Source organism: Gracilibacillus orientalis (genome assembly GCF_900114645.1).
GTDB lineage: Bacteria > Bacillota > Bacilli > Bacillales > Amphibacillaceae > Gracilibacillus > Gracilibacillus orientalis.
Window position 1 is genome coordinate 343,631 of sequence record NZ_FOTR01000001.1, and the last position, 57,671, is coordinate 401,301.

At 36.5% G+C, this 57,671-nt stretch carries 61 protein-coding genes and 1 riboswitch (2 of these 62 running past the window's edge); of the genes, 28 read left to right on the plus strand and 33 right to left on the minus strand.

Annotated features, from left to right (window positions below):
* The 3 genes in view from BM121_RS01660 to BM121_RS01670 are tightly spaced (at most 40 nt apart) and all read left to right on the plus strand, a layout consistent with a single transcriptional unit that may run on beyond the window.
* On the plus strand, positions 1-16 hold the final stretch of the coding sequence (locus tag BM121_RS01660) for a helix-turn-helix domain-containing protein (protein WP_091480230.1). It extends 374 nt beyond the left edge of the window; 16 of the gene's 390 nt are visible here — the last part of the coding sequence; the start codon falls outside the window, past its left edge; it ends in the stop codon at positions 14-16.
* 11 nt (positions 17-27) lie between these two features.
* The gene (locus BM121_RS01665) at positions 28-498 is read left to right on the plus strand and encodes an ImmA/IrrE family metallo-endopeptidase (protein ID WP_091480233.1); all 471 of its coding nucleotides are present in this window, start codon (positions 28-30) and stop codon (positions 496-498) included.
* 40 nt (positions 499-538) lie between these two features.
* A complete protein-coding gene (locus BM121_RS01670; protein ID WP_091480237.1) occupies positions 539-1,624 on the plus strand; it encodes a tyrosine-type recombinase/integrase in 1,086 nt (361 codons plus the stop codon).
* 33 nt (positions 1,625-1,657) lie between these two features.
* Here the strand turns inward: BM121_RS01670 and BM121_RS01675 are convergent, their stop codons facing one another.
* Complete coding sequence (locus BM121_RS01675; RefSeq protein ID WP_245780704.1) at positions 1,658-1,963, minus strand: competence protein ComK; 306 nt, start codon at positions 1,961-1,963, stop codon at positions 1,658-1,660.
* 193 nt (positions 1,964-2,156) lie between these two features.
* Here BM121_RS01675 and BM121_RS01680 point away from each other — a divergent pair, with 193 nt between their 5' ends.
* The 5 genes from BM121_RS01680 (at position 2,157) to BM121_RS01700 (ending at position 5,708) form a co-directional block, all read left to right on the plus strand.
* Entirely contained in the window at positions 2,157-2,609 is a 453-nt protein-coding gene (locus BM121_RS01680; RefSeq protein WP_091480241.1) for a DUF3939 domain-containing protein, read from the plus strand.
* Positions 2,610-2,622: 13 nt separating this feature from the next.
* On the plus strand, positions 2,623-3,432 hold the full coding sequence (locus BM121_RS01685; RefSeq protein ID WP_175495277.1) for a class I SAM-dependent methyltransferase: 810 nt from the start codon (positions 2,623-2,625) through the stop codon (positions 3,430-3,432).
* Positions 3,433-3,884: 452 nt separating this feature from the next.
* The gene (locus tag BM121_RS01690) at positions 3,885-4,520 is read left to right on the plus strand and encodes a pentapeptide repeat-containing protein (RefSeq protein WP_091480248.1); all 636 of its coding nucleotides are present in this window, start codon (positions 3,885-3,887) and stop codon (positions 4,518-4,520) included.
* Positions 4,521-4,795: 275 nt separating this feature from the next.
* Positions 4,796-5,086 carry a hypothetical protein gene (locus BM121_RS01695; protein WP_091480251.1) on the plus strand — a complete coding sequence of 97 codons (291 nt, stop codon included), beginning with the start codon at positions 4,796-4,798 and terminating at the stop codon, positions 5,084-5,086.
* Positions 5,073-5,708, plus strand: coding sequence for an O-methyltransferase (locus BM121_RS01700; RefSeq protein WP_091480255.1), 636 nt, complete (start codon positions 5,073-5,075; stop codon positions 5,706-5,708). Before BM121_RS01695 ends, BM121_RS01700 begins: the two co-directional genes overlap by 14 nt.
* A 318-nt stretch (positions 5,709-6,026) precedes the next feature.
* Here BM121_RS01700 and BM121_RS01710 read toward each other — a convergent pair whose 3' ends face one another.
* From BM121_RS01710 to lplA, 4 genes are all read right to left on the minus strand, one after another.
* Entirely contained in the window at positions 6,027-6,899 is an 873-nt protein-coding gene (locus BM121_RS01710; protein WP_091480262.1) for an AraC family transcriptional regulator, read from the minus strand.
* A gap of 209 nt (positions 6,900-7,108) precedes the next feature.
* Entirely contained in the window at positions 7,109-8,047 is a 939-nt protein-coding gene (locus tag BM121_RS01715) for a hypothetical protein (RefSeq protein ID WP_091480265.1), read from the minus strand.
* Between the two features lie 32 nt (positions 8,048-8,079).
* Positions 8,080-9,237, minus strand: a complete 1,158-nt coding sequence (locus BM121_RS01720) for a M48 family metalloprotease (protein ID WP_091480268.1) — start codon at positions 9,235-9,237, stop codon at positions 8,080-8,082.
* A 171-nt stretch (positions 9,238-9,408) separates the two neighbouring features.
* Positions 9,409-10,404, minus strand: coding sequence for a lipoate--protein ligase (gene lplA, locus BM121_RS01725; protein ID WP_091480272.1), 996 nt, complete (start codon positions 10,402-10,404; stop codon positions 9,409-9,411).
* A 157-nt stretch (positions 10,405-10,561) separates the two neighbouring features.
* Between lplA and yhfH the strand changes: the two genes are divergently transcribed.
* Positions 10,562-10,690: a protein YhfH gene (gene yhfH / locus BM121_RS01730; protein ID WP_091480275.1), complete on the plus strand. Its 129-nt coding sequence runs from the start codon at positions 10,562-10,564 to the stop codon at positions 10,688-10,690.
* 675 nt (positions 10,691-11,365) lie between these two features.
* On the opposite strand, the gene hemY is transcribed toward yhfH, so the two are convergent.
* The 4 genes from hemY to BM121_RS01755 all read right to left on the minus strand — a co-directional run bounded on the left by hemY (position 11,366) and on the right by BM121_RS01755 (position 17,054).
* Positions 11,366-12,763 (minus strand): protoporphyrinogen oxidase, encoded by a 1,398-nt coding sequence (gene hemY, locus BM121_RS01740; protein WP_091480282.1) that lies wholly within the window; start codon positions 12,761-12,763, stop codon positions 11,366-11,368.
* On the minus strand, positions 12,760-13,695 hold the full coding sequence (gene hemH, locus BM121_RS01745; protein ID WP_091480284.1) for a ferrochelatase: 936 nt from the start codon (positions 13,693-13,695) through the stop codon (positions 12,760-12,762). Before hemH ends, hemY begins: the two co-directional genes overlap by 4 nt.
* Positions 13,696-13,711: 16 nt before the next feature.
* Complete coding sequence (gene hemE / locus BM121_RS01750; protein ID WP_091480287.1) at positions 13,712-14,743, minus strand: uroporphyrinogen decarboxylase; 1,032 nt, start codon at positions 14,741-14,743, stop codon at positions 13,712-13,714.
* Positions 14,744-14,870: 127 nt separating this feature from the next.
* Positions 14,871-17,054 carry a transglycosylase domain-containing protein gene (locus BM121_RS01755; protein WP_091480290.1) on the minus strand — a complete coding sequence of 728 codons (2,184 nt, stop codon included), beginning with the start codon at positions 17,052-17,054 and terminating at the stop codon, positions 14,871-14,873.
* 104 nt (positions 17,055-17,158) lie between these two features.
* Here BM121_RS01755 and BM121_RS01760 point away from each other — a divergent pair, with 104 nt between their 5' ends.
* Entirely contained in the window at positions 17,159-17,632 is a 474-nt protein-coding gene (locus BM121_RS01760; RefSeq protein ID WP_091480296.1) for an antibiotic biosynthesis monooxygenase family protein, read from the plus strand.
* Between the two features lie 105 nt (positions 17,633-17,737).
* Here the strand turns inward: BM121_RS01760 and BM121_RS01765 are convergent, their stop codons facing one another.
* From BM121_RS01765 to tenI, 7 genes are all read right to left on the minus strand, one after another.
* Positions 17,738-18,220, minus strand: a complete 483-nt coding sequence (locus tag BM121_RS01765) for a thioredoxin family protein (RefSeq protein ID WP_175495278.1) — start codon at positions 18,218-18,220, stop codon at positions 17,738-17,740.
* 1 nt (position 18,221) lies between these two features.
* Positions 18,222-18,644 carry a disulfide oxidoreductase gene (locus BM121_RS01770; protein WP_175495279.1) on the minus strand — a complete coding sequence of 141 codons (423 nt, stop codon included), beginning with the start codon at positions 18,642-18,644 and terminating at the stop codon, positions 18,222-18,224.
* Between the two features lie 98 nt (positions 18,645-18,742).
* Positions 18,743-19,738: a ThiF family adenylyltransferase gene (locus BM121_RS01775; RefSeq protein ID WP_139220243.1), complete on the minus strand. Its 996-nt coding sequence runs from the start codon at positions 19,736-19,738 to the stop codon at positions 18,743-18,745.
* Positions 19,739-19,754: 16 nt separating this feature from the next.
* The gene (locus BM121_RS01780) at positions 19,755-20,525 is read right to left on the minus strand and encodes a thiazole synthase (protein WP_091480308.1); all 771 of its coding nucleotides are present in this window, start codon (positions 20,523-20,525) and stop codon (positions 19,755-19,757) included.
* Between the two features lie 6 nt (positions 20,526-20,531).
* The gene (gene thiS / locus BM121_RS01785) at positions 20,532-20,735 is read right to left on the minus strand and encodes a sulfur carrier protein ThiS (protein WP_091480311.1); all 204 of its coding nucleotides are present in this window, start codon (positions 20,733-20,735) and stop codon (positions 20,532-20,534) included.
* Positions 20,736-20,749: 14 nt separating this feature from the next.
* Positions 20,750-21,862 (minus strand): glycine oxidase ThiO, encoded by a 1,113-nt coding sequence (gene thiO, locus BM121_RS01790; protein ID WP_091480314.1) that lies wholly within the window; start codon positions 21,860-21,862, stop codon positions 20,750-20,752.
* A complete protein-coding gene (gene tenI, locus BM121_RS01795; RefSeq protein ID WP_091480318.1) occupies positions 21,855-22,472 on the minus strand; it encodes a thiazole tautomerase TenI in 618 nt (205 codons plus the stop codon). The genes thiO and tenI overlap by 8 nt, the downstream gene beginning before the upstream one ends.
* 263 nt (positions 22,473-22,735) lie before the next feature.
* Positions 22,736-22,832: riboswitch (TPP riboswitch) on the minus strand.
* A 359-nt stretch (positions 22,833-23,191) separates the two neighbouring features.
* On the opposite strand from tenI, the gene BM121_RS01800 reads away from it, so the two are divergent.
* Together BM121_RS01800 and BM121_RS01805 are read left to right on the plus strand one after the other, a co-directional pair.
* Entirely contained in the window at positions 23,192-23,635 is a 444-nt protein-coding gene (locus BM121_RS01800) for a ferritin-like domain-containing protein (protein WP_091480322.1), read from the plus strand.
* Between the two features lie 297 nt (positions 23,636-23,932).
* Positions 23,933-25,099: a M20 family metallopeptidase gene (locus BM121_RS01805; RefSeq protein ID WP_091480325.1), complete on the plus strand. Its 1,167-nt coding sequence runs from the start codon at positions 23,933-23,935 to the stop codon at positions 25,097-25,099.
* 98 nt (positions 25,100-25,197) lie between these two features.
* On the opposite strand, the gene BM121_RS01810 is transcribed toward BM121_RS01805, so the two are convergent.
* The 3 genes from BM121_RS01810 to BM121_RS01820 form a co-directional block, all read right to left on the minus strand.
* A complete protein-coding gene (locus BM121_RS01810; RefSeq protein ID WP_245780720.1) occupies positions 25,198-26,415 on the minus strand; it encodes a TraB/GumN family protein in 1,218 nt (405 codons plus the stop codon).
* Positions 26,416-26,679: 264 nt separating this feature from the next.
* Positions 26,680-27,891 (minus strand): ABC transporter permease, encoded by a 1,212-nt coding sequence (locus BM121_RS01815; protein ID WP_091480329.1) that lies wholly within the window; start codon positions 27,889-27,891, stop codon positions 26,680-26,682.
* On the minus strand, positions 27,884-28,630 hold the full coding sequence (locus BM121_RS01820; RefSeq protein WP_091480332.1) for an ABC transporter ATP-binding protein: 747 nt from the start codon (positions 28,628-28,630) through the stop codon (positions 27,884-27,886). The genes BM121_RS01815 and BM121_RS01820 overlap by 8 nt, the downstream gene beginning before the upstream one ends.
* A 439-nt stretch (positions 28,631-29,069) precedes the next feature.
* Here BM121_RS01820 and BM121_RS01825 point away from each other — a divergent pair, with 439 nt between their 5' ends.
* From BM121_RS01825 to BM121_RS01860, 8 genes are all read left to right on the plus strand, one after another.
* The gene (locus BM121_RS01825; RefSeq protein WP_091480336.1) at positions 29,070-29,489 is read left to right on the plus strand and encodes an HIT family protein; all 420 of its coding nucleotides are present in this window, start codon (positions 29,070-29,072) and stop codon (positions 29,487-29,489) included.
* Between the two features lie 70 nt (positions 29,490-29,559).
* Positions 29,560-29,928, plus strand: a complete 369-nt coding sequence (locus BM121_RS01830) for a YtxH domain-containing protein (RefSeq protein WP_091480339.1) — start codon at positions 29,560-29,562, stop codon at positions 29,926-29,928.
* A gap of 164 nt (positions 29,929-30,092) precedes the next feature.
* The gene (locus tag BM121_RS01835) at positions 30,093-30,632 is read left to right on the plus strand and encodes a DUF3267 domain-containing protein (protein WP_091480342.1); all 540 of its coding nucleotides are present in this window, start codon (positions 30,093-30,095) and stop codon (positions 30,630-30,632) included.
* A 224-nt stretch (positions 30,633-30,856) separates the two neighbouring features.
* Positions 30,857-31,036 (plus strand): hypothetical protein, encoded by a 180-nt coding sequence (locus BM121_RS22340; protein WP_091480344.1) that lies wholly within the window; start codon positions 30,857-30,859, stop codon positions 31,034-31,036.
* A gap of 117 nt (positions 31,037-31,153) precedes the next feature.
* Positions 31,154-32,122, plus strand: coding sequence for a peptidylprolyl isomerase (locus BM121_RS01845; RefSeq protein ID WP_091480347.1), 969 nt, complete (start codon positions 31,154-31,156; stop codon positions 32,120-32,122).
* Between the two features lie 116 nt (positions 32,123-32,238).
* Positions 32,239-33,468, plus strand: coding sequence for a hydrolase (locus tag BM121_RS01850; protein ID WP_091480350.1), 1,230 nt, complete (start codon positions 32,239-32,241; stop codon positions 33,466-33,468).
* 662 nt (positions 33,469-34,130) lie between these two features.
* Positions 34,131-34,547 (plus strand): GNAT family N-acetyltransferase, encoded by a 417-nt coding sequence (locus BM121_RS01855; protein WP_091480356.1) that lies wholly within the window; start codon positions 34,131-34,133, stop codon positions 34,545-34,547.
* Between the two features lie 2 nt (positions 34,548-34,549).
* Positions 34,550-35,152 (plus strand): DedA family protein, encoded by a 603-nt coding sequence (locus BM121_RS01860; RefSeq protein WP_091480362.1) that lies wholly within the window; start codon positions 34,550-34,552, stop codon positions 35,150-35,152.
* 256 nt (positions 35,153-35,408) lie between these two features.
* Here the strand turns inward: BM121_RS01860 and BM121_RS01870 are convergent, their stop codons facing one another.
* The 3 genes from BM121_RS01870 to BM121_RS01880 are packed head-to-tail and all read right to left on the minus strand — an operon-like array spanning position 35,409 to position 39,889.
* Positions 35,409-35,810, minus strand: coding sequence for a GNAT family N-acetyltransferase (locus tag BM121_RS01870; RefSeq protein WP_091480370.1), 402 nt, complete (start codon positions 35,808-35,810; stop codon positions 35,409-35,411).
* Between the two features lie 14 nt (positions 35,811-35,824).
* Positions 35,825-38,671, minus strand: coding sequence for an ATP-binding protein (locus tag BM121_RS01875; RefSeq protein ID WP_091480373.1), 2,847 nt, complete (start codon positions 38,669-38,671; stop codon positions 35,825-35,827).
* 3 nt (positions 38,672-38,674) lie between these two features.
* Positions 38,675-39,889, minus strand: a complete 1,215-nt coding sequence (locus BM121_RS01880) for a metallophosphoesterase family protein (protein WP_175495280.1) — start codon at positions 39,887-39,889, stop codon at positions 38,675-38,677.
* Between the two features lie 172 nt (positions 39,890-40,061).
* On the opposite strand from BM121_RS01880, the gene BM121_RS01885 reads away from it, so the two are divergent.
* A complete protein-coding gene (locus BM121_RS01885; protein ID WP_091480378.1) occupies positions 40,062-40,721 on the plus strand; it encodes a hypothetical protein in 660 nt (219 codons plus the stop codon).
* Positions 40,722-40,736: 15 nt separating this feature from the next.
* Positions 40,737-41,252, plus strand: a complete 516-nt coding sequence (locus BM121_RS01890) for a GNAT family N-acetyltransferase (RefSeq protein ID WP_091480381.1) — start codon at positions 40,737-40,739, stop codon at positions 41,250-41,252.
* A gap of 104 nt (positions 41,253-41,356) precedes the next feature.
* On the opposite strand, the gene putP is transcribed toward BM121_RS01890, so the two are convergent.
* Positions 41,357-42,838 (minus strand): sodium/proline symporter PutP, encoded by a 1,482-nt coding sequence (gene putP / locus BM121_RS01895; protein ID WP_091481234.1) that lies wholly within the window; start codon positions 42,836-42,838, stop codon positions 41,357-41,359.
* A gap of 316 nt (positions 42,839-43,154) precedes the next feature.
* Between putP and BM121_RS01900 the strand changes: the two genes are divergently transcribed.
* The gene (locus BM121_RS01900; RefSeq protein WP_175495281.1) at positions 43,155-44,105 is read left to right on the plus strand and encodes an NERD domain-containing protein; all 951 of its coding nucleotides are present in this window, start codon (positions 43,155-43,157) and stop codon (positions 44,103-44,105) included.
* A gap of 146 nt (positions 44,106-44,251) precedes the next feature.
* Here BM121_RS01900 and BM121_RS01905 read toward each other — a convergent pair whose 3' ends face one another.
* The 4 genes from BM121_RS01905 to BM121_RS01920 all read right to left on the minus strand — a co-directional run bounded on the left by BM121_RS01905 (position 44,252) and on the right by BM121_RS01920 (position 48,076).
* Complete coding sequence (locus BM121_RS01905) at positions 44,252-45,511, minus strand: ABC transporter permease (protein ID WP_091480387.1); 1,260 nt, start codon at positions 45,509-45,511, stop codon at positions 44,252-44,254.
* On the minus strand, positions 45,504-46,403 hold the full coding sequence (locus BM121_RS01910) for an ABC transporter ATP-binding protein (RefSeq protein ID WP_091480391.1): 900 nt from the start codon (positions 46,401-46,403) through the stop codon (positions 45,504-45,506). Before BM121_RS01910 ends, BM121_RS01905 begins: the two co-directional genes overlap by 8 nt.
* Positions 46,404-46,506: 103 nt before the next feature.
* Positions 46,507-46,857 (minus strand): YlbF/YmcA family competence regulator, encoded by a 351-nt coding sequence (locus BM121_RS01915; protein ID WP_091480394.1) that lies wholly within the window; start codon positions 46,855-46,857, stop codon positions 46,507-46,509.
* Between the two features lie 94 nt (positions 46,858-46,951).
* Entirely contained in the window at positions 46,952-48,076 is a 1,125-nt protein-coding gene (locus BM121_RS01920; protein ID WP_175495282.1) for a DUF445 domain-containing protein, read from the minus strand.
* Between the two features lie 92 nt (positions 48,077-48,168).
* Between BM121_RS01920 and BM121_RS01925 the strand changes: the two genes are divergently transcribed.
* The 4 genes from BM121_RS01925 to BM121_RS01940 all read left to right on the plus strand — a co-directional run bounded on the left by BM121_RS01925 (position 48,169) and on the right by BM121_RS01940 (position 51,921).
* Positions 48,169-49,425, plus strand: a complete 1,257-nt coding sequence (locus BM121_RS01925) for a YheC/YheD family protein (RefSeq protein ID WP_091480401.1) — start codon at positions 48,169-48,171, stop codon at positions 49,423-49,425.
* Positions 49,426-49,467: 42 nt separating this feature from the next.
* Entirely contained in the window at positions 49,468-49,656 is a 189-nt protein-coding gene (locus BM121_RS01930; protein WP_091480403.1) for a hypothetical protein, read from the plus strand.
* Between the two features lie 112 nt (positions 49,657-49,768).
* The gene (locus BM121_RS01935; RefSeq protein WP_091480406.1) at positions 49,769-50,665 is read left to right on the plus strand and encodes a PucR family transcriptional regulator; all 897 of its coding nucleotides are present in this window, start codon (positions 49,769-49,771) and stop codon (positions 50,663-50,665) included.
* A gap of 155 nt (positions 50,666-50,820) precedes the next feature.
* On the plus strand, positions 50,821-51,921 hold the full coding sequence (locus BM121_RS01940) for an ABC transporter ATP-binding protein (protein WP_091480407.1): 1,101 nt from the start codon (positions 50,821-50,823) through the stop codon (positions 51,919-51,921).
* Between the two features lie 95 nt (positions 51,922-52,016).
* Here the strand turns inward: BM121_RS01940 and BM121_RS01945 are convergent, their stop codons facing one another.
* The 6 genes from BM121_RS01945 to BM121_RS01975 all read right to left on the minus strand — a co-directional run bounded on the left by BM121_RS01945 (position 52,017) and on the right by BM121_RS01975 (position 57,090).
* Complete coding sequence (locus tag BM121_RS01945) at positions 52,017-52,271, minus strand: hypothetical protein (RefSeq protein WP_175495283.1); 255 nt, start codon at positions 52,269-52,271, stop codon at positions 52,017-52,019.
* 193 nt (positions 52,272-52,464) lie between these two features.
* A complete protein-coding gene (locus tag BM121_RS01950; RefSeq protein WP_091480409.1) occupies positions 52,465-52,668 on the minus strand; it encodes an alpha/beta-type small acid-soluble spore protein in 204 nt (67 codons plus the stop codon).
* A 93-nt stretch (positions 52,669-52,761) separates the two neighbouring features.
* Complete coding sequence (fumC, locus tag BM121_RS01955) at positions 52,762-54,147, minus strand: class II fumarate hydratase (RefSeq protein ID WP_091480412.1); 1,386 nt, start codon at positions 54,145-54,147, stop codon at positions 52,762-52,764.
* 72 nt (positions 54,148-54,219) lie between these two features.
* Positions 54,220-55,080, minus strand: coding sequence for a sporulation peptidase YabG (gene yabG, locus BM121_RS01960; protein ID WP_091480415.1), 861 nt, complete (start codon positions 55,078-55,080; stop codon positions 54,220-54,222).
* Between the two features lie 279 nt (positions 55,081-55,359).
* Positions 55,360-56,181: a M15 family metallopeptidase gene (locus BM121_RS01965; RefSeq protein ID WP_091480417.1), complete on the minus strand. Its 822-nt coding sequence runs from the start codon at positions 56,179-56,181 to the stop codon at positions 55,360-55,362.
* A 663-nt stretch (positions 56,182-56,844) separates the two neighbouring features.
* A complete protein-coding gene (locus tag BM121_RS01975) occupies positions 56,845-57,090 on the minus strand; it encodes an IDEAL domain-containing protein (protein WP_091480421.1) in 246 nt (81 codons plus the stop codon).
* 218 nt (positions 57,091-57,308) lie between these two features.
* Between BM121_RS01975 and BM121_RS01980 the strand changes: the two genes are divergently transcribed.
* A protein-coding gene (locus BM121_RS01980) for a cation diffusion facilitator family transporter (protein ID WP_091480423.1) crosses the window boundary here: on the plus strand, positions 57,309-57,671 show its 5' portion. The gene runs 513 nt beyond the window's last position; 363 of the gene's 876 nt are visible here — the first part of the coding sequence; its start codon is at positions 57,309-57,311; its stop codon lies off the right edge, out of view.

Genomic DNA, 57,671 nt, shown 5'->3' on the forward strand with positions numbered 1-57,671 from the left:
CAAAAGACAAAAATAGGGGCGTTGCGCATGAAATACGAATCTTTACTAAAAGAAGCTACATATTCAGGGATAGACGTCTATGAAGAGCCCTTAAAAGGTAAAATTCAAGGTCTATACGGCAATAATGTTATATGGATTAATAAATTTCTTCCCACCTACACTGATAAGTATTGCATTCTAGCAGAAGAACTCGGTCACTACCATAAAACAGTAGGTAATATACAAGACCAAACCAAACTAACCAATAGAAAACAAGAACAAGTAGCACGTTCTTGGGCGTATGAACGTACAATACCATTACATAAATTTGTACAAGCCCACCGAGAAAACATAAAAAACAGATTTGAATTATCTGAGTTTTTAGGAGTTACTGAAAATTTTTTAGAAGAAGCACTTACCAGGTATAAAGAGAGATATGGTGTAGCAGTTGATTTAGATGAGCATACAATTTACTTTGAACCTCTAGGCGTTATTAAATGGTTCCAAAAAAATTTTTAAGCCTAAAACAGAACGTATATTCTATTAAGGAGGGATAACAGTGGCTATTTACAAAGATAAAAAACGAGGAACGTATTATGTAAGTACCTATGTTGATTTAAAAAACGGAGATCGTAAACGTGTATTAAAACGAGGATTTAAAACGAAGAAAGAAGCAAAAAAAGCAGAGTCTGAAATTGTGTTTAATGCTGCCATCGATAACCCTGATAATCCATTTTTTACTGATGTGGTAGATGAATACATCTCTTGGTACGAAAAAAGAAGAAAAGAGTCATCATTGCATCGTTTGAAAAAAGAATGTCGTCTTTACATCAATCCTTTTTTCGGCAGAAAACACATCCAAGATATTAAAAAACGCGACATTATGAAATTTCATGATTTTTTGTTGGATAGATTGTCAATCACGACATCAAAAAACGTACACGGGTATTTATCTGCTATATTTAATTATTCTATAAAAATGGAATACGTTAATTTGAATATAGCTAGGGAAGTAGGCAATATACAAGCAAGCAATAATAAGAAAATGGAATACTGGACACTTGAGGAATTTAAAGAATTTTTAAAAGTGGTAGATGATTTCAGAGATAAAACTTTATATATGTTTCTTTTTTATAGCGGGGCGAGGATTGGAGAATTAACTGCGCTGACCTGGAAAGATATTGATTTTGACAGCAATACGATCGATATCAATAAAACATTTTACAAAGATGACATAGTGACAACTCCGAAAACAAAGTCGTCCATCAGAAAAATAAAAATGCCTACCCACACGATGAACATGTTAAAACAACTAAAATTACAGCAGGCTCCTAAAAATGACTATTATGCATTCGGTAAATTTTACAGTCCTTACCCTTTCGCCACTATCAAAGGACGTTTTTTAAATTATAAAAATAGTACAAATTTGAAACCGATCAGATTACACGATTTTAGACACTCACACGCATCATATTTGATTAATAATGGTTATGACATACAAATCGTTTCCAAGCGTCTAGGGCATGCTAAAATATCCACGACTTACGATAAATATGCCCATTTATATCCTAATAAAGAAGAAGAAGCAATCGACCATATGAACAATGATTTTAAGCCCGCAGATGCTATAAAATTGATAAAATAGTATCATATACAGTATCACACTTATTTAAAACGTTTATATAGCAGGCTTCAAACCTTTTTTGGACAGAAAAAAGTACATTCCGCTTATCCTATCAACTGCAATTGGTGGTTTGTGCGTGATTCCACTTAACATTCTCGCCCCTTCAATTAACCCTTTTAAGCTAATACCAAACGCTTTACACGTCATACCCATAACTTGTTGCGTACTAAAGGTTGTTTCATAATCATCTGCTTCTTCATACTCAATCACTCGTGTTAAAAACCCCTCCTCCGCTTCATAACCGACAATTGCCAATGTGGTCGGACTGATTTCTTTAATCTTTTCCATCAAAATTTCCATTTCTTATTCCTCCTTCAAAGTATTCCACTATAATGTAGCAATTTTTGATAAAAATGGATATAAAACAACAGAAATTAGCCCGAATTTGCTAGTTGGACTATCAATTCAGGAGAAATTTGCTATAATTTTCTTAGAAGAAGCAACTGAGTGGCCTTTTTTTATAAAATTTTCGAAAAAAATTGAGGTGATATAATTGTGGTTTAAAAAAAAGAAAAAAGAAGCCGAAAAATTCCCAACAAAGGACATATCATTAGAAGAAGTACGTTCCGCTATTCATGAATACAGCAAAGATTTACCACCAAATATTCCACTAAAAATATTGATCAAAGACGATTTATCGTTAGACTATACATTACTTGCTCCTATTTTAAAGGCGATTCCAGCAAAAAAATATTATATGTCAAAAGAGACCTATGACTTATTCGAGGATAAAGATAAACATATTGCCCAAGCATTGGATCAAGTACAGCGGGCAGTTGATCAATATATCGCACAAAAGAAGGAATTACCGATAATTGATTATGATCCTTATCGTAAAGTAAGTTTTTTCAAATTAGAACAGCTTAACTTAATCAAAGAACGACTGGAAATGGATTTTTATATCACAGATCAGGAACAATTAGTCACGACGATAAAACCGAAATAAAGGGTGAATGTCCATGACAAAAGCAAATAGTAAAGCAAAGCAACGAGCAACATTAAATAACTCATCAGTAATTGATGCTCGCAGTTTGTCACAATCTCATAAAAGATTAGCTGAACTATTAGAACCTGGAATGACAGTCCTAGATGTTGGTTGTGGTACAGGAGCGATTACATCTGGTATTGCCGAAGCCGTTGGTGCAAACGGAAAGGTAGTAGGTATAGATAACAACCCAACATTGCTTGACACAGCTCGTAAACGTTATCCCAATATTATTTTTGAGATTGCGGATATTTACAACCTTCCGTTCGAAAATCAATTCGATATCGTCACTACTTCCCTTGTGTTACAGTGGCTGGATCAACCTCAACAAGCATTAAATAATCTTGTGAAATCAGTAAAACCAGGCGGAAAAGTAGTAGTGCTTGATTACAATCACGAAAAATTAAAATGGTATCCAGAAGTTCCAGAATCGATGAAATATTTCTATGATGCTTTTTTGAGATGGCGGAGAGATGCGGATATGGACAATGCAATAGCTGATCATTTAAGGGAAATGTTTGAGAAAAGTAGATTAAATCAGATACAGGTAACATCACAGCATGAGGAAGTAAACCATGGACAGGAAAGCTTTGAGACTGCAGTTTCAATCTGGGCAGATGTCGCTGAAACCAAGGGAGAACAAATGCTTCAAGATAAACTGATAGAGAAAGATATGCTTAAAAAAGCCATTAAGGACTATAAGGAATGGATCAGAAAAGATGCACAATCACAAGGCTGTAGAAGGAACAAAAAAGTAGATGGTACACTATATGACGAAGATTGATTGTATCTTAAGGAGGAATTGAGATCCATACTATTCCACTGATCATTTTCATATTCCCTATCATATCCATTTTACTTGGTATAATTGGTTACATCACATTTTTAAAAATCTATCTTCCTGCTTTTCTAGTAGCAATTGTTGGAATCATAGCTGCTTTTGTAACCAAAGTTATTACCATTATAGACTATACTAATAAGAGGATATATGAGCATATATCCTCTTTCTTATATATTACTCAACTTTCGCACCTAGAAAAACGTAATCTAGTAAAGTTAAAATATCGTCATTGACAAGTGCATAGACATGAAAAACATCCTAACGTTTGATATAGTTGATTTGCTGAGAATCACATATCATACAGAAGAAGTGTCTTCTACATGATAACGAATATAGACTAAAAGATTCATCAAAAGTTGCTAACTTATTATTGACTCCCGAAAGAAGGTATAGAAATGAAAATTGATGCACCTAAAATAGCTAAAAATTTAACGGCAAGGAATTTTACGGACATTTATTATGAAGAAGATCCAGAATTTGAGATGAGTATCATTACAGACTCTGAGTTTGTCAATGAAGTCCTTGATCGAGTACGTCTATACAATACTGTAATTAAAAATTGTAAATTCATAAATACCGATTTCAGTAAAATTGATATTACCGATGTGCGCTTTGAGAATTGTGATCTATCCAATACTAATTTACGCAATGCTTCCATGAATCGAGTCGTATTCTATAACTGTAAACTTCTCGGGAGCGACCTAACCGAATCGTATATTGGCAATGTTAAGTTTGAGAAATCGATTTTAAACATGGCGATGTTTGGGAATTCAAAGTTAGAGAAAGTGACATTCGAAGATATTTCATTAGAAAGTGCCGACTTTTATGATTGTAAATTCAAAAAAGTTGAATTCCTTTATTGCAATATTAATGGAGTAAGTTTTGAAGAAACATCATTAAAGGGAATAGATATAAGTTCATCAAACTTTGAATCTTTAATTGTTTCAATTGATAATTTGAAAGGTTGTAAGGTATCGACCATTCAAGCAATCCAATTTGCATCCTTAATGGGATTAAAAATTAAAGATTGACTTTTGAAGTTCGGTTTTTCAAACTATCGCAGTAGTTGAACTAAGAAAGGACATTATATATTAGTCATATAATGTCCTTTAATTTAGGTCTTAATAAACTAACATATAAAGTGAGACTTCACTCACGGACAGTTTTGCTATTTCTCAATAAGACAATCCAATTTTGATGGTTAGTACCAATTAATTCAGCATCAATTTCTAAATAATGGAATATGGTTTAGTTGACATTTTGTATACGAATGTATACAATGAACGAAAAGAATAGGAGATGACAAATGAACAGTGACAAACGGGATGGGACTCAACACCATGTCCATCATAAAAAACGGGGTGCCAAGACATTTCGTCGTGGGAAGGCTCTCGCTTTCTTAGAACGCTTGAAGCTAAAGCGCTCAACTATTCAACAACAATTAGATCAACCAGAATTTCAATCAATCCAACAAATATTGATTGGTGAACTAAAAGCAATTGATATGATGATGGAGGAATTTAAACAACTGTTTGAATTACAAGAAACGGATACCAACAACCAAAAGGGATGTGAAGAACAGAATGAAGAAAATTAATCAATACGTGGATTCTGTATTTGACCCGCAAGATAGTTTACTGGAAGAAGTAATTACTTCCATCAAGGAAAATGGGATGCCTAACATCTCCGTATCACCTTCATCCGGAAAATTTTTAACTATGTTAGTCTCCATTTCAGGCGCCAAAAACGCGTTGGAAATCGGTGCCCTTGGCGGTTATAGCGGCATTTGTATTGCAAGAGGTTTTGGACAGAACGGCTCGCTTACCTCTTTGGAATTAGAAGAAAAATATGCAAAACTTGCAGAAAATAATCTTACTAAAGCCGGTTTCAAAGACCAGATAACATACTTAACTGGTCCTGCTTTAGAAAGTCTTCAAAAACTGGAAGCAGAAAATAAACGGTTTGATTTTTTCTTTATTGATGCCGATAAAGGAAACTATTCGAATTATCTAGAGCAATGCATCAAACTGGCAGAACCTAATGCCGTGATTGCTATCGATAATGTGTTGGCAAGAGGCAGTGTCGCTGATGATGAGGTAGAACCTAAAGGTTATACAACACTAATGAAAGAATTTAATCAATCGGTAGCAAACCATCCGCAATTAGAATCAATACTAGTCCCAATTGGTGATGGTATTACCATTGCCCAGGTGAAATAAGGGTAAAGACAAAAATGATAGAATTTCCTGAATTTTGTCCTTTATTAGCATGATGACGGACAAAAATAATAGGGTTTCTTAAATTCTGTCCTTCATTAGCGTGATGACGGACAAAAATAATAGAATTTCCTGAATTTTGTCCTTCATTAGCGTGATGATGGACAAAAATAATAGGAGTCCTTAAATTCTGTCCTTCATTAGCGTGATGATGGACAAAAATGATGAAATGCCCTCTATTCTGTCCTTCATAGCTAAGAAAAATGCCCAGAGAAAAAACTCTGAGCATTTTTACTTTTAAGAGCCTTTTAGAATAACCCTTTATTTTTTCTCAACCGGTATCCAAATTTCGCTTTTGAAAGTTGCCGAATCAAAATCACTATTTTCATTCCAAAGAATTTCTGGACCTCTTATTTGTTGATAATTAGACGACGGAAACCATTCGGAGTAGATTGTTCCCCATGTGGTCTGCAGATGTTCTGGGAATGAACCGATTGATTCAAATACTGCCCATGTGAAAGCAGGAACCTCTAATTCAGTCCATTGTTCCGGACATTCTTTCGTAGTCGCAACCCCAATATAATGATCGAGTCCTCCTTTTTCCTCCATACGCTCTTCTGAAAAATTAGTCGATGCTTGAATTAATCCATAAGGTTCTGTGTTAGAGAGTTCTTTCAAATGCTCTATTTTCTCCTTGTTTAATGATTTCCACATTGCTGTGATCTCTGGATTCGCTCCTTCAAAAATAATGGGCACGCGTTTTTGAATCCCAACAATTCGGAAGGGTTCCTTTTCTTCGATACGATAGTTCATTTCATTTCCTCCTTCAATCGATAATTGGAAGGTCATTTTCGGAAAAGCTTTCAGCGACGAACCTTGTTGTTTCGCTTCTGATGGAGTAATACCATGCATGCCTTGAAAAGCCCTCGTAAAGGAATCAGGAGATTGATAACCATATTTAATTGCGATATCAATTACTCTATCATTGCTATTTTGCAGTTCGAATGCTGCGACAGTTAAACGTCTGCGGCGAATATATTCCGATAATGTAATACCTGCTAGAAAAGAAAACATTCGCTTGAAATGATATTCGGAACAATAAGCAATGCACGCTAGTTTTGGGTAATCAATCCCATGGGCTAAATTCTCCTCTATATATTCCAAAGCCTTGTTCATTTCTCTTAATCCATTCATCAAAATGACCTCCCTTGATTAAAGAATAGCAGGAAAAGGAGAAGCACTTCCGACTTTCCGTGCACATAAGTGTCGGATTCCTATTATGAACCTAATAATCTCAAAAACTTATTTTTTAGTTTGTGGGATAAATCACCTTGAAAACCCCAGTAAGTTAATTCTATGATCAATTGTACAAAAACCCTCGATATAGAAATCGAGGGGTCTCTTTAAGATGCATGATATATAATTTGTTCCCATGTATGGTTTGCCTGATCAATGGTGCTATTAACATCCTGGTTGAGACGCTTTAATTGTGAAATCGTCTCCTCTACTTTCTCGTACATCTCACTTACTTGTTGTTCTGATTGGTTAATTTTATCTTGTACAAACCAGTCCATAATCAGACCGTCGAAAAAGTAGTCGGCAAAGGTTAAACCACCAGAAATCTCGATATTTGCCTGAAATGATTTGCCAATATCATTTAATTCATGTGAAAACTTACGTAATAATCGCTGAGCATCATGAGTTGCCTGTTTGGCATCATCAATATGACTATGTTTTAAGGAAGTGGAAATTAAGCCACCGCCAAACATATCGGCCGTTCCCCAATTCTTTGCACTATCTAATGACGAACGAGCCGATGACAGAGCTCTTTTTACTTTTTCTCCTGCATCAATCGCTTCGGCAATTTCAGATTTCTCATCTTGCATGTTTCCCAATTCTTCTAATACTTCAAGTGCTTGTTGTCCACTCTCATGATTGGTATCCAACAAGTGATGATATTTCTCTTCTAATAAATTCTGATAACGGACATCTGGCTCTCCCAATTCGCGAATTTGCTGATCTAATGCTGCGATATCCTCTTGCAAATCCATAACAGACGCTTTTGCTTCCTGGTAGCGTAATTGTGCTCTTGCGACTTCCTGTTTCTCTTCATCCAGTTTTTCTAACTTTTGTCCGGTAATCGAATAAAAAAGGTTAGCAACACTGAAGGATTCCAGTTTTTCGACATCTACTTTTTCATCTTGTAGTTGTTGATAGGATTGCTGTTTTTGTTTCTCCAGCTTTTCTAATTCAACTGCTAATTCTTTTCGCTCGTGTTTTAATCGGTATAATTTACGCTTATTTTCTTGAGCTTTTACAATTTTTTGATAATAAGTATCCAATTCAACCACCTCTAGTCTATATACGAATCAAGTTATGGGTTCGTTTCACGATTTTGTATTTCCTCCTCGATTCGCTCGATACGATCCGCTATCGATGGGTGACTGGAGCGGAACCAACCGATCCATGGAGCCGGTGAAATATCAGCTTTCGATTGTTCAGCTAATAACTGGTAGCTTGTCAGTGCTGGATGTAGGTCTTCCGTTTGGTTAATTGCATATTGGTCTGCCTGTCTTTCCATCTGTCTTGAAACCCAAAGTGACAGGGGCTGCATAAGTATGAGTATTGCTACTGTCGTCAATAATAATTTTGTTAAAGACGGAAACGAATGGATATTTTTCCATGCACGGGTCCATCTTTGTAACACCAGCAATACAAGAAGTGTTAAGAAGAGATATAAACCAATTCCCCAGTAGACATGATGAAAAATGTAATGAGCGATTTCATGTGCCATAATAAATAAAATTTCACTTTGCTCCATTCCAGCAATCGTTGTATCCCATAATACAATACGGGCATGATCAAATATACCTGTCACATAGGCGTTATAGGTAGACACCTTTTCACTTTTGTTCACCACAAGCAGGGTGGCATCACTAATTCCAGCACCTGCAGTTAAGGTTTCGATTTCTTTTCGCAACTCTCCCTCTTCCAGTAGGGAAAAATCATCAAAAAGTGGATCAATCCAAATTGGCTGCACAAATACGACAAACAGGACCACTGGAATCGCAAGGAACCAGAGAATCACTCCCCATATTTTTGGCCATTTTTTCATAACTGCTCGTGTTATAAGGATGATTAAAAAAAGGGATAGCCAAAACATTCCTTTACTTAGCAAATGCTCAGCAAACCATGAAAGAAATCCTTGTGTCCTCACTCCCTCTTCTACCGTTATCCTATACCAGACGAAACGAAAGGGAAAATGGATCAGATAATCTAAAATCGTCAGCAAGGTGACATATAACAGCACTTTTTTAATTTCTGATCGAATTTGTTCCAGTTGTTCCATAATATTTGTTTTCTTTATCAGGAGGTATAACATCAATAGCTGCAATGGCCACATCGCGAAGAAAAAGGCATGAGCCAATGCCCCATAACGGGTGTCACTGAATGATGTGAGCGGATAAAGAAAATAGAAGTATAAAAATAGGCTCAGTATATAAATGATGTATCCTATCATGATTTTTTTCATAACGTCGGCTCCCATTGTTAGCAAGGTTATTACCATTATATACTAAAACCAGTTAATTCTAATCAATTTTCATCGTTTTTTATAATCGACAGTCTGCAATAAGCTTAACCCCGTTTCAGTTGGCATGAAACGGGGTTACATGTTTATATTTGATTAGCTTATTTCAATTACTTAATAGATTAATCCTATGAAGTCTTCTTTTGTAATTTTACCTAAATAATGGGATACATCTAAATCACTTAGAGCTTCATCAATTGCCTGACGTTCATAGCGAACACCATTTAACTTATCTTCTAATTCTTTGACATCACCGACACCGAAGAAATCGCCAAAAATGGTGCATTGCTCAATACTGCCTTTATGAACATCGAGACGAACATCAACAAGACCCCCATCAAATTTATGCGAGTGCTGAATATTAAATTTCGGTGATTTACCATAATTCCATTCCCATTGTTGATAACGTTCTTTTGATAATTGATGGATGTTATCCCAATCTTCGGCTGTTAACACGTATTGTGGAACATCATTCACTTTCTCTACGTCAAAAACGTGTGTAAGGATATGTGCTTTCAAATCTTCCATGGATAATTTCTCATCCATAAATTCAGAGATGTTGGCAACACGGCTTCGGATTGATTTAATACCTTTTGATTTTATTTTTTCTGTTTTCACATTAAGCGCACGCACAACATTTTCAATTTCTGAATCATACATTAATGTCCCATGACTGAACATACGTCCCTTTGTCGTAAATTGTGCATTACCCGAAATTTTACGTCCTTCTGCAACTAGATCGTTTCGGCCTTTTAGTTCTGCCGGGACACCTATTTTTTTCAAAGCTTCCACGACTGGTTCTGTGAATTTGGCGAAATTGTGGAAACTGTCACCATCATCTTTTGTGATAAAACTGAAGTTCAAGTTACCTTCATCATGATATACGGCTCCACCACCAGATAAGCGGCGAACAACTTTGATGCCATTTTCGTCGACATAATCCGTATTGATTTCTTCGATTGTGTTCTGGTTTTTTCCGATAATGATCGATGGTCCATTTATGTAAAATAATATGTATGTATCTTCTTCACCAAAGTTTTTAAGTATATACTCTTCAATGGCTAAATTAATATATGGATCAGTAATTCCTTTATTATCTATAAATTTCATGTTTTATGGCACTCCTTTAGTTACTGTTTGTCACTACTAGTATAAAAGAAGTACATGGAGAAAACAATTTTTTCGAAATTGTACTAATACAAATGGTTGATTTTTTGTTTTTGTTATAATACAATAATAACACGACACGCTTTTGGGAGGGTACGTTATGAAGAGCATCGTTGAATTCTTTCGCAACATTCCCAGAAAAAAGTGTAGTAAGTGCGGAAATGATATTGTAGAACAAGCAGATTGTTATCATAACATCTGTGACAACTGCAGTCATCCCGCCATCTAACCTGTTACGTCTTTTACACCCATATCTTTCGTTTCTTTCATCCTTCTTATCCTGCTGAACGAGGATGATGAACATTCCCATCCAATTAATCAAGATATATGTAAAAGACAAACACCTGCAGCTATTAAATTAGCTGCTTTTTTTATGCTTGCAATGACACAGTAGATACAAACTGCGCACTAGTGAAAATTTTCTTTGGTAAGCTCCTTTCTTTCGGAAATGGAGTGCTAGACATCGCTGCGGAAAAATACTCCCTTTCCGTGGGCACGGCTTCAGCTTCCTCGCTCACATACGTTCGCTGCGGGATCTTCAGCTCGCGCTGTTCCCACAGGAGTGTCGCATTTTTCCGCAGCTTAGTGTGTAATTTCTTATCATGCAAGAAGAAATCCATAGAATATCATTCCATAAGTTCTCTTCTTTCGATAATCAGAACACTACACAAAAGCGGAGGCAAGATACGTAGACTCCTACGGGAACAGCGCGAGCCGAAGACCCCGCAAGAAAACGTTCTTTGTTTTCTGAGGAGGCTAAGGCCGTGCCCGTGGAAAGCGAAGTATCTTGCCGTAGCGTATTGCAGCAATCATCAAAATGCAGAATGGAAGGAAGTAAGTTCTTTATAGAGTTACTGCGCAGTTTATGTGTAAAGCGTATTAAAAAGCAGAGTACTTGTTAAAGTTACTCTGCTAAATAATCTATTATTTTTTCGACGGCTGCTTCTCCTTGATCGATACAGTCAGGGATTCCGATGCCTCGGTATGGGCTGCCGGCAATGAATACGCCGGGAAGCTCGGAAGCGAGACCACTTTCCAATTTCTCGACTAATTGCTTATGACCAATGCTATATTGCGGCATCGCATCTTTCCAACGAGATACAACCGAGAATAATGGTTCACCTTCTATTTTCATAATTTTATTCAAATCATGTAAAACAATTTCTTCTAATGTTTCATCTGATAGCTCAACGACTTCTTCATCACCCGGGCGCCCAACATAGCAGCGAAGTAGTGCTTTTCCTTCTGGTGCTGCGGTATCTGGCCATTTTTTATGTGTCCATGTACAAGCAGTAATACGATAATTACTGTTACGTGATACCACAAATCCAGTACCATCAATATCTTCCTTAATGGCAGATTGATCAAACGCTAAAGCAACATTGGCAACAGAAGTAGCTTTCATATTATCCAGATCTGCGACAACATCATAAGGTTTGAGCATCTGTTTCATAACAGGATAAGGTGTAGCGATTAAAATGACATCCGATGTAATCTTTGATCCACCTTTTAGCTCTAATTGATAACCGTTTTCTGATGTAGTGATCTTGTTAACCGCTTTTCCTTTTTGAACAATGCCTTCTGATAATGATGATTCGATAGCTTCCACTAGTGTTTCCAATCCACCTTCAACACTGTAAAACATACTTTTTTTCTTACCGGTTGGTTGGTTTGGTGCCTGCTTTGTCTTATGCAAACCGCGAATGATACTGCCATATTGTTGTTCCAATTGGTAAAAGTTCGGAAAGGTCGCCATCAGACTTAAATCATCCAAATCACCAGCATAAATTCCTGATAATAATGGTTCAATTACATTCTCAACGACTTCATCACCTAAGCGATGCCTGAAAAACTTTCCGAGTGACTGATCGTCTCGAGCTTCACCCTTAGGCAACACAAAATCCATACCAGCTCGTAATTTACCTGTCACACTAAATAAACTCGATGCTAAGAATGGACGGATTTGTGTCGGAATTCCCATAAAAGAGCCTTGGGGCATGCTATGCAGTTGATCGCCAACTAAAATATATGATTTCCCTGTTCCATTCTTGACTAACTTATCACCAATACCAACGTTGCGCGCAAGGCGTTCTGCAGATTGTTTACGAATTAAAAAGGAATCTGGTCCTCGTTCAATCGTGTAACCGTCACGTCTTTCTGTATTGATTTTGCCGCCTAAACGGTTGCTTGCTTCTAAAAGTTGTACCTTATAGTCTAAGTTCTGATCTTTAATCTTCTGGTCTAAATAATAAGCGGCAGTAAGCCCCGCTATACCGCCGCCTATCACCGTTATCTTCTTCATGACTCGCCATCACTCTGGAATTTATCTACTACAATTCCTGCTAGTGTATCGATAAACGCTGGATTTACGTTTGGCATTGGTGGACGATAATAAGCTGTGCCAATTTCATCACAAACCACTTTACATTCATAATCATTGTCATACAATACCTCTAGATGATCAGCAACAAAACCAACCGGAGCATAGATAAAGGATTCGTACCCTTTATGTTCAAACAAATCACGCGTTAAATCTTGTACATCTGGTCCTAACCAAGGGTCTGGCGTGTTACCTTCGCTTTGCCAGCCTATTTCAACATTTGGAATACCCGTTTTTTCTTGAATTAATTCTGCTGTACGTTCTAACTGTTGTGGGTACGGATCACCATTTTGTAAAATTTTCTCTGGTAAACTATGTGCAGAAACAACTAGTACTGCTTTATCTTTGTTTTCGATTTTTTGATATTCTTTTGTAATTGCATCTGCCCAGTAGTTAATAAACCCTTCTGCATCATACCAGCTTTCTACTGATTTAATGGTAATTCCATGTTTGTCTGCTTCTTCTTGGGCTCTGCCATTGTATGCTTTGACACTAAATGTAGAATAATGTGGCGCAAGTACAAGCGAGATTGTTTCTTTAATACCGTCTTCTGCCATTTGTTGTACTGCATCTTCAATAAAAGGTTCGATATGTTTTAACCCTAAATAGTAAACAAATTCAACATCGTCCTGGATTTCGTTTGCACGTGTTTGTAAGTTTTGAGCTTGTTCTGTTGTAATGCGTGCAAGCGGCGAAATACCACCTATTGCCTGATAACGCTCCGTTAAATCATCTAGCATTTCCTGGGTTGGTTTTCGTCCGTGGCGAATGTCTGTGTAATAACGTTCAATATCTGCTTCTTTATATGGCGTACCATATGCCATTACAAGTAATCCTACCTTTTTCTTTGCCATGATGAGACATCCTTTCTTATCTTCTCGAGTATTCATGTATGAATGTAGTTAATTTTTTTAATCGATCTGGACTAATTTCAGGAGTGACACCATGTCCTAAATTAAAAATATGACTTGGGTGTGCTTTTCCTTCATCGATAATTTGTTTTGCTTTTTCTTCCACTACTTCCCAATCCGCTAACATAAAGGCTGGATCAAGGTTTCCCTGCAATGCTTTTGTTACGTCTAAATCGCGTGCTTCTTTGATCGACATCCGCCAATCGAGACCAATTACATCAACAGGCAAGTCATTCCATTCCGTTATTAAATGGCTTGCACCTACACCAAAAATAATCAGTGGTACATTGGTTTCACGTAATTCACTAAAAATGCGATTCATCACCGGTTTAATATAAGTGCGATAATCTGTTACATTTAATGCACCAACCCATGAATCAAATATTTGAATCGCTTGTGCACCAGCATTGACTTGCGCCTTGGCGTAGGTAATGGTCATGTCTGCTAACTTATCCATTAATGCAAACCATGCCTTCCTATCACTGTACATTAGTGCTTTTGTTTTATGATAATTTTTGGATGGACCGCCTTCAATCATATAACTTGCTATAGTAAAAGGTGCACCACTGAAGCCAATCAATGGAACATTTAACTGCTCTTTGGTTAATAAACGAATCGTATCTAATACATAAGGAACATCACTCTCTGGATCGATCGTTCCTAGTTTTTCAATATCACGTAATGATACAATCGGATTATCAATAACAGGACCTATGCCTGATTTAATATCCACATCTACACCAATTGCAGGTAAAGGCGACATGATATCTTTATATAATACCGCTGCATCGACATTATACATTTCTACCGGTAACCTTGTCACGTAGGCACAAAGTTCTGGTTGATGAGTAATTTCAAATAAAGAATATTTCTTTTTTAATTCACGGTATTCTTTTTGTGATCTGCCCGCTTGCCTCATGTACCAGACAGGCGTGTAATCTGTTTCTTCTCCTCTAAACGCTTTTAATATTGTATCGTTAAATTTCGTCATCTATTTCACCCTTTTTTCCCATTCTATTCTACTATAGAAGGTTTGATCGATCCTGTATAGTATTTTCAAGAAACGTTCACTAAATTGTAATTATTATAACTAAAAAGTAATTGTAATTAGTTTGAGTTTAAAAGTCAAACTCTAAAGATGTTAGATTGGATGGCTCGCCTGTTTGTTCTGTTAACGGGTTATATGGTACAACGTAATATTCACCCGTACGGAACACATTGATCCGGTCAATGGTGTAATGACCTTGACCTTCCACTTCGTCAATTAAGTGGTCCTCATCTTCACCACGTTCATAGATGCGATAGACAATACGCTTATCTTCTGCCGGTGACCAATCTAATTCACCCTGTAGTAATGTAAAACCACCAAATTGAATCGATGATGTCAGATCGTTTATCTCTGGTAATTGTATCGGTTCTGGTAAATCTTCTACATCATCTGGCTGTTCAAAGTTTTCCGTTAACGACACCCTTTTATCAAGTTCGGTTAAAATTGCTTTCGTTAATCTTGTTGCTGCTTCGGAACCTGTTGTTAAATAATTTTCTGCTGTTGCATTTTCATATCCGATCCATGCTGATGTCACATATTCAGGAGTAATCCCCGTAAACCATGCATCCTTAACCGCTCCAGCTCTTTCTGGATGTTGGGTTGATCCCGTTTTACCTGCCAATGCTTTGGCGTATTCACCAGCTGTACCGGTCCCTTCCTTTGTTACTGCTTCTAACATACGCAGCATATTCCAAGCAGTTTGTGAGTTGAACACATTTTCCTTTTCCTGTTCTTCAGTTTGTAATTGCTCTTGGTCTTTGTTATAAACAGCTCGAACACTTCTTGCTTCCAGCCATTCTCCTCCACTCATGAAGGTGCGGTAACCCTCTGCTGTCTGAACCGGTGTAATCCCTGTTTCTAAACCGCCTAGAGCAATAGCCAATCCTTGGTCATTAATAGTGATGTTCATTTTTTTCAATATTGATTTACTATAACTGATGCCAATTTGATCGAGTAACCAAACAGCAGGAGCATTCTTTGATTCGACTACTGCTTGAAACATGCTTACTTCTCCATCAAATTGTCCATCCACATTTTGAACACGATATCCATCATAATCGATATCCATGTCTGGAATCATATCGTATGGTTGGTAATTGCCTAATTGCATCGCTGGCCCATAAACTGCCAGTGGCTTCATCACAGAACCTGGTTGTTTTTTCGTTAAAAGATGATTGGTATCATTTAATTGAAAGTCCCGTCCTGCAATTAATGCTTTTAATTGACCCGTTTCTTGTTCCATTAATACAAAACTACCATCTACTGCATCATTTGATCCGTGATAAAAATCACTATCTTGCATTTGATCATAGGCGATTTTTTGTATGTCAGGATCCATATGTACTTCCACAGTGTAACCACCGCGCTTTAAGGCATCACGGCTTAAACCATATGTAGCTTCCACTTCTTCTAACACATAAGCAAAATAATCATCGAGCCATGGGTCTCTTTCCTCTTCCTGACTGTTCATTTTAATTTCTGTGGCTTGTAGTTTCAGCATTTGTTCAGTTGAAATATTTCCTTCGTTCGCCATTTGCTGTAACACTAGATCTCTTCGCTGTTTCGCCGCTTCTATATCATTGTGAGGGGAATAAGCATTTGGCGCTTTGACCATTGCTGCAAATACAGCTCCTTCTTCAATGGATAAATCCTCTATATCTTTTCCAAAAAAGTAATCAGCAGCTGTACCAACTCCGTGTAAGCCATGTGCCATATATATTTGATTTAGATAAAGCTCCAAAATTTGAGATTTGGTATAATTTCGTTCCAGATAAACTGATGCCATGACTTCCTTTGTTTTTCTCATCCAGGTTTTATCATTGACTAAAAATAGGTTTTTAGCCAATTGCTGTGTGATCGTACTACCACCTTCCACCTTGCTCATCGCTAATATATCACGGTAAATGGCACGTGTAACAGCAGGTAAAGAGATACCAGCATGTTCATAAAAACGCTGATCTTCCATCGCGATAAATGCTTCCTCTACATGGTCCGGAATTTGGTCTAATGTGACAAAATCTCTATTTTCGCTGTATAATTTCCCTAATACCGTACCATCTTCAGCAACCACTTTCGAAGCAGTCGGCAAAATAACTGCTCTCTCGTCAAAAACAAATCGTCCACCAAATATAATAAAAAGATAACCTAATACAGATAATAAAAACATGGACGCAACAATAATAGAGAGCCATTTATATCGTTTGATCCAAGACCAGATCGATTGTAACTGCTGTTTTATTTTCTCCTTATCCAAACTGTTACACCACCTTTCTCTTAAATTTCGACAATAGTTTTATTTTATCACAAAATATGTGCATGCGACGAATGTTATAATAGAAAAAAGAGGAGGCAATAAAAATGAATGGTTATATGACAAATGGTACCTATCAATATTTGGAGAAACTGAAAAATAAGCATACTATCTCTCCATTTATTCTTATGCACAACGAAGTAAAAGCTGTTGCCTATTATGAGGATACCAATTCATCTATTTTTGAAACTGGTAGAGATTATCGTGTATTGGAACAAGTTGGTAAACTAGCAGAGATCGGATTTATCAGTCTGTCACACCTTCCTGTTACCGAAGAAGGGCGTCCGATATTCGAAATGGATTATAAGCAGAAAGTGAATGATATAAATGGAGCGACTGCTGCCAGGTTATTACGCTCTCTACATGGCAACTCTTATATTTTACTTATGGAATGGAATGATCCGAAAGACTATCAAGCATGGAAACAATCAAATCCTCTGCCCAATAAAAAAGAAAATTCCTATATAAGCGGATCTGTTTATACAGAAACCTTCCAAGTTGGAGCAGAAGAAGATGAATAAAAGTTTATTCGGTGGATTTTGTATGTGTGATAAGTAACATATATCTCGTTTACAGAACAATCAAGCAAAAAGGCTGATCACTTTTAATAGTAATCAGCCTTTTGGTTATTCTCCAGCTAGTACTTCTTGCTCGAAGAAGTTTTCAAAATTGGTTTGTGGTTGTTCACCAACTATTCTTGCAGTTTCTTCTCCGCCTTCATAATGTACCATCGTAGGTGTGCTTTCAATATTAAATTCTGCCCACGCATTTTCAAACTCTAACAAATTCAATTTCACTAAATCCACACCATATTCTTCTGCGATTGGTACTAATTCAGGTGTAGTTCTTTGACAATGGATACAAGTTGGACTGTAAAAGTAGACCGTCACATCTTCACCACTGTCTAATTTGCTAGCTAACTCATCAGGTAGTATTTGATTTTGATACATTGGATCATCCAATTGATCCATTGTTGCCTGATTTAGATCTGTTTTATTATAAGGATTGTCTGCACCATCAAGCTGTTTTGAATTTTGATATTGTACGACAAAGATTAATGCTCCAAAAATTACCACGAGCAATAATACAAATATGACCATTTTCTTCACTTTATACTCTCCTTTGTTGAACAATTAAAGAAATGTGAATAACAAAGATAACAAGAAAGGCGATCAATGCTTGGAAAGGAATCGATGCAAAACCTAAATAATTCACATTAGTCGTCGTACATGGAATTATCCCACATCCATCACCAGACTCTTGCAAGGCAGGAACTTTTTGAATCAGATAATGATAGCTAGAAACAAATATTCCTATTCCACTTAAAATAAGCCCTGGAAAAGCGAATCGGATATCTTTTTTGTAGACGGCATATCCATAAATGACAACGAGTGGATACATTAAAATCCGTTGATACCAGCACAATTCACAAGGTATGAATTTCATAATTTCGGAATAAAACAAACTTCCCAGTGTTGCGATAAGGCTCCCGGCCCAAACAATAAATAACAATGTTTCTTTCTTCTTGTCCATTTCGTCCACATTCTCCTCTCACATTAATTATACATACAAGCATCTGAAAAACAAATGAATGATTTGTGAAAAAAGAAGCAACTCCGAAAAAAGTTGCTTCAACCTACATATTGATAATATACTTTTTTTGCTTCTTGCACATTTTTCGTTCCATGTATAAGCGTTCGCCCATCCCGAAATACGACAACTCGATATTTGTCTACCTCAAACGATAACAAATAAGGATTGGTAAATAATTTGATCTGTTTATTACGTTCCAAGTGTTGTTTCATCTCATCAAAGTGAATGATTTTTTCTGCACTTGTTCTTATTTGAACCGTATTTCTGCCACATAATACCGCAGTTTTCAGTTGAGATTGATAAGTTAAATGTGGATATTGTTTTTTTACACATGATGGACACTTGTCATCTTTTAAACTCGCTACTTTCAATTCCATTTGTTGATTTTTCCATATATCAAAAGCGATTAATTTACCAGAAAGTGTATCAAGATTCCCAGTTATTATTTTCAGCACCTCTGTAACTTGATGGGATACAACCATTTGTACCGCTGGACTAATGATCCCTACTGTATCACACGTTGCCCCATCACTTGGTATATGATCCATCAAACATTGCAAACATGGTGTTTCCTCTGGTAAAACCGTGAATGTCACACCGTAACTGGCGACACAAGCCCCATAAATCCATGGTTTCTGATGTTTTTGACAAATATCGTTAATAATTAATCGTGTATCAAAATTGTCAGTGGCATCGATCACCACATCCGCTTTCGGCACAATTAATTCTAGTTCATCCACCCCAGCATCAATCACTTCAGCATGGATGGTGGTAAAGTGATTAATTACTTCCAACCGTTTTTTAGCGGCAATCACTTTAGGTGTTTGCCTGCGAACATCTTCTTCTGAAAAAAGCTGTTGTCGTTGCAAATTGGTTTCTTCCACATAATCACGGTCAATTAAGGTTAACGTTCCAACTCCTGCTCTTGCCAGCATTTCTGCACTGCTTGAACCAAGTGCACCTACACCAACAATCACCACATGACTTTCCTGTAATCTTTTTTGCCCTGTTTCTCCAATTGGTTCGAAGAGCATTTGCCGATGATAACGATTATTTACCAAGACTTATCCCTTCCTTAGGACTACTTGCCACCGCATATTCTTTCTTCGCTATCCGCCCTGCTTCAAATCCTAATTGGCCCGCTTCCACTGCCAACTTCATCGCATGCGCCATCTTGACAGGATCATGTGCACCGGAAACAGCCGTATTAAGAAGAACACCATCTGCACCTAATTCCATTGCATAAGCAGCATCTTTAGGCGAACCAATTCCGGCATCTACAATCACAGGAACATTAGCTTGATCCATAATAAATTGCAAGTTTAATGGATTAATAATGCCTTGCCCAGAACCAATTGGTGAAGCTCCCGGCATAATGGCATGCGCACCTAATTCTTCTAGTTTTCTAGCAAGTACAACATCGTCAGACGTGTATGGCAATACGGTGAACCCTTCCGCAAGTAATGTCTCTGTCGCTTTTAACGTTTCTACAGGATCTGGAAGTAATGTTTTATCACAACCGATCACTTCTACTTTTACCATGTCACAAAGTCCTGATGCATCCGCTAATTTAGCGATTCTTACTGCTTCTTCTGCATTTTTGGCACCAGCTGTATTTGGTAGAAAACGATACTTCTCCAAATCTATTTTTTCCAAAAAATTCGGTTGATCCGCATCAAAAATATTCATCCGGCGTACCGAAAAAGTCAGGACTTCTGTTTCTGATACATCTACCGCTTGTTTTTGCATATCATAGTTTGGATATTTCCCTGTTCCTAAAAATAATCTTGAATTAAATGTATAATTACCTACTTTAAGCATTGTCGATCATCCTCCTCCTACAAAATGGACAATTTCCAATTTGTCACCTTCTGAAATTGCCGTTTCTTTATGTTTGTCTTTTTTTAAAATGGTTTGGTTATGCTCAACAATTAGTGATTTCTTCTCCAGATGCAATTCCTGAACTAATTCTTCAATATTTGTGATATCTTCCTTTACTGTTAACACGTCGCCATTTACGGTAATCTCCAAGATCAACCCTCCTTTTAAACAGAAATGAGACTTTCTCTTTTTAACGAAAACGCATCCAAGTAAGTTTGATTAACTTGTTTTCCTTCGACAATATCTGCCAAAAATGTTGAGGTTCTCGGTGCCAGTAATATGCCATTGCGATAATGTCCTGTTGCTACATATAATCCTGAGACATCTGGTACTTCTCCTAAATAGGGCAGACCATCTTTTGTTAGTGGACGTACACCTGCCCAAGTCTTTTCAATGGTTGCCTGGTTTAATGCCGGTAGTATCTGTTTGGCTCGCGATAACAAATGCAACACACTAGCTACCTTCACATCTTTATTCGTTTGATTTGGCATTGATGTTGCTCCAATAATGATTCGATTACCTCCTTTAGGGACGAGGTAGCAACCCTCTGTAAAGATGGTCGATTGAATCAGTGGCTTTTCCGTCACAACGGAAAGACATTCCCCTTTCACAGGTGTAAGTTGTTTAACGTATCGGGAAAAATGAGAGCTCTTAAACCCACATGTCATGATGACACGATCAGCGCTATACGTTTTCCCATCGGTTTTCACGCCTGTCACTTTTCCTTTTTCGATGATGATATCTTGTACCCTTGTCTGTTCCATGATCACAGCACCATGATGTTCTGCAGCTTTTGCGAATGCCTTCGTTAGATGTGGTGCTGATACTTGACCTTCTGTCGGACAATAAAGGGCAGCATGAAAATCAGTAGCCAGTTCTTTTTCCACTATAGTTACTGGAGATATCACTTTTGCCTCTGCTCCTTGTTGGGTCTGGAAGGTTGCGATTCTTTTTAGAGCATCGATATCATCTTGGTGATAAACAAGTTTCAATGCTCCTTTCTCGATTAACTGTATGTCAATTCCGCTATCCTGAAGTAGTTCTTTAGCTAATTTAGGAAATAATTCTCTGCTTTCTTTGGCAAATTGAAATAATGATGAGTCTTGTTCGAACTCCATTTGCACACCTAACATACCAGCAGCTGCACTAGATGCCTCAGCTGCAATTGTATTCTCTTCTAACAGTAGAACCTGGTTGCCCCTTTTACTTAATTCATAGGCAGTTGATGCTCCCATGACTCCACCGCCAACAATGATTTGATCAAAATGGTTAGTCAAGATGTTCCTCCTTCCTCTTGTCGAACACTTTACGGTAGCGCTTTAATGCTACGGTTGGATCTTCGGCATCCCATACTCCTGACATAATTGCTACACCACTTGCCCCAGCGCCAATTACTTCGCTACTATTTTGTTCGGTAATCCCGCCAATGGCGATGACAGGAAGTGAAACATTTTCGGTGACATTCTTTAACGCAGGTATACCTCTTGGTGTGACACCTAGTTTAGAGTTACTTGAAAAAATATGACCATATAATAGAAAGTCTGCACCATTTTGTTCTGCAGCAATTGCTTCATCCATGGAATGTACTGACTTCCCGATACTGATCTTTGGGAAGGAGTGTTTCACATCTGCAACCGGGATACTATGAAATGCAAGCTGTACTCCCCTGCATTTTTTCACCCATGCAACATCTGCACGGTCATTGATGATAATCCGATCAGCTGGTACACCTGTATCCAACAAAAAATCAATCATTTGTAGTATTTCTTTCGCTGTTTTGGTCTTTTCTCGAAGATGAATAAAATCAATGTGTTCGATAATCTCTGGAACTAGCTGCAAATCTTGCTCTGTCAATCTGCCATTTGAAATAAGGTGAATGCCCCGCATTGGTCCTACTCCTTTACTCTAGAGGGAATTAAGAAAAGCGCAAAGCGCCCGCTTAAAAACGTAGCGACTGGACCGAAGCAACTGAGATAAAGGAATCACGGTGAGCATGCGAACCGATGATGACTTATCGTAGGGCGCTTTCGGGAAGTCGCCTAGTTTTTGGCGCATGGAACTAGACATCTCCGTTTATGCTTTCTTCCTTGGATTAAAAAAACCACCCATCCAGCGTGGACGAGTGGTTTTTATCGAAAGTTTGATTATAATCGATTTTCCTACCACTTCCCTCCGCTGGTGTTAACCAGTTCAGGTTCAAAGGGTCCGAAGATTCGTCTCAGCCAATTGGCTCCCCTAGTGTTCTAACGTATTTTTTTATAGTTCGTGTTCAAAAAGGTGCCAAATTAGAAGCAAGAAGATCGAGGCGGCGAAGTTTTGAGTAGCGGAACGTATGCTTTTAGATACGTGAGCACAAAGGAAAGCTCCATAGAATCTACATCGCACGCAGGAAAAGTGCTTTTCTTTTCCAAGGAACGGAAAAACAAGTCAACAAAGAGATTCGCCGCTTATCATTTGGTGCCTTTTTGAACATCCTCTTATAGGAAAAGGATAACATAGGATTAAATATTCGCCAACACAAAAATTTATTGATTTATATGTTTAATAAATTCTCGATAAGGGTAGATATATAGTAGAGATAATAAAATGAAAGGATGTTGAAGTAAATGGCCAAAGATCAAGAAAAATTACAAACTTTAATTAATGGATTAAATGAGGATTTAGCAAATGAATATGCAGCAACGATCATGTATACGTACCATGCATCCGTTGTTTCTGGATTATATCGTTCCTTCTTGAAACCATTTTTCGAAGATGAAATAAATGATGAAATCGGTCACGCTTTATACTTGTCCGATAAAATCAAAACACTAGGTGGTACACCTACTACAACACCAGCGAAAGTCGAACAGCTAACAGATGTCAAAGATTTGTTAGAAGCTACGTATCAAGCTGAAAAAGACACCATTGAACGCTATGAAACAAGAAAACAACAAGCAAGTGAGCTTGGCTTAACAGAACTTGTTGTTAAATTAGAAGATATTATTTCAGATGAAACAAGTCACAAGGAAGAAACAGAACGACTTTTGTCAGACAAGAGCTTTCAATAACTCGTTAACCCCCCCTTTTTAATATAGAAGAAAACAACTTCCATTGACTTGGAGGTTGTTTTTTATTAGTTTTATCTTATAATACATTCCGCGTTCTCACAAAAAGGAAAGTCTAGAAATCTATGATATAATAAAGTAAGACTTCCATCAGTGGGGGTTTTTGACTCCCACTGATGGTTAGCGAAACTTATCAGGTGTTAGCGTCCGTTATGCTTCTTTGATTAACTCGAACCTTAAGTAGGGATTTACGGACGATTAGCATCGTGATAAAAAGAAAATCTTCGGTGGGGTGAGAACATGAAGGATACTTTATTTGCGGAAATAGATGCTTTATATGATGAAATGGTGGAAATGCGCAGGTTTTTACACCAATATCCGGAGCTTTCCTTTCAGGAATATAAAACAGCAGCATTCATTCAAGAACAATATAAATTACTAGATATTCCGTATCAAGCAAATGTTGGAGGAAACGGTATTGTAGCCACTTTAACAGGGGCTAAGCCTGGTAAAACCGTAGCATTACGTGCTGACTTTGATGCACTACCAATTCAAGATGAAAAAGACCTGCCCTATAAATCAAAAAATGATGGAGTTATGCATGCTTGTGGGCACGATGGGCATACAACAACATTACTTGCCGTTGCCAAAGTCTTGAAAAAACATCAGGAAGATCTAGCCGGTACAGTTGTTTTTATCCATCAGCACGCAGAAGAGCTAGCCCCAGGTGGTGCCAAGCCAATGATTGAAGCGGGCGTATTAGAAAATGTCGATGTGATCTATGGAACACACCTATGGACCAGTACACCATACGGACTGGTTCAAACGTCAAAAGGTAATTTCATGGCAGCAGCGGACCGTTTCACAGTTCATATAAAAGGAAAAGGTGGTCACGGTGCAATCCCGCATCAGACAAAAGATCCAATTGTGGTTGGTTCACAATTAGTAACGAACCTGCAGCAAATCGTCAGCAGACGTATCGATCCTTTGGAAACCGCCGTCTTGTCAATCGGACAATTCCATGCAGGTAATGCGTACAATGTTATTCCCGATATAGCGACAATTGATGGTACGGTACGCACGTTTAATCCGGAAGTTCAACATTTTATTGAAGAGGAAATCGAAAAAGTGATCAAAGGCACATGCATTGGGTATGACGTATCATATGATTTTAATTTTTCCTACGGATACCGACCAGTAGTCAATCATGCCGAGCATGCTGAAAAGGTATTAACTGCTGCCAAACAGGTGAAAGAAGTAGAGAAGGCTGAAATGATTGCACCGAGTATGACAGGCGAAGATTTTGCATACTATTTGGAAGAAAAACCTGGTGCCTATTTCTTTACGGGTGCTCAAATTGAAAATGGCTTCGTGCCACACCATCACCCGATGTTTGATTTCGATGAACGTGCCATGAAAATAGCAGCTAAAACATTAATAGCCGCTACGTTAAATGTAAATGGATAGATTGTATAATAGGCTTTAGCAGTGGGGTGTTTTACGGAGATTACCACCGTGATAAAGGCTAGCAGTGAAATAATGCTAGCCTTTTAACACGTGTTTCCTTAGTGAATACGCTCTGCTTGATATCCTTCTTCTTCAAGAATGGATCGAATATGAGGATCTTCCAACAAATGTAGACTACCTACCATAACAAAGTAAGTATCTGCTTCATCCTCTTCTAAAAAGCGGATAATTTGGTCAGCCATATTATGATTCCTGTCACCATTTATTGCTTGTAAAAAAGCTTCGTTTTCTTCCTTCTTTTCCGATGAACCAATTTCTTCTTCTGACAGCACTTCAAGCAATTTATCTTCATCACCTTGCTCATAAGTTTCAAACAATTCCTGCATTTGCTGCTCAAATGCCAGCACATTCATTAAGGAAGATTCTAACATGGACTCTTGATATTCCTCTGAAGTATCGGCAAAGATTTCTAGTTGCTCTTCTGCGGTTTCCAAATCAATAACTTCTTTGCCATCCTCCGATGCTTTATTAAGAAAATATTGATCTACCCCTGAAGTGTACCCTAACTGTTGTGTCATTAACTGTTGAACAGTATTTGCCAATAACCATGGTTTGTACATTTCGACCGCTTCTAGTGGAATGCCAAATTGACTAAGTGTATCTTCAAGTTCTGAAAAGACATCTTCCGAAATATGATCTTTTACCGTTGAACCATCTTGATAAGTGCCTAACTCCATATTTATTTGTTGCATTTCCGATTGATCAACATTCGTAATATCCACCTCAGGAACGACCACATCTGCTTTTAAATAGGCCTTTTCTATCTCTTCATGCAACGGATAAAAATCTTCCACCCCTGCATGTATCGTTCCTTGTAAATAAACTTCCGTATTTTCATCTTCTACTTTCCACAAAAATCCGCCTGGCCCATCTGATCTGCCCACAGATTGAATAACGTTAATCCCTTTTTCCGAGAGTTGATCCAATTGTTCCTGACTTTCCTCCAAAGGATTACCAACCACATTCACTGATTCTAACTGTTCCAATTCTTGCAATTCCGAAAAATCTTTCACCTGATTATCTTGCAATGACACAGTTTCTAACGAAGAAAAATGTTGCAATCCTTCTAAATCAGAAATATTGTCATCAGCCAAATTCAATGCCGTAATTTCTTCTACTTCCTCTTCTGTGAAGGACTCGCCTAACTCTGATTCAATCGCAGCTTCCAAGTTGGCGTCTTCAAAGTTAATCGTTTCTTCTTGACTACAACTGATAAGCAACAGCGTAAAACTTAGTAAAGATGCTACCTTTATCATGTATTGCAAATGAAATCTCACCTTTCTCTTCTACAATATTGGAGTATGTATGCAAAACATAACAAATCTTGTTCACTACATACACCTGGATAGTCTTATTTTAATACACGTAGTATAAATGACATTACATTAATTTTCTACTAATAAATGGGTATTGTTTATTTTTTGGAGCTATTTCAAAAAATGAGAGCATCAAGTTGTAATTTGATGCTCTTTTTCTATAACTATATTCCATTCATGTATTCAAACATGTAAAAAGATATTTCACTGGTATATCTTTTTATTTAAATAGTTCGGAATCACTATAACAATAAATAATAAAGCAGCGATTGCCATTATAAGCCCCATTAACCATTCCCCTATCACAAAAAGGAATAGCACAAGTAATACACCTACGAACATAATTAACTGCTGCATCCATTTAATAAAAGCCTGCTCTCGTACTTGATTTGCAATCGGATAAAGGTCTAACCATACTAAGGTTGCATGGTGTTTCCATAACGGAATCACTTGCAAAAAGATCATATACATAAATAACAGGGCAAAAATAAGCTTTAGCCATGGATTGGGAACGAAATAAATCAATAACCCACCAATGATAAGCAACCTGACATATATACCTAAATATTCTCCGCTTCTAACTGTTGTTAAACGATACATATAAGGATAGGTCTGCTTCTGTTGAAAAGGGATTGATCCAGTTAACAAGCGTGCCAGCCAGTGACGCTTTTTTATCTGTGTTTCCATATGTGGTACATCTGTGAACATATTGGCTAAACGGTAAAAGGATCGCATTCGCAAATAATCACTTTCAATTAACAAATCCCAATTTAACGCCTTATGTTTTCTTGCTGTCTGATAATTAGTGGCAAAAAGAACAATGAGTAAAACAGTAATCACCGCTAAAAAGATCAGCTCCTGAACAAGAAAAAAATAAACCAATGTCACAATTAAGGAAAAACGGACCATTTTATCCATTACTCTGATATTTTTATCCCTAACACGTAACATCCACCAATTCGCAACTAAACTCCATCCTTTAATAATGAACAATACGACAAATAATAAGCCATAAGTTGAATTCCCAGGAAAAACGGCCATATACAACGGTGCAACGGCAGCCATTGCTAATACAAATAAGTAAAGTTGGGTTACAAAACTGTAGAATAAAGCTCGAACAAAATATCCGGAAAGTTGAGGCTCAGCCGGAATCAGAAATACAATATCCGCCCTCTTTAACAAAGTTTGAATCGGGCTGTGTGCGGTTACCACACCTAATACGATCGCGATCACCCAGGCTGACGGAAAATAGTCAGGAATATCCTCTAAAAACTGCTGATAATAAACAGACATTGCTGAGACAATAAACATCATAGCAATCACGATATGCCCTGTTATAATATAGCGTAAATAACGACTTAGTTCTTTCATATGTGCAGCTAAACGTTCAACAAACAAGCGATGCGCATTAAGCATATTGATCGGCTTCTTTCGTTAATTGGATATAAAGATCATCTAATGTTGCTTGTGGCCGGTCAAAAGCTGCTCTTAATTCTTCCAATGAACCTTTTGCACGAATTAAGCCATCATGCAGAATAACAAAGCGATCACAATAACGCTCTGCCGTTGCTAAAATATGTGTCGACATTAATACACCCGCACCTTGGTCTTTCATTTGATTCATCCATTGCAGATAAGATTGAATACCAAGTGGATCTAATCCGACAAAAGGCTCGTCCACAATATATAAATCAGGCTCCACCAGAAACGAACACATGATCATCACCTTTTGTCTCATCCCTTTGGAAAAATGGATTGGAAACCATTTTAATTTCTTGTCCAATCGAAATTCTTTTAACAAAGGGGTAACACGTGCCTGATACACTTCTTCCGGTAATTCGTAAGCCATAGCGGTTAACCGTAAATGCTCTTCTAATGTTAATTCATCATATAAAACAGGCATTTCCGGAATATAAGAAAAATGTTGCCTGTAACTTTCAGGTGCTTCCTGGAACGTCTTCCCTTTGATTGAGACAGTTCCTTTTTTGGCTTGCATTAATCCGATCACGTGTTTAATCGTCGTACTTTTTCCCGCACCGTTTAAACCGATTAATCCCACTATTTCATTCGGCTTCACATCAAATGAAATACCATGCAGTACATTTTTATGTGTATAACCACCTTCGAGATCTTTAATATGTAATAAAGGTTCCATCATTTACCACCCCTTCTATTTATCATTTCATTATACGTATTACCATGTCCTATTCATTATACCAAATTTTATTTGCATAAAGAAAAAATTATGGCGCAAACTATTTGATGAAGGGGTAAAGTAAAGTGTTATATCGATCCTTTCATCTAGTGATAAAGCAATGAGGCACCGTGATAAATATTGCTTTCTAACTTGAAATCACTTTCTTTATCCAATATAATCTTCCCCGGTTTGAGGATAAAGTAAAAATCTTCTCCCCTTCATGCAGGATGTGTTACGAAACGCGATATATCGTTTTGTAGCACTCCTGCTATTTTTTTACCTCTTAGCGTTTTAAAGAAGAATAAAAATAATGTATAATAGAAGAAATGGAAAATAGCATACCTCATGACCTGAAATTATTGCATAATAAGACTTTTAAATAGAAGGAGCGAACGATATGGAAACACATGAAGATTGTATTTTTTGCAAAATTGTAGCAGGTGACATCCCGTCTGCAAAGGTTTATGAAGACGAAGATGTTTACGCATTTCTTGACATTAGTCAAGTGACAAAGGGTCATACCTTAGTCATACCTAAAAATCATACCAAAAACATATATGAAACTGATGATGCACTTGCTGCCAAACTGTTTGCACGTGTACCGAAAATTGCAAATGCGCTAAAAGAATCATTTCAACCAACTGGAATCAATATACTTAATAATAACGAGGAAGCTGCCGGGCAATCTGTATTCCATTTACATATTCATCTAATCCCTCGTTATGATGAAACAGACGGTTTCAAGCCTAATTGGATCACACATGAAGATAAATATGATTTAGCTGATATGTCCTCTACAATATCAACAAACCTTTAACTTTTTTAAAAATTATGGTTTGATTATCATTGAAAAAGAGAATGTTATAAATATGAAAGGAGTGTTCGGAATGATTAACAGCAAGTCATTATTAATCGGCTTTTTAGCTGGAGGATTAGTAAGTGCTGCTGCTACACTTTTAAGTACACCTAAAGCAGGAAAAGAATTACGAACTGATGTTAAAGGAAAGAGCGATGAAGCTATTCGCTATATTAACCATTTAAGAACTGAAGGTGTCGACCTAAAAGAACAAATTACGAAAACATCAAAAGAAGGTGCAGCTTTAGTTAAGGACCTTTCCGAAGATGTGAAAGAATCCATTGAATCTTGGAAGAAAACGGTCGAACCGCATCAAAAAAATATTCAAAAATATTTAACTCAAATTGAAGAAAGTTTAAAAGAACTGGAAGACAAAACAAACACCCAGTCAGGAAACTAACAAGGAAGAGTTGGCTCAGTGCCAACTCTTTTTTACGTCCATACCATAATATATAAGCGGCCGTCAAAAAAATTACATAAAACCTATTGATTTTTCATACGAAACATACTATAGTCATGTAGTATTAATTAAACAAATCGACTATAGAAAAAGAGGTGATCCTAGTGAATTGTTGGGATTCCATCAATGTAACAAAGCAACTCGGATTTTATCGAAGCCTGATTTTATCTTCATTATTTGGACTATTATCATTTATCTTTTTGTATTTACCATTTACATTGATTCATAAAGATATCATAGTAAAGGACCATGGGCTAATCCCTGTGATACTAGGAGTAGCAATATTACCATTGTTGCACAAGGCATTACGAATTTTGCCTTTAAAAGTCACCAATAAACACTTACGAATAAAATGGACTTTAGAGAAGAAATTCATCCCTAATTTTCATGTAGGTAATCATTCAAAAACAAGTAAACCGACTTTATTTTTCGCTTTATTGACACCGACAATAGTTATAACCATACCTTGTATTGTTAGCAGTTATTTTGTTCCATCTTATTATCCATATTTCCTACTAGTTGGTGCTATTAATTTAAGTTTATCTTATATTGATTTTCTATATATTCGCCATCTATGGAAAGCACCGAAAAAATGCCTAATATCAAATGAAGAACAAGGATATGATATTTTAATTCCACGTTAAACCCGTTTCGATACTTTTGAAGCGGGTTTTTGTATGTTTTCAGATGTAAACATACGCGCGTAGTATCAGAAAATTGAAGAAGTAATGTTTTTCTTCTTTTTTGATTACTTAACAAGCATGATATAATGATTACATACATACTTTTCAATTAATAAATGAGACATACTGTTCAAATCTTTAATTTTTTGTTAAAGTAATGTCATGAGAATAAGGAGGTAAGCTTGATGCTTTTTGTTTTTGTCACCTTTGCTTTATTTATATTATTTATATTCAATTCTCTAACCATGAGACTTTGTTTACAAACTGAAATGTCACAGGAAAAACAACCCAATGTTTTCCGAACTATTAATATTCTAATTACCATTTTACTTGTATCATCATATATCGAAGTGATATATACCTAATAAAAAATGAGTAAAAATAATGTAATATCATTTTTTATTGTTTTTAAAAATAAAAAATGTGTTATATTATTGCAAGAGTAAAAAATAGCTCAAAAAAATAGTAGGAGTGTAGGTATAATGAAAAAATTAGCAATCACTGCAACAATCGCAGCAAGTGTTATCGGACTTTCCGCATGTTCTTCAGATGATTCTGAAACAGTTGTGGAAACAAGTTCAGGTGATGTTACAAAGGATGCATTTTATGAAGAATTGAAAGCATCCGCTGGTGATCAAGTTCTTCAGCAGTTAGTGCTCGAGACAATTCTCAAAGATACATATGAGGTATCAGATGAAGAAGTAGATAAAGAAATTGAAACTCTTAAAAGCGAATATGGCGAGCAATGGGAAATGGTCTTAACTCAAAATGGTTATGAAGATGAAGATGCATTCCGCGAGGATTTACGTGTCAACTTGCTTCAAGAAAAAGCAGCAACAGAAGATATAGAAGTTACTGATGAAGAAATTCAAAATCGCTATGAAAGAATGCAAACAAATCTAGTTGCCAGCCATATTCTTGTAGCTGATGAAGCAACCGCCAATGAGGTCATTGACAAGTTAAATGATGGTGAAGATTTTGCAGACTTAGCAGGAGAATATTCCACAGACCCTGGTAGTAAAGATAATGGTGGCGATTTAGGTGAGTTTGGAACAGGTCAAATGGTTCCTGAATTTGAAGATGCAGCATATAATCTTGAAATTGACGAAATCAGTGAGCCTGTCCAATCATCAAATGGCTTCCATGTCATTAAAGTTACAGATCGTGTGGAAGTAGAAGATGTAGAACCATTAGAAGATGTAGAAGATCAATTAAGAAGAGAAATTGCATCCACTAAAGTTGACCAAGCAGCTATGCAAACAAAAATTCAAGGTCTAATGAAAGATGCTGATATCGATGTTCAAATCGAAGAATTCCAAGATTTATTCACATTTGAAGAGCCTGCTACTGAAGAGCCTGCTGGGGAGGAATCTACGGATAACCAAGAGTCGTCTGAAGGTGAATCTTCTGAAGAGGAATCTACAGATAGCGAAGAGTCTTCTGAAGAATAAACTAAATAATACAACACATGCCCCTATCTTCTATCATCTGAGAAGATAGGGGTTTTTATGTTATTCTAATAATAAGCAAATGTTTGCATTTAAAACCAGATTAGGAAGTGATAATGATGAATTCCGAGAACTATTTTTATGACATGATTACAATTGATTATCAATTGACAGATCAACAAAAACAGTCTCTTTCAACTAATTTCCCCGTTCCTTCTTTACCAGAAGCCATAAAGGGACTTCATTTGAATACTTTAACAAAAGGTACACCAGTCACAGCTCGAGTTTTATTAAATGATTTCGAAGTTAAAAAAACAAAAACAAATAAATCCTTTTTGAAAATTATGCTAAGCGATCAATCAGGAAACATTTCCGCCAAAATGTGGGATAACAACGGTGAAGTGGATACCATGCTTCCTCTATTAGAACAGAAAGGTGTCTTTGATATCCGTGGTCAAGTTGATGAATTTAACGGATTTAAGAGTGTTACTGTATATGAAATGACACCATGCAAGGACGACATCAATCCTTTTACTTTATTGGCTTATACACAACAAGATATAACAGCATTGCGAGATGAACTATTTGGCTACCTATATGAATTACAACAACCATATCAGGATATTGCTATCAAAGCGATGGAACAACTATGGGAAGGATTTCGTATCAGTCCTGCCGCGAAGGGATTTCATCATAATTATTTAGGGGGATTACTCAAGCACACAGTTGGTCTGATGCGTTTTTGCAGATACATAACCATTCAATCTGACAATCCCTTCCGTGCCGTGATGCAATTAATCAACAAAGTAGAAACGGAGTATAAACTGGAAATTTGGAACTCATTAAAAGAAGATGATGGCAGACCGACATACGTATGGAAAGACAGTATTGATCATCTCTATCATATGGTACATGGAATGACTGAGTTCAAATATGATAGCATTAACTATGACGCACTGTTAACAAGTATTTTGTTCCATGATATCGGTAAACTGGCAGAGTATGATTATGCCGGTAGATCATTTGACATTTTCCACTTTCTCTTTCCTACAGGGGAATTTAAGGATCCAAATCGCAAACAGGCTGGCATTGCGATGGATCCATTAGGTGTAAACATTGGTCATATTCCGTATGGTGTAATGTTATTATCTAAAGTAATGGAGCAACATAACATTTCTGTCACAATGGAGGATATTCACTTGATGTCTCACTGCATCCTTTGTCACCATGGACTACCTGAATGGGGCAGCGCTGTTCGTAAACCTAGTAATCTAGAAGGCTATATTATTCATATTGTCGATTACCTGGATAGTCGTTATGAGAATACAGAAGCAGATGAGGAGAAATAAGTGACACTTTCATTATATAAGACGATCGTTCAACATGAAAAGAGAGACTATGATCAGTGGGGTCTTACAGACGGTTAGCACCGTGATAAATATCGCCGCAAAAATAACTTGATATAATTCAAGTTATTTTTTTATCAAACAAATTCACTGAAAATGATAAAAAGAATTAGAAATAACATGACCAATATGAACAATGAGAACGGATGCTTTTTCTTTAGAACAATATCAATAATAAACAGGATCGAGATAATACATATTAATAGCAGACCAATAATAGAAAAAATCATTAAATAGAGCATAACTTCACCTTTTCATACATCATAACAATATCCATTTTATACATTTGTGAATAATAATATGATACTATAATAATATTGATGTATAAAGCGAGGTATTGAAATGATAATAATTATTGCCCTTCTCATACTTATTATTCTAGCATTTGACCTATCGAACATTCGAAAACAGCATGACCAAATCAAGGAACAGAATGAGGAAATCATCGAGATCTTAAGAGAAATACGTGATAAAGTGAGACTATGATTAGGGTGTTAAGGTGGTAGCGTCTGTTATCCCCCACTTTGCTTCCTTGTGTTACTTGAAGTGGGGGTATTACAGACAGTTAGCACCGTGATAAATAGAAGAAATGGGGAATTTTCATTATGGAGTGGTATCACAACAACTTTGTGGTGAGTGATGATAAAGAATTACTCGATCTGGATATAATCTATAACCTTCTAAAGCCAACTTATTGGGCGAATGATCGCAGCAAAGAGACAATAAAGCAAAGTATAGAAAATTCATTTTCATTTGGCGTTTATATTGATGATAAACAAATGGGATTTGCTCGAGTAGTCACCGATCAGGCAGTATTCTCCTGGATATTAGACGTAGTAATTGATCCCGAATATCAGGGACGTGGAGTTGGTTCCTTTCTTATGCAATGCATTTTAGAACACCCTGCACTTAAAAATACAAAATTTGCTTTAGCCACTAAGGATGCTCAACCATTTTATGAGGCATTTAACTTTACAGAACGGCCGAGTATGGTACAAAAACTTGTAAAGGATGAATGGTGAACATGCAAGACTGGTTCTTCACGGTAATGAATGAATTTGGTTATCTTGGTATTATGTTTTTAATTGCATTGGAAAATATCTTTCCACCAATCCCATCTGAAGTAGTATTAACTTTTGGCGGATTTTTCACTACCGTATCTTCATTACACATCGTTGGTGTGATTCTTTCGTCAACTGCCGGCTCTGTTCTAGGAGCGATAGTATTATATCTGATTGGCATGCTACTTAACATTCAACGATTAGAAAAAATCGTTGAAAAATGGGGATACATTCTTCGCCTAAAAAAAGAGGACATCCATAAAGCAGATGAATGGTTTGATAAATATGGCTATTGGACAATTTTCTTTTGTCGGTTTATTCCCATAGTTCGCAGTCTTATTTCGATACCAGCAGGGATGTCACAAATGAATGTTACCCTATTTTTATTATTTACAACCTTAGGAACATTAATTTGGAACACTGTCTTAGTTCTATTAGGAGCTTATGTAGGAGAATCATGGGAAGATATTGTCCGTTATTTAGATATTTATTCTAACTTTTTCTATCTACTCATTTGCCTTGGTGCCTTATTCTTTCTTATTCGTGTATTACGAAGAAGAAAATAAAGTGAGACTATGATCAGTGGACGGTTAGCATCGTGATAAATCAAAGCCATCCCCTTTTGATGGAAGATGGCTTGATAGATATTACAGCTGTTTCTTCGCTAAACTCACTTCTTTAGTCTGCAGGCATAACCACTGTCCAATACAATAAGTACAGACTAACAGCCAAAAGAAACCTGCTTCATATATAGCAAGTACTTGAAAAGAATTCTCGTACAGCATCCACTTATTAAAATTCTTTCTACGTTCACTTTTTCGCTTATTTTTCCCTTTTAATAATATAACCATTTTCTATTTTGTCAAAGCCCACTTTTGGGTAATAATCCATGGCGTCTGGTGCTGACAGTAAAATCAGAGCAACATGTTCATTTAGCTCTTTCTTTACCTGTTCAATTAATTGTTTACCGATTCCCTGATGCTGATACGCTTGATCAACAGCTAAATCGGACAAATAACAGCAGTAACTGAAATCGGTCAGTCCTCTTGCCACCCCAACTATCTTTTCCTGATCCCAAGCGGTTACTAGTACATTGGCATGGTCTAACATTTGCTGTAGGCGACCTAAATTTTCGTAAGGTCGTTTAATACCAGAAACACGAAAAATTTCTGATAAATCCCTAGGTGTTATTGTGATATCACTTTTATACATAATATTATCCATCGTACATTCCCCCATTATAATATAATACTTGCTTTTGCTGTTGGATTAGCAGTGAAATAGAGTACTTGATGATCTTTGCTTAATTCTTCGACAATCTCTAATATTTTTTCTTTCCGATTAGAATCAAAATGTACGAAACCATCATCAATCAAAAACGGTAGTGCTAACCGGTTGGCTATGACATGACTTAAAGCAAAACGAATAGCTATGTATAATTGATCCTTGGTTGCCTGTGATAATTCGATCACATGAAAAACAAAACCATCCCTGTCTTCTACAATGATCTTTTCATTATCTTCTATATATATGTGCTGATATCTGCCTAATGTCAGCTTGTTAAAATAATGACTTGCCTGTCCAAACACTTGCGGCATATATTTATGTGAATACATTGATTTTGCTTCCATTAAGTTTGTTAATGCCACTTGATAAATGGACCATTGTTTAGCTACCTCTTGTAATTCTTCTTGTTTTAAAGCTAATTGATGCTTAAGAATGGAAACATCTTCATTTGCCTCTAACATAGCCACACTTGCTTTTTGATCACTTAATAAAGATTGTTTTTCTTTTGTTTTTTCAGTAGTTTCATTGATTGCTTGTTTGCACTCATCAAGTATGATTTGTAATGTTTTTTCATCGTCAAAATCCCCATCTGCAATTTGCTTAATCTCTTCTTCTGAGAATATCACAGCTAAGCTATCATATAACTGATTGTGTTTCTGTTGTAATGCCTGCAGTTCTTCCTTTTGCTCACCCTTTTCGATAAACGCTTCCTCTGTCTCCACTTCTGCCTTTTGTAATAATTGATTGACTTCTTGTTGATACGGTTTTTGTTTCTCTACAATAGCAGCTAGTTGTGTCTGCACTTCTGTACTTCTCGCTTGTAGTTGCGTATGCTCATTTCTTTTTGCTTGTTCCTTTTGAATAGTTGATTCCAAATCATTCATAGCTAGTGCCAGTTCATCAAAGGTTTGTTGCTGTTCCCTTTTATCCTCTTCAAGGTTATTTACTTCCGTTTCTAATTGTTTAATCTCTAAGAGCTTCTCTATTTGTGTGATCACTTGTTGATAAAGCCTTGGCCAATAAGTCAATTCAACATTGGCCAAAAAAGGATATTGCTTTTGCTGATCAGTAATTTTTTGTTCAATTTGGCTCATACGTTCCTTTAAAAAAGAGAGCCGCTCTTCTTGCTTTAAACGTTCGTTTTGATATTTCTGCATATCTTTTTCGATTTCCGCTAATGAATGCTGGAGCTCAGATTGCTGCTGAATAATACGCTCTCGCTTCATAATTTCCGTTTGATTCATAGTTTTTAACTGTTTCTGATCTGGCTGTAACCATTGTTTGAATGCTTGTCCATATAATCTAATTGCGATGTTCTGACCAATGGCAAGAACAACTGTAACAATGGACCATACTAAATCTGTTACGAAGAAAAGTCCTGCTCCTATTAAAAAACCAATAAGCATAACGAAACTGGATATTTTCAATTGCTTCTGATACGTCTGTATCCATTTATGGAATTGCGCTTGTTGTTGTGTCTGTTGTTCTGCTTGATTCACTTGTGCTAGCTCATCTTTATATTGCTTTACCTGTTCACGTTCTAACAGTGATTGTTGCAATTGTTCTTTTTCTTCCATCAATTCCTGTGTGATTTTGGTCGTTGATGACCTATCATTTTCGGCATACTGTTTTTCTAAGATTAATTTCTCACGTTGACTGGCTAAATCTGCCCATGCTTCCTCTAAATAAAAAGGAAGTTCTGCCTCACGTAATTGATCGATTGTCACATTAATCTGCATATTTTGTAGTTTCGTGATGATTTCTTCTTCAATTGCAGTAATGCGTTTTCTAATTTGTTGGCTATCTGTTTCGATTTGATCGATTTCCTTATGTAACTTTAAACCAAGCTCGATTGTCTCTAACTTTTCATCAGGCAATAGATCCAAGCTGGTTATTCGTTGCTCGATTTCCGCTAAATTATTGCGAAGCACTTGTTCTTCACTTTTCAAAGGTAGTATCGAATCCTTCCATTCGTTTAGCCGTTTTAAACCTTCTACCGGGAACGGAATGTTTTGATTCTGTCTTTTCAATTGAGCAGTGGTGAAATAATACTCCTGTATTAAAGCATAGTGTGTTAACCGTTTTTCGACTTGCTCTTGTCGTTTCTGGGTACTGTTTTTTTCTTGCTCCCATTGGAATAAATGCTCTTCTACTTGTTCGATTTCCGCTAATCGTCGTTGATACTGGCTTTCCTTTTCCTTGGCCTCGGTTAACTGTTTTTTCAGGTCCGCTAACTCTTGAAAAAGTTGATTAATCTCAGGCTTTTTTCCATACGGTTTAAACAAATCCGCCAGCTTTTTCTCTACTGTTTTTTCTGTATGGTAGATCCGATCTGTTCCTGTCATACCAACCGCTAATAATACTTCATGCAAAGATTCATTATCGAGATCTTGAATTTGCTTTAAATCATGGGCATCAAATGAATAGATCGACTGAAATTCTTTACGATCAATCCCTTGTAAAGCAGTTTGTAACCATTCATCATCCATTTGTGCTCCAGTCTCACCATATATAATCGCCTGGTTTTTATGCTTGCCATGTACCCGTTCTATCGTAACGGTATGATCGGTAAGTCCGGAAATAGTTAACCTTCCGCCCACAGTCGAGCCCTGTTTCGGTGTGAACCGCTCTACCTGTTTCGATTTCAAGCCAAACAACATGAATAAAATAAATTGCTGTAATGTTGTTTTGCCAGATTCATTATCTCCAGCAATTTCAATATGACCATCCTGCTGAAAAGAAAAATGCTGATCGATCCATTTTCCAAAACCATATATATGTATGCTTTCTAATCGCAACTCCTATCCCTCCTTTTCATGCAGTAGTTGATCTAATAGATATTCAGCTTCTTGTTGTATCTCGATTCGATCATCCTCATCCAATTTCGATAACCATTTTCTACCTCCCATATGCTGCCATAATGGCTTGAGCGACTTTTCCAGGTCCGTTTCTTGAAATGCTGTAGTCAGCTCTTCTAAAAAATGGCCGCCGTGTTGCCATTCAGATCGTTTGGCTGCTTTCGCCCATTTATAACCGATAACATAGCTATGCATTGATTCCTGATTCAAATAGTCAATTACTTCTTTTAACTGACCATTTGTGAACCAGAATTCCTTTTCTTCTGCTACTTGATAAAATACAAGCTGGATTAACGTTTTTCCTGTTGTAATCCTGTTTGTAACTTCTGTCAGCTGCTCAGTTAGACTTATGATATCTGTCCATTCACTAGCGTCCACTTGTATTTTTTTAAATATAATGGATGATAAAGGCAGGAACTCTAATTCCGATTTATTCTCAGATAAGGTGACAAGATAACATCCCTTCTCCCCCGTTTCCTTCGTGGAGCGTCCTTGAATATTACCTGGATAAACTACGGGTGGATTTTCCGCTACTATTTCTCGTTTATGGATATGCCCTAATGCCCAATAATCAAATCCAGCTTGTTTTAATTCTGTTAATTGAAATGGAGCATAGGCTGCATGTTCTTGTATGTTTTCATTCCCAATACTTCCATGTAAAGTCGCAATATGAAAGCAATGATCGTCTGTTTTATGATACTCTTTTGCTTTATTTTCAAATACCGCTCGATTTTCATAACTGAATCCATAGATTCTCGCCTGGACTTGATCATTTTTAATAAACGGCAAGGAAGTGACTGCTTCTTTATCAAAGACAAACACATTGTCAGGATAGTTGCGCGGGAATAACTGGCTGTTCAAGTAATCATGATTACCAAAAGAGAGGTACACCTTAATCTGGTGTTCTTCTAATCTTTGAAAAGCTTTCCTCAATGCCATATGTGCTTGCATGCTTTGTTCTTCCTGATCAAAAATATCCCCAACCAATAAAACAAAATCTACTTGATGCTGTATTGCTTGTTCAGTGAGATTATCTAAAGCTAGAAACGTACTATTTCTAATGTCTGTTAATAGATCAGTCGGAATGTTTTTCAGGCCTTTAAAAGGACTGTCTAAATGTAAATCCGCACAATGAATAAAAGAAATATCCCTTGTCATTTTCTTCACCTTCTTTCTTTCTCTATTGTAGCAGAGCATAAATTAGAATGCACGTTCGATTATTCGTTTCGTTGGAATTTTATGTTAAAATAGTGATGTGGAGGTAAGGGGTGAAGTGATCGAATTTTTTATTTATTATGACCTATAAAAAACGGTTAAAGGAGACGAAATCTTGATAAATAGGTTAAAAATTTTAATATTTAATCAATTACACTTTTTAAAATCTAATGATACACCACTTTGTCAAGAGTTAATTAAACAGTTCGATACGATTCATAAGCAATATATTGCAGAAGGTGATGGTTCATTAATTGAATATGATGTGGATTTTCCAAAACACTTATTTTTACAGTATTTAATCAATCATAAAGAAGTATTAGTTCATGGGTCTAACAACCCTGATATTGAGATATTTGAACCTAGAAACCAGACATTAGCCAATAACAAACCAGTAAAAGCAGTTTTTGCAGCATCTGATACTATTTGGTCTTTTTATTTTGCTATTATTAATAAATCAGGATATCAAGGGTCATTGAAAAATTTATGTTTTTCGATTCCGACTAAAAAGGAAGTGAAGCGATTTTATTATTTTTCCGTAAATCAGGATTTCCAAGGTGAGTATTGGCGTAATGGTACGATGTATATCCTGCCAAAGGATTCTTTTATACAAGGCGGTTCAAAAGAAGAATGGATTTGCCCCGAAAAGGTGAAACCATTGGCGAAGATCAACGTAACACCTGAAGATTTTCCTTTTTTGAATCAGGTTCGAAAACATGATGAAAATACACCTCATAATAAAGTAGTTTTGACGGCGCTGTTATGGAATAAATAATTGAAGGATGATAAGATGACTATTCAACTAATCAAGCCTACAAAAGTGTTAGAAAAAGAATATCAGGCGTTCTATCTGGAATGGAAAAGAAGTGGAGAAAAACTAATGCCTTGGATAATCAAAAAGTTCCCTGATGATATCGACCGTTTTCTACAATTTATTGATGATAATGAAAAAGGAGTAAATCTCCCAGATGGATGGGTTCCTGATTCTACTTTTTGGTTGGTAAAGGACAGATTGATTATCGGTGTCGTAAATATTAGACATCAATTAACCGAAATGCTCCTTTCTATCGGTGGTCATATCGGTTATGGTATACGTCCAAGTGAGAGAAGAAAAGGTTACGGCACCAAAATTCTTGAGCTGGCACTACTGGAAGCAAATAAATTGGATATTAATAAAGCGCTTGTTACTTGCGATTCTGACAATATTGGTTCGCAAAAAGCTATTTTACACAATAAAGGAATAGAAGATCAGGAATTTGTAGAGGATGACGGTACTGTTGTGAAAAGATTTTGGATTGAATTATAGTGGGAATATCTAATGAACGTTACAACATAAAATTTGATGAATAAAGAAGCAAGGAACCCATCTTTTTTCAGATATGAGCCCTTGCTTCTATTATCCGTTTACCCTCAAGGGTTTACTTCAGTATTTTCTTCAGTGGCTTCTTTAAATTCTGCTTTCACAACTTTTGATGGATTCGTTGGGGATCCAAAAATATAACTGACGATAATGATTGCAACTGCACCGAAAATAAAGCCTGGTACAATTTCATATAATTCATATATTCCGCCTTCAAGCTGCGACCAAATGATTACCGTTAAAGCCCCTACCACAATTCCAGCAATTGCTCCTTTTCTAGTTGTTCTCTTCCAAAACAAGCTCAAAATGATGACTGGACCAAATGCTGCTCCAAATCCTGCCCATGCATATCCGACTAAATCCAGCACTTTGCTTTCTGGGTTTTGAGCAATTAGAACCGCAATAATCGCGATGATAATCACTGCAATCCGTCCAACCCATACCAATTCTTTTTGACCTGCATTTTTTCGAAGAATTCCTTTGTAAAAATCCTCTGCAACTGCACTAGAGGATACAAGCAATTGAGAATCAATCGTACTCATAATAGCTGATAAAATCGCGGCTAATAAAATACCTGCAATCCACGGATTAAAAAGTTCTTGTGTAAAAGCTATAAATACTGTTTCCGGGTTGTCTAAAGGCGTACCTGCAAAATAGGCAATACCTGCAAAACCTGTAAAAATAGAACCATATAAAGCGAATACCATCCAAGACATTCCCACAAACCTAGCCTTTGGAATTTCTTTTGTAGATTTGATAGCCATAAATCGAGTAATAATATGGGGTTGTCCAAAGTAACCTAATCCCCATGCTAATAATGAAATAATACCTATGGCTGTTGTATCTGTAAACGCGTTTAGATAAGCTGGATCTATGTTTCCAACCTTAGTAACGGCTTCATTCCATCCACCCAAAGCATTGATGGCAACAATCGGTACAATAATTAACGCTAAGAACATTAAGATTCCTTGGAAAAAATCCGTCCAACTTACTGCTAAAAATCCTCCTAAAAATGTATACGATATAATGACGATTGCACCAATCCATAACGCAGTTTGATAGTCTATACCAAAGGATTGTTCAAATAAAATCGCTCCTCCTACAAGACCTGCTGATGTATAAAATGTAAAGAAGATCAAAATAACAAAAGCAGATACAACGCGTAGAATCCGCGATGAGTCACGAAATCGATTTTCTAAGAAGTCTGGAATAGTAATCGAATCCTGAGCAACTTCTGTGTAGGTTCTTAACCGTTTAGCAACAAATTGCCAATTTAAATATGCCCCTACTGCTAAACCGATAGCAATCCAAATTTGATTCATTCCTCCAGCATACATAGCACCTGGCAACCCAAGCAAAAGCCAGCTACTCATATCAGATGCTCCAGCACTTAAAGCTGCTACACTTCCACCTAAATTTCGGCCACCTAAAACATAATCAGAGAGGTTATTGGTTAATCGAAAAGCAATAATTCCGATAACTAACATCGCGACTAAGTAGATAATAAACGTAACTATAGTAACAAAATCCATCATTCACTCTCTCTTTCTGTAAATAAGGTGATTAACGATAGGAGAACAACTGATAACATTGGAATTAATAACCACCCCCATGTTGCTGCATTAATAGTTTCCTGTTCCATCAAAATCACCACCTATTCTGTTATGTACATATAGTGTTTGCATCAACTTGCTTTGTATTCTTAATATTGTATTTTTTGATAGCAAACCCTTAAGATTATAGAAGAAATATGATTTTTCGTCAACCAACGGAGAAACTAGGTCGTGAATATTTTTATTCTTAGTCCGGTGTGCTATGATGGTAAAAATAGTAAAGGAGGTTTCGTGCTTGATTAACGATTTTGTAAGAAAATCTTTTTATTTGAGGCAGTTGGAAGCGCTATTCGATCACCTCTCACCTCGCGACATGACAGAAAATTTGGAAAAAGCTTATGGTCGAGAATTATCAGGTTATACCGGTGAAAAGAAATTACCGTATTATTTACATATGGTACAAAAGGAAAAAATGCTGTTGTACGGCGTCCGATTACCTTGGCAAAAACACTTTTTCCAAATAGACAATCTATCCATTTTTCAAAAAAAGATCGTCATTTGTGAAGTCAAAAACCTGAAGGGTAGATTATCCATTAATGAAGCTAACCAATTAGTGCAGGAACATGATGATGGAAAAATCGAGATTTATGATAATCCACTTTTACAGGCTAAATTCCAACAAGAAAAACTGGAGGCACTACTTCATTTACACGGCTTCTCCTTTCCCCCAATTCATCCGATTGTTGTATTTACTCACTCTAGTGCAAATCTTAACTTTCATCACCCTGATATGATACCCGTTCAGCAATTGCCTGTCAGAATTAAAATCCTCCTCCAAGAACAAACAATTAATCAAGATTTTAACTATACTGAGCGCAGACACCTCATTAATTTCATTTCATCCCATCACCAAGAACGAAAAGTAAATGTACTGGACCAATTTAAAATAGAGCTTCGAAAAACAATACGAGGTGTGTTTTGTCCATCATGTCAAAATGTTAAAGCACATAGAGTTTATGGAACATGGCAATGTCCTAAGTGTGGTCGTAAAGATAAAATGATGCATGTCCAAACGCTTAGAAATTGGGTATTAATCTTCGGTCCAGTTATAACTAATAAACAGGCTCGATGGTTTTTAGATGGCATATCAATAGACCTGACGAAAAGATTATTAAAACAATTAAACTGTCCATCAGTCGGAAGCTATCGAGATCGAAAATATGATCTATCTAAACTATTGGATTAAAGGCCCTTTGTATTTACTGGCAACTTTGGTTAGTTTACTGGCAACTACCGAGACTTCTCTGGCAACTTTGGTTGGTTTACTGGCAACTACCTTCTATCTATAGAAAAAAAGCTATTTCGCTCCATGCGAAATAGCTTCCCCTTTGCTTATTCTTTTTTCGACAATTGTAATGCTTTTTTGAAGTCTTTTAATGAGGTGGATGTACCGTACATGAGCACGCCGCCTCGATAAATCTTCGCTCCAATAATTGCAAATACAACAATCGTAGCGATTAGAAGCAGAATACTTAATCCCACTTCCCAGAATGGAATATCCAGTAATCCCACACGTAAGAACATTACCATTGGAGAGAAGAATGGAATGTATGATGAAATTACGACAAAGGTTGACTCCGGCATACCTAAACCGACCATTGAGATCATAAATGCAGCAATAATTAAAAATGTGACAGGTGTCATCAACTGCTGTACATCTTCTGTTCTACTTACTAATGATCCCAACATGGCTGATAAGGTTGCATATAAGAAATACCCTAATAGGAAAAAGATGACCGCATATGCAAAGGTGGAAAAACTGATATCAGACAGTCCGAAGAAATCAAAGACCCCACCAACTAATTCATCTTGTTTCTGTGTAATAACGAAGTAACCTGTTCCTAACAGGAGAACCATTTGGGTTAATCCTACCAAACCTATTCCAAAGATCTTCGCAAACATTTGACTGACTGGCGAGGAACTTGAAATTAAAATTTCCATTACTCTAGAAGTTTTTTCATTGGCAATATCCATCGCAATCATGTTTCCATACATAATTACCGCCATATATAGTAGAAATAAAATCACATAAACGAGGCCACGTGCTCCATTTAATTCTTCTTCTGTTTTTACCTCACTTACCTCTCGATCACCTGTTGCAATTAATTCATTTTCAAAAGAAACTGGTTCATAGATCGAGGCAATCACAGCAGGATCGATACCTGATTGATTAGTTGCAATCTCCACTTTTACTTGTTGTAGTTGGCTTTCCAATAAATTCTGTGCAGTTTCATTTGTATAATCTCTACTATAATAAGTAGCTTCAGGTAATCCTTCTTCAGATTCCCTAATATCTAATACGGCAATATATTCTTCATTCCCAACTGCATCCTGTGCTTCCTCTAAGGTCCCATCAAAATGTTCCAATTCAAAATCTGCTTCCAGCCTTGATTCCAATTGTGAATAAATTTCTTCTTGTTCTGTTACAACCGCAAGCTGATCTGCTTCACCTGAGTCAAATATATCTATAATCGATTGAATATTAGACATTAAAACAATTAACGCTAGAATGATAGCAGTGGTGATTATAAACGATTTTGATTTTACTTTTGATAAATAGGTATGAGAGAATACGGTCCAAAATTTACTCATAAGATTCACCAGCTTTCTCAATAAAGATATCATTAAGGCTTGGTTCATCCAATTCAAATCTCCGGATAAAGCCTTTTCCTGATATTTCTTCTAATACCCTTTGGGAGACATCTTCATTTTCGATTTGACAAAGGACACCATCACCAAAATATTTCACTTTAACAATCCCAGGAATGTTTTCTAAAAATGATAAATCGAAATCTGCTTGTATCGATAAATTCTTCTTACCGAATGAACGTTTAATTTCCCTAAGATCACCATGTAAAATGGGTTTTCCATGCTGCATCATGCATAAATACTGACATAATTCTTCAACATGCTCCATACGGTGTGAGGAAAAAACAATCGATGTGCCTGAGTTTTTTAATTCGACTACTGATTTTTTTAACAATTCCACATTAACGGGATCCAATCCTGAAAAAGGTTCATCCAAAATTAACAGTTTTGGTTTATGTATGACAGCAGAAATAAATTGGATTTTTTGCTGATTCCCTTTTGATAATTCTTCAATCTTTTTATCCATGTATTGAGGAACTTTTAAATAATCTAGCCAGTTTGACAACTCATCCACTATTTCTTTCTTTTGCATCCCACGTAGCTTTCCTAAATAAATTAATTGGTCACGAACTTTTAATTTTGGATATAATCCTCTTTCTTCTGGTAAATAGCCAATTTCATCACTTTTACTGTAATCAATTTTTTCTCCATTCCAAGTAATAGATCCTGATGATTGATCTAATAAATTGAGGATCATCCGAAATGTTGTTGTTTTACCTGCACCATTTGCACCTAGAAATCCAAATATATTCTTTTCGGGAATCTCTAACGATAAACCATCAACAGCTGTAAACGAGCCAAATCTTTTCGTAACATTATCTAATTTTAACGTCACATTCTTCACTCCTCTCCATTATAATTACGGTTCCTACACATAAAAAGTTTCATATAAAAATGAGCTACAGCAAAAAAACTGTAACTCATGATGTCTAAAATTATTATTGTTGTTGTGCACCATATAATTCTTCTAATGGTTTTGTAATGATACGACTAATATCATTAATCAAAACGTTAACACGTTGTTCTTGTTCCATTAATTTAGAAATTTCTTCATGTTGTTGTACAACCTCGACAACTTGTTTCGCTTTTTCTACTTCCTCTTCCGAAATTTCCTCACCTTGCATTTGTTTTTGTTGCAATTCTAACTGCGTGTTACGGAAATTATCGAACATTTCCTTAGAATTCGGATCAGCCATTACTTTATCGTAAGCAGCTTTTAAATCCACAAATTCTTCGCTTTCCTGTATTGCTTTTTCAAGCTCATTTGCACTGTCATAAACCTTTGACATAAAATTAAATCCTCCTAAATAGTTACGTTCATTCATAAGTTGCTAATATATCATGTATATGTTCTTACATGTACTTTACCACTATAACAAAGATTCAAACGACGATAAAGAGAATCGCCTGAATTAACCCAATAACTCCACCTAATAAAGCACCTAAATAGGTGATCAACTTAAATTCCTTTCGAGAAATGGATAAAATGATATCTTCTATCCGGGAGGTTGGGAATGATGCTACCTGTTTTTCCACCATTTTCTCCACCTCTAATTGCTGTAGCATATTTGGTACACTATCTAACAATTTAGCAAATAGCTGTTCCACTAAAAACGGAAGCACCTTTTCTTTGATTTGGTTGGTAAAAGGAGTAACCATCTCTTGAATCGGTTTGTTTAGCCATTCTTCCACTGGCATATTTTCTTCAATTAAATGAAGCAACAGCTGTTGTGTTTCTTTTTTTTCAAACAATGGTTCAATAAACTGTACTTCCTGTTGCAGAAGGTTTGTCCACTCTTTTTTGACAGCTTGATGAATCCAGCTATTACCGTCTTCTGAACGTAAATAATCAATGACTAATCGTTGGACTTTCAGTGCTAATTCATCGCTGCTGAACATCGATAACACCATATTCCCCAAAAAGCCTTTAGACTCAGCATATTGTTTAATCACAACTTCTATCTTTTGACGAGTTTCTTCATTATTTACTAAATCGATCCCTTTGTTTTGTAAAAAGATGGACACTTTTTCTAACTCTGTCTCTGTTACCGTCTGACCGAGCCAATGATTGATCGGTTTTTGTTGATTCTTTTGCAGAAAGTTTCGAAGTTGTTCCATGATCTTATCTGCAATCATTCTTTTAAAATGATCCGGTTTAAGGTCCAATTGAAACGTTTTTGATAGTTGACTGATGGTGGTTGATTGTGCCAAAAAAGTCTCCCACTCTTTATTAACCTTTTGTTGTACTTGTTGCTTTAACCCTTGATCTTGCAATTTTAATTGAATACTTTCTATCGTTAATAAGTGATTGACAACCAACTGACCGAGTTGTATGGCTAATTGATCACGCCTTTTCGGAATAACTCCTGGCGTAAATGGGACTTTCCATTTGCCGATATATTTTGCCTCATAAGGTCGAAACAGCATCTTAATGGCTATCGAATTCGTTAATCCACCAATAAAACTGCCAAACACCACCAAGATCAGTATTTTAATAAAGATTTCCACCCTTTCTTTCCACCTTTCCGCTTTGCAAAAGTATAGTACACATTTTGGCTGCATATAATGAATTAGCCTAGACGAAGAAAGCAGGTGTCAACATGCGACAGACATTCAAAATAACAGCCTACCCTAATGGCAAAAACAGAATGATTATACCTATCAAGGCTTACTATCATTTACAACATATATCTGTTATTCAGCATGGCTTACAAAGCCTTTCCTGTGACATCTTAAGCCATCACAAAAATACTGACACTATTTATCTTTCTTCTTCGATTATGAATCAACTTCATTTAATAAATCATGCACAAATTATTTTGGATACTGCAGCACACACTTGCCAGATTAGTTATCCCTTTGGTGTTTTTACCCATCGTTCACCACATCAAACATCCTATGAACGACTATATCAAGAAATGGCTAACATCGGTCAACAAAGAGGATTTGAAACGATTTTTTTCTCCCATCGTCACGTCTATCCTCAAAGAAATAGTTTAACAGGAATTGTTTGGCAAGAACAACAATGGAAAACGATTGAAACAGATATACCTTTTATAATCTACAACCGAATACCTAATCGCAAAATCGAGTCACACAAAAGCATCCAAAAAACAAAACAATTTTTAACCACAAATTCTATTATATTTAATCCTGATTTTTTTAACAAATGGCAAGTATACGATGATTTAATGAATCATGAGAGAGTTAATTATCTTCTACCTGATACCACTTTTCACCCTTCCATACAAACAATTCAACATAAACTCTCTCAACACCCGATTAACCTTATATCACTAAAAGGTGATGACACGAATCATTTCTATTTAGAACAAGTGGATGACCTTATGTTTGTCACATACAATCATAAAAACCGGCAATATTATAAAAATCTCGAACAGTTTAAGCAGACTTACTTTCCTAATGGCTTCCGACAATATGTGTTGCAGGATGCGATAGATTTAATCCAGTACCAAGGAGAACCTTTTTATTTAAGAGTGCATACGAACAAAACAAAGCGTTGGCATGTGTCCTTTTTGTACGGGAGAGAGTATACGGGAAATAAAATATTTGATACGGATGAAATTTTTGCACGAAATAAACGAAGAAATATCATAAAAAAAGTACAGGAATTAGCTTTAGTATTAAGCAAGGAGATAGAAAATATGTCAACTGGCACCATTGGTGAGATAGGTTTTGATATCGGTATTGATCGAGAGCAAAGACTCTGGTTATTAGAAGTCCATGCAAAGCCAAGTTGGCAAGTGTTTTATCATCCCTCTTATTCAGCTCAAACACAAGCATATTTTACTTCTTTATTTGAATTCTCGTTAGCCTCGATTATCCATTCTGAATGATTTTCATCTTTTAGTTGAAGCTATGATTGAGGAGGGATAATCATGGCGAAACCTTCGTCAAAAAAGGAGACAGACTCCCGCGAAAAATATGAAGTCGATGTTGATCGTATGATTAATGAAGGTATGGCTGGCGGTACGACTTATTCTATACATGGCCGGATGCAAATAGAACAAGTAAGAAAATTGCCAAAAGAAAAAGAACCTTTTCCTGCCGAAACTGATGATGACTAAATGATCACACACACTCTTTAAAAAGTGTGTGTATTTTTATAGAGATAAAGTTCATAACACTCATTCTTTGTTATAATAGATGTAAATGATTTTCAATGAAAGAGGCTTAAACATGTTAGAACAACTTCGACAAATGTTTCCAAATTTAATTTCGAATAGCAACGAGACAAAAATGGACAAGATTACGTATAAATGGTACGTCACAAAAGAAAATGACATTATCGGTGTACCAAAGGATGAATTAACGGAAAGAGAAACTAAAATTTTAGAAATATTACTTACGCCGTATAAAGCTAGCCAACCACCTACTACCGAACGCGAGAAATTATGGATGGATATTTTATTTCAACAGGAAATCCCTAAAAAAATGATAGAAGACAATTTGTCTGCTTTTCATTTTGTTTATTTTTCCTTGTCTGATGAGTCGATCGATCCTGAATCATTTCGGGAAGCGATTCATGGTTTGTTCCCGCAAAAAACATCGATCCTTTGGGAAAACAACCATGAGGGAGTGATCATTCAAGAAGAAGCACAAACAATGGAGGACTTTGTATCCTACTCAGAAATCATCGAAGTACTGACAACTGATTTTTATATGAATATAAAGCTTTTTGTCGGACCAACATTACACCATATTCAACAAGCACCTGGTTTCTACAGATGGATCAAAAAATGTTATCACTTAACTAGACGGCAAAACTATGATGCTTTGCATTATATTGAAGCGATTCCTTACCTATTTTTACATGACATCAGTGACAAAGAACAACAATTAATTACTAATTCAATCCTTAACGATGTAAAAAATGATGAAGAATTATTAAAAACGGTTCAGGTCTTTCTGGAATCAAATTCGAATACCACCTTAGCTGCCAAAAAAATGTACATGCACCGTAACAGTTTACAATATCGTGTGGACAAATTCATTGAAAAAACAGGCATTGATGTGAAACAATTTGATGGCGCTATCGCTGTTTATTTATGCCTTTTGATGCGTACAAAGTGGTGAAATAGGATGGTTGTTTCTTTTTATGGACTAGCTTTTGTAACCGTGCACAAATGGGATGAGTTTTTTTGTGCACGCTTTCTATTTACGTGTGAGCGTTTTATTAGTAAACTAATAGACATAGATGAAACGCTTTCAACATATTAGGAGGGAATACAATGGCAGAATTAACATTAAGCAACATTGACAAAGTTTATACTAAAGGTGATGAGAAAGCAGTTGACAACTTCAACCTTGAAATTAAAGACAAAGAATTTATCGTATTCGTAGGTCCATCCGGTTGTGGTAAATCAACGACACTTCGTATGATTGCAGGTCTTGAAGAAATTTCTAGTGGAGAGTTCTACATCGATGACAAATTGATGAATGAAGTTGCTCCTAAAGACCGTGATATTGCGATGGTATTCCAAAACTATGCATTATATCCACACATGAATGTATATGACAATATGGCATTCGGTCTAAAACTTCGTAAATTCAAAAAAGACGAAATCCAGCGTCGTGTAAACGAAGCAGCTCGTATTCTTGGACTGGAAGCTTACTTAGATCGTAAACCAAAAGCACTTTCCGGTGGTCAGCGTCAACGTGTTGCATTAGGTCGTGCAATCGTACGTGATGCTAAAGTGTTCTTGATGGATGAGCCTTTATCCAACTTGGATGCGAAACTTCGTGTGCAAATGCGTGCGGAAATCCAAAAACTACACCACCGTTTACAAACAACTACTATTTACGTTACACACGATCAAACAGAAGCGATGACAATGGCAACTCGTCTTGTTGTATTAAAAGATGGTCTTATCCAACAAGTTGGTGCTCCTAAAGAAGTGTATGACAGACCAAATAACATCTTCGTTGGTGGTTTTATCGGTTCACCAGCAATGAACTTCTTTAATGGTACATTAGAAGAAGGTACAATTACACTTGGTGATACAAAAGTTGAAGTACCAGAAGGAAAAATGAAAATTCTTCGTGAGCAAGGTTATATCGGTAAAGAAGTAGTACTGGGTGTACGTCCGGAAGATATCCATGATGAGCCTGTCTTCTTAGATGCCAACCCAGGCAAGAAAATTTTGGCGACAATCGAAGTATCTGAGCTAATGGGTTCTGAGTCTTACCTATACTCTGAACTTAATGGTCAAGAATTTGTTGCACGTGTTGATTCTCGTACAGACATCCACGGTGGCGAAAAAATCGACCTTGCATTTGATATGCACAAATGCCACTTCTTCGATACAGATAACGAAACACGCATTCAATAATATAGTTTGTAAAAACCCGTTTCGATAATCATTTCGAAACGGGTTTTTGTTTATTCTTGAAGTAATTTTTTATTCATTCGACAATACGGACATTATTAAGACAACTCTTGTTCTCTAATCATAAACTCTTTCGTATAATTACAAGCTGAACAAACGCCAACATGTACACATTGATGTGAAGCACTGGAATTAGGTATACCATCAATCAGTTGCGCATCATTAATTTCAATATACGGCGCATAGTCATCATAGTAATCAACAACCTTTCCTCCATCTAACATATGTGCATCACATTCAGGACATCTATGCTCCATTTTCTCTAAGCCATTACATAGATAACAAATATACATCCATATCCTCCGCAATCGCATATCGCCCAAGTCTTTTTGGCGAAATCTTAGTTTTGCTTATATTTTACACTTACCAATTCGTTTATTCATTGTTTTATAACGGAGCTAATCTGATGGAAGTCTCACTTTATATTTTCCTAATGTGTAAAAAGGAGACACTTAAAAAAGCGTCTCCTTTTTATCATTTATTCAATTATTGTTGTTGGTTTCCACCAAATTGTTGTTCAGCCATTGTTACTAAACGTTTTGTGATTTCTCCACCAACAGAACCGTTAGCACGAGAAGTAGAATCTGCACCTAAGTTTACACCAAATTCTTGTGCAATCTCATATTTCATTTGACCTAGTGCTTGATCTACTCCAGGAACAACTAATTGATTTGAATTGTTAGTCGCCATCTTTGATCACCTCCTGTACACCATATTGTGAACAAAACGGCGATCAATATGCTTTTATTTTATTAGCAATTTCTAACAACAATTCCAGTCAGATTATTTTGGATAGGTCATTTCTTCCGGTTTAATCCATTCATCAAATTGTTCTGCTGTTAATAATCCTGATTTGACTGCCGCTTCTTTTAATGTGGTATTATCAGCAAAGGCTTGCTTGGCAATTTTCGCTGCATTTTCATATCCGATATGCGGATTAAGTGCTGTAACTAACATGAGCGAATCGTTTAAGTTTTTCTCAATTTGTTCATAATTTGGCTCTATGCCTACAGCACAACGATCATTAAACGTTAACATACTATCTGCTAAAATTTGTGCGGATTGTATGAAGTTATACGCAATAACTGGTTTAAAAACATTTAATTCAAAATTACCTTGACTTGCTGCGATACCAATCGTTGCATCATTCCCCATCACTTGTGTTGCAACCATCGTAATTGCTTCACTTTGCGTAGGATTGACTTTACCTGGCATAATAGAGCTTCCCGGTTCATTAGCTGGAATCGTAATCTCACCGATACCGCAACGAGGACCACTTGCTAACCAGCGTACATCGTTACCGATTTTCATTAAATCTGCTGCTAATCCTTTTAATGCTCCATGTGCATATACTAATTCATCATGACTTGTAAGTGCATGGAACTTATTCGCTGCAGAAACAAAATTCTTTTCAGTATAATCACTGATTTTCGAAGTTACACGCTCTGAAAATTCCGGATGTGCATTCAATCCTGTACCAACAGCAGTACCACCAATAGCCAATTCTTTCACATATGGAATACTGTCTTTAATCATGGATTCCGTTTTTTCTAGCATGCGGTGCCAACCACTAATTTCTTGTCCTAATGTTAATGGCGTAGCGTCTTGCAAATGAGTACGGCCGATTTTTACCACATCGTCAAACGCTTCCATCTTTTCTTTTATGGTCGCTTTTAATGTTGCTAATGCCGGTAAAACAACATCCTCTAATTTACGGACTGCGGCAATATGTAAGGCAGTTGGATATGTGTCATTGGAACTTTGCGATTTATTAACATCATCATTGGGATGTAAGGTCACATCACTATTTTGATTCTTTAACCACTGATTTCCTACATAAGCAATCACTTCATTGACGTTCATATTAGATTGTGTGCCACTACCAGTTTGCCATACTACTAACGGGAAGTGCTCATATAATTCCCCAGCTAAAATACGGTCTGCAGCATGCTTAATCGCATCCGCTTTCACTTGTTCCATTAAACCTAATTCACTATTTACAATAGCAGCACTTCTTTTTAAAATAGCAAAACCTTCAATAATTTCTTTTGGCATGGTTTCAATACCGATTGGAAAGTTTTCTTTGCTTCGCTGTGTTTGTGCTCCCCAGTACTTATCACTTGCAACCTTGATTTCACCGATAGTATCACGTTCAATACGATAATCCATTATACTATTTTCCCCCTTATGTAATCTTCTTCTATATTGTATCAAAAAACAAAAAAAAAATAGAGACAAAAGCTATTTTGTCTCTACATATGGTATACCAGTACGGTAAAGCCCCCTTGTTTCCATTCCTCCTAGCCCTCTTTCACCAGTAAGTGTGTTTTTTAGCACATCATAAACATTCACTTTATCCATAAAAGGTGTGTAGGCTACTTTCGCTACAACATAGACGGGATCTAACGCATGAATATTGACGCGATCTGGTGAGCTTGCAAAATTAGCCCCTGCGCGAATAAGTGATTCAAAGTGTGATTGACATGCACCTGCAAAAATAGTCAATTGATCCAGATTAGGAGACCATGCTCTAGCCTGACGTACAGCTTCCACAAAAAAACGTGTATTACGATAGGCAGACAAGTTTTTTTTATCGCCCTTTGATTCTGAATAAGCATCGTGACCCGTAATAACAATAATCTCAGGCTGCACTTTTCTAACTAGTTCTTCCATTTCAAAAGGTAATTCTTTTTCTTGCACATACACACCATGAACTTGTAATCCTAGTCGCTGATATAATTCAATGCATTTTTTTAAATACAATCGATCACCATCAATGTGTAATACTTTTACTGGTAATTGAAATCGTTGAATATTACGTGGTTCTATTTTTTTATGTTCATAATCTTTTTTTTCTTTCATTAATTGATAATCTTGACGAAAAAGACGATATGAATATTCTTCTTTTTCTTGTATTTCATCTTGTCTTTTTCTGATATCATCCTCCGGTAAAATGCGAACATCATCGGTAGTAGCGTCTGCTTCAAGACGTAAATCTTCACCATGTAGTAATACTTTATCGCCATTTATATTTTTGATGCGAAAAACGATATCATGTTTGTAAGAATATCTTGTCACAAGCATTCCTGTCATCAGCTTCACCAAATCACCCCATAATGAGCTTGCTACTATAGGCTATGTAAAGCTAACGTTTTTAGTGAATAACTATAAATATGGATAACAACATCAAGGAAAGCCTCGTAAAATCCTCCCTTTCACCCAAAGCACAAGTGCAACATCACCTGCTTGCGTGAGTTCACCCTAGGAGTCTCGCATTTTTTTACAGCTTAGTACAGTTGTCTGACCAATTGAGAAAGAACTCTCCAGATATTGTGCATAATTTGATTTACTAAAAAACCAAGAAGCTTAAAACTTCTTGGTTTATGGGTAAAGACCGAAATATTCTTCTAGTGTGATTTGCGCTTGATAAATTTCTGTTGCTATTTCTTTTCCAACATAACGTAAATGCCATGGTTCGTAACTGTATCCAGTAATTTCTTCTTTTCCTTCTGGATAACGAATAATAAATCCATGTTCATGTGCATGATCCTCTAGCCATTGCCCTTCATTTGTTTCAATGAAGCTTTGTTCCAAGACTGCCACTAATGCTGCTGAGGCAACATCCATTGCTAACCCTGTCTGGTGCTCACTTGTTCCAGGTTTTGCAGAAAATTTATCTGCATGCTGCTGACCATTCGTAGCAACATTATTTTCATATATTTGTTTCTGGCGATCATAGGAGCGATAACCGGAAACAGCTACTAGTTCTAAACCATCTTCCTTAGCATCTGCAAAAAGTCCCTCCAATGCATCTGCTGCTACTTTTTGTAATAAACGCTTAGGGTCTCCTTCTGCTGCATGGTAAGGAACATTCGCCTCTTCTAAGTCATCAGGTTCAAAACCGTCTGGTAATTTCCGCTGTTTATTGACAACTAGTGAGACACTCTCCGAATCATCTATCACCGTCAGTGAATCATCTGTATTTTCATTAGTCTGTTCATTTTCTTGCTCTTTTTCTTGTTGCTTTTCTTCTTGCTCTTCTTCTTTTTCCTCTTCTTCTTCATTCTCTTGGACAAATGTTACTGGTTCTTCCTTATAATCTTGCTGAGCATTTCTTTTGTCTGATTGTTGTGCTAAATAATTCTCTTGCTGACATCCAATTAAGAAGACAGTCAACATGATAAAAATCGCTGCTTTTTTCATTTAAAAAAACCTTCCTTCATTACATCTAAACATTCTACACCCTAATTACTATAACATATTCTCACCTTGATACATATAGATGAAGAGAACTAAAAATAGGACTAAAGGGTAAGAAAAATAAGAAAAAAGCTCCAAACCCATTCTGATTCAAAATAGATACAAACGGCGTAACAGTGAAAATTAAGATTTGCTTTCTTCCGTTCTAATTATGGTTGAGTGCTAATTCGCCAGCTGCGGAAAAACACTCGCTTTCACCCAAGGGCACAAGCGCAACATCTACTCAAGCAAAGGTCGCTATCGCAGTGTTTTCTATGTCGGCGGGGAACACGCTTAGAGTAGGTTTTCTAATAAAGTTAGAATAAATCCCAAAAATGTATATTCCATGGATTTGATCCTTTCAATCATCAGTGAATCCTTACTAGCGTAGGCAGAATACGGAGACTCCTGTGGGAACAGCACGGTCTGAAGATCCACTTGGTAAAGTGATTTTCTTTACCAAGTTAGCTGAAGCCGTGCCCACGGAAAGCGCAGTATTCTGCCGGAGCGGTGAAACAATCTCTACAAAAAAGAAGAGAAGGAAGCAAGTCCTTTATAGAGTTATTTCGCAGTTTATGTTTTTTGAGAAATAGAAAACCCCGTCACTATATTGGACGAGGTATAAGCTTATGACTCCCATATATAACTGTTATATGTTTTGCTCAATGCATTAAATGCCTCTTTATTGTTGTCATCTATAGATTGATTAATTTCCTCTTCCAAGCGTGCCTTATTCCAAGTAAAACAAAGATCGTCCAATACAAGTTGTGACGCTAATCGAATTTCATACGGAATTTCTCTTTTGGCCTTAAGTACCGATTTTTGATTCATATTGAACACTTTCAGTTTATAACTCACCTTATGTTTTTTCATGAAGCACGCCTCCCTTTCTATACTCTATTTAAATACCATTTTATGTTGAAAAACATTTTTTGTTAATGGTATTATACATATTCCTTTAAATTGGATATCTTAAACGTAATATGATGTGTTTAAACAATTTTTTTAGTTATAAGGAAACACTATAAGTAGACGTAAAACACTTTCATTTGATAAGCTTATCTTACTACGAGAAACACCGGAGGACGCTTATGGATCAATATCGCAAATATAAAGAAGGAGAAAAAGGTGCATGGCTAAGTATCTTTACATATATTCTACTTGCTACTGTTAAATTAGCCATTGCAAGCATTGGTAATTCCTCCGCTTTACGAGCCGATGGTTTAAATAACGCCACTGATGTTGTTGCATCAATCGCTATTTTAGTCGGTTTAAAGATATCTAGAAAACCACCAGATGAAGACCACCATTACGGTCACTTCCGTGCAGAAATGATAGCTTCACTAATAGCTGCCTTTATTATGATGACAGTTGGTATCCAAGTGCTATTTGATACAGGACAATCTATTATTAAAGGCGATTTTTCGCAACCAGATATGTTGACAGCTTGGACA

Excerpts from the sequence above, each read along its gene's own strand:
- BM121_RS01665 (WP_091480233.1), top strand. The coding sequence starts at position 28 with ATGAAATACGAATCTTTACTAAAAGAAGCTACATATTCAGGGATAGAC.
- BM121_RS01675 (WP_245780704.1), bottom strand. The coding sequence starts at position 1,963 with ATGGAAATTTTGATGGAAAAGATTAAAGAAATCAGTCCGACCACATTG.
- BM121_RS01685 (WP_175495277.1), top strand. The coding sequence starts at position 2,623 with ATGACAAAAGCAAATAGTAAAGCAAAGCAACGAGCAACATTAAATAAC.
- BM121_RS01690 (WP_091480248.1), top strand. The coding sequence starts at position 3,885 with ATGAAAATTGATGCACCTAAAATAGCTAAAAATTTAACGGCAAGGAAT.
- BM121_RS01695 (WP_091480251.1), top strand. The coding sequence starts at position 4,796 with ATGAACAGTGACAAACGGGATGGGACTCAACACCATGTCCATCATAAA.
- BM121_RS01700 (WP_091480255.1), top strand. The coding sequence starts at position 5,073 with ATGAAGAAAATTAATCAATACGTGGATTCTGTATTTGACCCGCAAGAT.
- BM121_RS01710 (WP_091480262.1), bottom strand. The coding sequence starts at position 6,899 with ATGAATGGATTAAGAGAAATGAACAAGGCTTTGGAATATATAGAGGAG.
- BM121_RS01720 (WP_091480268.1), bottom strand. The coding sequence starts at position 9,237 with ATGAAAAAAATCATGATAGGATACATCATTTATATACTGAGCCTATTT.
- lplA (WP_091480272.1), bottom strand. The coding sequence starts at position 10,404 with ATGAAATTTATAGATAATAAAGGAATTACTGATCCATATATTAATTTA.
- yhfH (WP_091480275.1), top strand. The coding sequence starts at position 10,562 with ATGAAGAGCATCGTTGAATTCTTTCGCAACATTCCCAGAAAAAAGTGT.
- hemY (WP_091480282.1), bottom strand. The coding sequence starts at position 12,763 with ATGAAGAAGATAACGGTGATAGGCGGCGGTATAGCGGGGCTTACTGCC.
- hemH (WP_091480284.1), bottom strand. The coding sequence starts at position 13,695 with ATGGCAAAGAAAAAGGTAGGATTACTTGTAATGGCATATGGTACGCCA.
- hemE (WP_091480287.1), bottom strand. The coding sequence starts at position 14,743 with ATGACGAAATTTAACGATACAATATTAAAAGCGTTTAGAGGAGAAGAA.
- BM121_RS01760 (WP_091480296.1), top strand. The coding sequence starts at position 17,159 with ATGAATGGTTATATGACAAATGGTACCTATCAATATTTGGAGAAACTG.
- BM121_RS01770 (WP_175495279.1), bottom strand. The coding sequence starts at position 18,644 with ATGGACAAGAAGAAAGAAACATTGTTATTTATTGTTTGGGCCGGGAGC.
- BM121_RS01775 (WP_139220243.1), bottom strand. The coding sequence starts at position 19,738 with ATGCTCTTCGAACCAATTGGAGAAACAGGGCAAAAAAGATTACAGGAA.
- BM121_RS01780 (WP_091480308.1), bottom strand. The coding sequence starts at position 20,525 with ATGCTTAAAGTAGGTAATTATACATTTAATTCAAGATTATTTTTAGGA.
- tenI (WP_091480318.1), bottom strand. The coding sequence starts at position 22,472 with ATGCGGGGCATTCACCTTATTTCAAATGGCAGATTGACAGAGCAAGAT.
- BM121_RS01800 (WP_091480322.1), top strand. The coding sequence starts at position 23,192 with ATGGCCAAAGATCAAGAAAAATTACAAACTTTAATTAATGGATTAAAT.
- BM121_RS01805 (WP_091480325.1), top strand. The coding sequence starts at position 23,933 with ATGAAGGATACTTTATTTGCGGAAATAGATGCTTTATATGATGAAATG.
- BM121_RS01810 (WP_245780720.1), bottom strand. The coding sequence starts at position 26,415 with ATGATAAAGGTAGCATCTTTACTAAGTTTTACGCTGTTGCTTATCAGT.
- BM121_RS01815 (WP_091480329.1), bottom strand. The coding sequence starts at position 27,891 with ATGCTTAATGCGCATCGCTTGTTTGTTGAACGTTTAGCTGCACATATG.
- BM121_RS01820 (WP_091480332.1), bottom strand. The coding sequence starts at position 28,630 with ATGGAACCTTTATTACATATTAAAGATCTCGAAGGTGGTTATACACAT.
- BM121_RS01825 (WP_091480336.1), top strand. The coding sequence starts at position 29,070 with ATGGAAACACATGAAGATTGTATTTTTTGCAAAATTGTAGCAGGTGAC.
- BM121_RS01830 (WP_091480339.1), top strand. The coding sequence starts at position 29,560 with ATGATTAACAGCAAGTCATTATTAATCGGCTTTTTAGCTGGAGGATTA.
- BM121_RS22340 (WP_091480344.1), top strand. The coding sequence starts at position 30,857 with ATGCTTTTTGTTTTTGTCACCTTTGCTTTATTTATATTATTTATATTC.
- BM121_RS01845 (WP_091480347.1), top strand. The coding sequence starts at position 31,154 with ATGAAAAAATTAGCAATCACTGCAACAATCGCAGCAAGTGTTATCGGA.
- BM121_RS01850 (WP_091480350.1), top strand. The coding sequence starts at position 32,239 with ATGAATTCCGAGAACTATTTTTATGACATGATTACAATTGATTATCAA.
- BM121_RS01855 (WP_091480356.1), top strand. The coding sequence starts at position 34,131 with ATGGAGTGGTATCACAACAACTTTGTGGTGAGTGATGATAAAGAATTA.
- BM121_RS01860 (WP_091480362.1), top strand. The coding sequence starts at position 34,550 with ATGCAAGACTGGTTCTTCACGGTAATGAATGAATTTGGTTATCTTGGT.
- BM121_RS01870 (WP_091480370.1), bottom strand. The coding sequence starts at position 35,810 with ATGGATAATATTATGTATAAAAGTGATATCACAATAACACCTAGGGAT.
- BM121_RS01880 (WP_175495280.1), bottom strand. The coding sequence starts at position 39,889 with ATGACAAGGGATATTTCTTTTATTCATTGTGCGGATTTACATTTAGAC.
- BM121_RS01890 (WP_091480381.1), top strand. The coding sequence starts at position 40,737 with ATGACTATTCAACTAATCAAGCCTACAAAAGTGTTAGAAAAAGAATAT.
- putP (WP_091481234.1), bottom strand. The coding sequence starts at position 42,838 with ATGGATTTTGTTACTATAGTTACGTTTATTATCTACTTAGTCGCGATG.
- BM121_RS01905 (WP_091480387.1), bottom strand. The coding sequence starts at position 45,511 with ATGAGTAAATTTTGGACCGTATTCTCTCATACCTATTTATCAAAAGTA.
- BM121_RS01915 (WP_091480394.1), bottom strand. The coding sequence starts at position 46,857 with ATGTCAAAGGTTTATGACAGTGCAAATGAGCTTGAAAAAGCAATACAG.
- BM121_RS01925 (WP_091480401.1), top strand. The coding sequence starts at position 48,169 with ATGCGACAGACATTCAAAATAACAGCCTACCCTAATGGCAAAAACAGA.
- BM121_RS01930 (WP_091480403.1), top strand. The coding sequence starts at position 49,468 with ATGGCGAAACCTTCGTCAAAAAAGGAGACAGACTCCCGCGAAAAATAT.
- BM121_RS01935 (WP_091480406.1), top strand. The coding sequence starts at position 49,769 with ATGTTAGAACAACTTCGACAAATGTTTCCAAATTTAATTTCGAATAGC.
- BM121_RS01940 (WP_091480407.1), top strand. The coding sequence starts at position 50,821 with ATGGCAGAATTAACATTAAGCAACATTGACAAAGTTTATACTAAAGGT.
- BM121_RS01945 (WP_175495283.1), bottom strand. The coding sequence starts at position 52,271 with ATGTATATTTGTTATCTATGTAATGGCTTAGAGAAAATGGAGCATAGA.
- BM121_RS01950 (WP_091480409.1), bottom strand. The coding sequence starts at position 52,668 with ATGGCGACTAACAATTCAAATCAATTAGTTGTTCCTGGAGTAGATCAA.
- fumC (WP_091480412.1), bottom strand. The coding sequence starts at position 54,147 with ATGGATTATCGTATTGAACGTGATACTATCGGTGAAATCAAGGTTGCA.
- BM121_RS01965 (WP_091480417.1), bottom strand. The coding sequence starts at position 56,181 with ATGAAAAAAGCAGCGATTTTTATCATGTTGACTGTCTTCTTAATTGGA.
- BM121_RS01975 (WP_091480421.1), bottom strand. The coding sequence starts at position 57,090 with ATGAAAAAACATAAGGTGAGTTATAAACTGAAAGTGTTCAATATGAAT.